The organism is Natrarchaeobius halalkaliphilus (assembly GCF_003841485.1).
Lineage (GTDB): Archaea > Halobacteriota > Halobacteria > Halobacteriales > Natrialbaceae > Natrarchaeobius > Natrarchaeobius halalkaliphilus.
Map to the genome: position 1 here is coordinate 223805 of NZ_REFY01000002.1, position 55393 is coordinate 279197.

A 55393-nucleotide genomic window follows, 5' to 3' on the forward strand; every position below is an offset into this window, starting at 1 on the left:
ATCCGTATAATTCGCACGTGAGAGAGAGGGAGAGAAAGCAGACGACCGACGACGAAGCGGACGGAGCGAACTGTCCCGACTCGTTGATCGTCGTCTCGAACCGACAACCGTATCGCCACGAGTACGACGACGAGCCGGACTCCGAACGCACAGAGATCGCCGGGGAACGATCGGCCGACGACCGACCGATGTCGGTCGACGAGCCGACCGGTGGACTCACTGCGGGGCTCGATCCGGTCGTCCAGCACGCACAGGGGACCTGGATCGCCTGGGGAGACGGCGACGCCGATTTCGCCGTCACGGACGATCAAAACTGCGTCGCGGTTCCGCCGAAGGCGGAATCGTATACGCTTCGTCGAATCGACCTCTCCGAGGAGGCCGTCGATTCGTATTACTACGGCTTCAGTAATCAGGTCCTCTGGCCGATGTGTCACGGATTTACCGATCGGATCGCGTACCAGCCGAACCAGTTCGACTGGTACCGAAGGGTCAACGAGCGCTTCGCGTCGGCCGTCGGTGAGCACGCACGCGCCGATTCCACCGTCTGGGTGCAGGACTACCACTTCGGACTCGCACCGCGGCTGATCCGCGACGCCGTTCCCGACACGGTAACCGTCGCACAGTTCTGGCACATCCCCTGGCCAACTCCACAGACGTTTCGGGCCTGCCCGGCCGGCGGCGAACTGCTCGAGGGATTGCTCGGCAACGATTTGCTCGCGTTTCACGTCACCGACTATGTCGAGAACTTCCTGGACTGTGTCGGGCGATACCTGCCGTCGGCAGTCGTCGACCGAAACCGAAATATCATCCACTACGACGGCGAAACGACGAGCGTGGTCGCGACTCCGATGGGCATCGACGCCGAGTCGTACGACCGAGACGCTCGGTCCGCCGGTGCGAAACGGCGTTCGTCGTTGCTCGAGGCGTACGACGTCTCCCCCGAGAACGTCGTCGGTCTCGGCGTTGACCGTCTCGATTACACCAAGGGGATTCCCGCCCGGCTGGCAGCGCTCGAGCGGTTCTTCGAGACCAATCCCGAGTGGCGCGGCGAGTTCACGTTCGTCCAGAAGGCAACGCCGTCGAGAACGCAAATCCCGGCCTACCAGCGATACGGCGACCGGGTTCGAAACGCCGTCGACCGTATCAACCGGCGATTCGAAACCGACAGCTGGCGACCGATCGTCTACACGGAGGACTACCTCGAATCGACCGAACTCTGTGCGCTGTACCGGCGTGCCGACGTGATGGTCGTCAGCCCGCTCGTCGACGGGATGAATCTGGTCGCACAGGAGTACATCGCCGCAAGCGTCGATGGCGACGGAGCGCTCCTGTTGAGCGACCGGGTCGGCGCGAACGAACGACTCGGCTCGCACGCGCTCTCGATCGATCCGACCGACGTCGACGAGTTCGCGGATCGAATCAACGAGGCGCTCTCGATGTCGTCTCAGGATCGACAGCGACGAATGGACGTGCTTCGACAGCGCGTCTTCGAAAACGACCTCGGTTCGTGGATGAACGAGCAATTCGATCACATGCGACGACTCGATCGAAAGGCGGCCCTCGATTCCCGCAAACGACGACCGCGACTCTAGTGTTCATGTCGGAGACACCACCTTCCCGTCTCGAAGAGCACCTCCCGCAGATCCGGAGGACGCTGGCCGGCGGCTCAGGGCTGCTGGTCTGTCTGGACTTCGATGGCACGCTCGCACCGATCGTCGACGACCCGGAGGAAGCGACACCCCTCCGTGAGAACGAGGCAGCCGTCGACAGGCTCTCGAGCCATCCGGCAGTCTCGACGGCGATCGTCAGCGGACGCGGACTCCCCGACGTTCGCGATCGGGTGGGGGGACTGGATGCCTACGCCGGAAACCACGGCCTCGAGTTCGTTCGAAACGGTTCCGTCGCGGTTCATCCGGTCGCTCGCAAACGCGCCGTCCTCGTCGATCAGGTCTGTTCGGCACTCGAGACCGTCCTCGAGCCCGTTCCATCGAGTCGGATCGAGAACAAGCGACTGACCGGGACCGTCCACACGAGAACCGTCCCCGCTCCCCTCCGCCCGTTGGTCCGTCGTCTCACGAAATCGATCGTTGACCGGATCGGCGGCGACCAACTCGAGGTGTCCAGCGGGCGACGCGTTCTCGAGATCGGACCGTCGATCCCCTGGGGGAAGGGCAACGCGGTCGAACTGCTCTCCGCGGAACTCCCGAGGGATACCGTCGCGGTTTACGTCGGTGACGACGTGACGGACGAATCGGCGTTCAACACCGTCGAGCCGAACGGCGTCGGTGTCAGGGTCGGCGGTGACAGGCCGTCTGCAGCGTCCTACCGGGTCACGTCGCCGGCAGACGTCGCGGCCTTTTTGACGTGGCTCGAGTCGGTCGGTCTCGAGGAACTCGATCGTTCGCCCGGCCTCGTCCCGACCGAGCCGGAGCGTCCCGTCGAACGGACGACGGCGTCGGACCGCAGGCTGGGACTGTCGTCCGAAACGGCTGACGATTGACCGGATCGCCCCTCCCATCGTTCGAGCCGACGCGGATACCAGCTTCGCGCCAGCCTTGCTCGTCTGTCATCCCAGGTCTTCCTCGCGCTCGGATTCCCGGAGGATGAACGGCCCCATCGCGAGGGTTCGCTTTGCCACCGTCGCGATCCGGAGGATGTAGACGATGAAGACGACGAACGGAGCGATCCCGAAAACGAAGCCCGCGCTGGTCAGCCAGACGAGGTTGTCGACGCCGAGCGTCGTTCCCGGCAACGCACTCGCATCGACGTACATGATCATGATCGCCATCGCAGTTAGCGCGGGCACCGAGATGTACAGGAGCGCCCGCGAGAGGGCGATCAGTTCCCACTGGAAGTAAAGCGTCTTGAAGTGCTCGCGCGTCGGCCCGAACAGCTGTAACGTGTCGATCACGTGGTCGATTTTCTCGTTTGCGTCCTCCGACAGCGAGTCGCTGTGATCGTCCCGAATCGTGCGAGCGTCGTAGATCTTTCGCGAGTAATTGAAGTTGAGCGCGCTCCATATCACGTCGAACGTCCCGAACTGAGCGTTCTCGAGGCTCGCCTTGACCTCTGTTGCGTTGTCGTCGAGTTCGGCAACGTACTGGGCGACCTTCTCTCGGAGATCCTCGTCACGTTCGTCTTCCATCTCCGCCTCGAGTTCGGCCGCCCGTTCCTGGACGCCGTCGACGAGTTCGTAGAGGAAAGCAGCGGGTTCTGGCGGACTCGTATCCTCGTCGATCGTGTCTTCGACGTCGCGTTGGAACTGCATCGACGTCTGCATTCGATCGCGTTGATCCCCTATCGCGCCGAGTTCCTGGGAGAGCACCAGCTGATTGATCGTGACGACGATCGAGGTTCCCGTGATGATCGCCCCGATGAACGCCGAAAAGAGGAACTCGAGTCCGTCCTGATTCTCGACGATCTCTCGAAGCGGCGTCAGGCCGATCTGGCTCGTTGCCACGAGAATCACGAACACCAGCGAGAGGACAGCACCCGTGAAAGCCCAGCGGTTCACCCGGAGCAACATCCACAACCGCGCTCCACCGAGCCTGTCCCGTCCGCTCGAATCCTCGTTCGAGTCCGAATCGTTCATCGACTACCAAGGCGGACGACGGCCGCGGATAAAATACCACGCCCGGAGTCGATACTTCCCACGAGGTTCGCGAGGAGTCGCCCGATCCGTCTCGACGTCGCTCCGATCCAGTCTGCACTCCGAGATCAGTCCGATCCGGTCCGTGCGTTCGGTTCCGATTCCTCGGCGGATCCGACGTCGAACGGTCCCGCATCGGGATCTTTCTGTGGAAGCATCGGACCGACCGACGCCGTTCGTCGTGTAACGGTCGCAGTGCGGAGGATGTACGACGTCAACAGGGCGAGCGGCGAGAGGACGACCGCGATGAGGGCGCTGACGACGATCGGCAGGTAGCCGAGGCTGATCGATGCGCCGCCGATATCCGCGTACAGAAACCCGATAAGCATCGCAGAGAGGATCGCCGGAACGCCGCAGTAGATCGTCAGCTGAGAGAAGCGCGTGAGTTCGCGCTGGAGATACGTCGTCTTGAACTGTTCACGAGCGACGCTGAACAGCTGAATCGTCTCGATCAGCTCCTCGAGCGCGTCGCGGGCCTCGTCGGGGAGGTCGTCCTCTCGACCTCGAAGGTGCCTCGCGACGTACAGCTGCCAGTCGTCGTCGTAGCCGATCGCGGCGGACACGGCTCGAAACGTGCCGAACGAGGTGTGCTCGAGCGTTTCGTCGGCGCGCTCCGCGCTCTCTTCGATGCTGTTTGTGTACCGTCTTACCCGCGTCGCGAATTCGTCGTCACGATGGTCGACCGTGGCCGCAAGCGTCCTCGCTCGATCTCCGATCGTTTCGACGAGGAGTTCGAGTACTCGCGTGGGCGACGCGGGAACCGCCGGCACGTCGGTCGCGTCGGCGGCGTCCGCACGAAACGACAGGATCGCCTCGAGTTGGTCCTCGGACTCCCCGGCCGCGGCGAACTCCTGTGAGAGGATGAGCTGGTTGATCGAGACCACGAGCGTCACGAGCGAGAACGTTCCGGCGATCATTCCGCCGGCCAGACGCGTTATCGAATCGTCGTTGACGAATGAGATAATCCCGAGTTCGCCCAACCCGAGAAATACGAGGAATGCGGCGACCGAGATGAGCGTCGAGACGAAGATGCGGTCGCCGTCGACGAGTACCCAATCACGGACGCGCGCGAGCGAGTTCGTCCGTTTTCCGATGTCCGCGCCGTGGGACTCGAGGGCCGGCTCGCGATCGGACGAACTCATGACGTGTCGTTCACCGTCGCCACCGATAAGGTCCCGCTTGCACGTTCCGACCCGATCGATCGAGACCGATCGCGGTGGGCAGTGCAGGGCCCACACTCAACCGTCTCGGTCCCGTTCGATCGCCCATGATCGGCTACAGCGAACGGACTCGAGCGCGCCGGTGTCGATGACCGTCCACGGGTACGCGACCCGCCGGAGCGTTCTGACCGCGCTCTGTGGGGCTGCCGCGGGTTCTCTCGGGGGTTGCGCCGGGCTCGAGGGAGGCCGCGATCCGTCATACGAGGCGGGTTCGATTCCCGACGTCGACGACGAGCGAACGGCCGAAGAGATGACGGCGGCGACGGGCCTGGCCGACCAGGAACCAAGCGACGCCGTGACGCCGCTGGGATCGCTCTCGCTCGAAGATCACGAGTTCGTCCTCGAGGACGGGGCGAGCGGGGCGACCGTCCAGGGAACGGTCGAAAACGCGGGCGACGACCGAATACATCTCGTCGAGATTCGAGTCCGTTCGTACGACGAGAGCGGCGATCAGCTCGGACGGTATCTCGACAGAACGGGCGACCTCGACGGCGGTTCACGCTGGTCGTTCGAAGTCGTTCTCCTCGAGTCGGTCGACGACCTCGACGCGTACGACGTCGCCGTGCTCGGAACGCCGACGTGATCCTCGGAGTGTGACGAACGGACGAAACGTCGGTTCGGCCCGTCGACACACCGCTCCGAAATTCGATCGGCGCGATTATCGCGCGTCCTCCGGCTCGAGACCGTAGTGGGTCTGAATTCGTTCGACGATCACGTCGTGAAATCCGACGAGAAGCACGACCGCCGCGACGATAACGATCCCTTCCGCGAGCGTCGACATCAATCCAAGTGCGACGATCAGCGTCGTCGCACAGGCCGCCGCGTGATTGGTGTCAGTCCAGAGCATGCCCACCGTCGTCAGGACCATCGCCACGATCGCGCTGATCACGAGTCGGGCGACCTCGGGCGAGAACGGCTCCCCCTGATCGAAGGCGTCGACGACGAGCAAGCCGTCAGCGATCAGCAGGTACGCAGCGAGTCCGCACGCGGTCGCGATGGCGTGACCTCCGATCACGTGATAGGCACCTTCGGCTCGCGGTTGCTCGCCGGTCGCCATCAGATACGCCGACGGACCGAGACTCGGAAAGAGAAACGGCTGTCCCGTCGCCCAGGCGATGCCACCGAGAAAGAGAAAGTGTAAAATGACGTTAATGCCCGCACTCACGTCGTCGCGAAGTCCCATCGAACGAAGCTGCCACGATCGGACCCATAAACGTCAGGTCGGAAATCAGCACCTACTATTTGCCGTCAGCCGTGAGCCTGTCGTCGAGACGCACGTCTACGGCTTCGGGACGGTGAGCGAGTTCGTACGCCGGCCGTCCCTTTCCCGTCGGAGAGCCGCCGCCGTCGTCGATTTCGGTCACGAATCCCTCGTCCTCGAGTCGGTACAGCGATCGCATCACGTCCGCTTCGGTGAGCGTGCCGACGAGTTCCGCGTTTGCATCGACGAGCCGGCCGTCACAGACACGTCGAAGCTCGGGAGTCTGGACCGGCGCCCCCTCGCTTCGGTGGAGTTCGACGATTCCCAACAACACGAGCTGGTCCGTCAGTGATATCGAATCGAATGGGCCATCGCGAGCCATACGTGTCGCTTCAACGGGGGTGATGGTAACAGTTACCGACGAAGCCAAACCAGCCGTCCGAATTCGGACGCCGGTCAGGAGTTCTCTTCTTCTTGCAGTTCCGCGAGCTCGGCTTCGACCTCCTCGTCGTCGACGCCGGCCTCTAGATCCTCGAGTTCCGATTCGTCGATATCCGTCTCGACGTCGGTTTCGGACTGAGACTCCGACTCGGTTTCCTCGGTGCCGTCGACTTCGGATTTCAGCGTCTCGAGTTCGGCTTCGACGCCGCTGCCCGTCGAGAGCTCCTCGAGTTCGCGATCGATCGAGTCCTTATCGGACATGACGTCGTCGAACGCACCGGTCTCGTGGAGTTCGTCGAGCGCCGCGGCGCGGGCTTCCATGTCCTCGGTCTGTTCTTCGGCGCGTTCGATCGCGCGGCCGACGTCCTCGAACTCATCGCCGGTCGCCGTCATCGCTTCGGAGACCGTCGAACTCGCTTCGGCGGCCTCGTAGCGGGCTTTCATCGTCTCCTTTTTCGTACGGAACTCCTCGATGCGCGTCTGGAGTTCGTCTTTTTGCTCGATCAGACGATCCTGCTGGCTCTGGAGCTCCGACACCTGACGCTCGAGATCCTCGATCTGGTTCATCTTCGTCTTTTTCTTCTCGAGGGCGCGTCGAGCCAGGTCTTCTCTGTCCTGCTGGACCGCGGTTCGAGCCTGCTCGTTGTGTTTGTCGACGTTTTCCTCGAGTCGGCGCTTTTGCATCTCGAGGCGCTTTTTCTGCGTGGTGAGGTCAGCGATACCGCGTTTGACCTCCTGGAGCTGATCGCGCATCTGCTCGTAGGAGTAATCGAGCGTCTGCGTCGGATCCTCGGCCCGGTTGAGCACCGAGTTGAGCTTCGACCGAATGACGTAGGAGGTCCGAGAGAGGATGCCCATACTCGTACGTAACGCTCGTCACCCTTAAAAACATCACATCAGCGACAGACAGTGACGAAATCGATCAGGCCGGTCGCCCTCATACGGACTGCTGTAAGTCGTTTCCGGCGCAACCGAGACCCGTCCTGCGGTTGCTCCGGTAAACCGTTGCGGCAGACCGTATCACTCGAGCGTCTCGTGTGAGATCGTGTTCGGAATGAGTTCCCCGAGCGCGTAGACGGTCGGCTCCTGATCGTCACCCTCGTCACAGATCACCGCGAGATCGTCGTCACAGAACTCCGAAAGCGTCTGCCTGCACATCCCGCAGGGGGTTACGCCGTCCCGGCGGTCGGAACTGACAGCGATCCGGGAGAACTCTCGGTAGCCGGTTTTGACCGCTTCGGCAACGGCGACCTCTTCGGCGTGAAGACTGTTGCTGTAGTTCGCGTTCTCGAGATTACAGCCGACGAACACCTCGCCGTCCGCGGTCTCGAGCGCTGCGCCCACACGGTATTCGGAGTAGGGAACGTGTGCGGCCGACTGAACCTCGCGTGCGGCCTCGAGTAACTCGGAGTCGCTCATATCGACTGCGTACTGCGAGCGGATGTAAGAAGTCACCGACCGTGGTATCACGAGTTACGCCGCGTCGGTGACTGCCGTTTCGACGACGTCGTTGGTCTTCGAGATCAACTCGTCGATATCGTCGCTTTCCGCGTAGATTCGGACGTAGGGCTCGGTTCCGCTGGGACGAACGAGAACCCACGACGCGTCCGGACGCTCGAGTCGGACGCCGTAGTCGGTGTCGACCGTCGCTTCGGGAAACGAGTCGGGGAGCCTCCGCTCGAGGAGAGCCATCGCGTCGTCCTTGCGTTCGTCGGGGCAGTCGACGCTTACTTTCCGGTAGGGCCGTTCGGTGACCGGCGCTCTGAGGGTGTCGGTGTCGCCGGCGTCCGCGACGAGTGCGGCGACGGTCGCGGCGCTCGCAACGCCATCGATCCAACCGCCGAAGGCGGTGTGAATGTGTTTCCACGGTTCGGCGGCGAAGACGACCGCAGACCCTTCGTCTCCCGCTTTCCGTTCGCGTTCGATGCCCTCGTGGAGTCCGCCGAGTCGAACCCGTTCGACCCGTCCGCCGGCCGCGCGGACGCGGTCGTCGATCCGTGCGGAGGCGTTCGGCGTGGTGACGACGACGGGATCGCGGGCGTCGCTTTCTGCCGTGTAGTGGGCTGCGACGACGGCGAGAACGGTATCCTCGTGGATTATCCCTCCGTCCGGGCCGAGGACGACCAGTCGGTCCGCGTCCCCGTCGTGTGCCACGCCGAGATCGAACGATCCGGCGGCGAGAAAGTCCGAGAATTCGGCCAGCGTCTCCGGCGTCGGTTTGCTTTCGCGAGCGCTGAAGTGGCCGTCGACGTTCGCGTTGAGGGCGACGACGTCCGCGCCGAGACGATCGAGGACCTGAGGCGTCGCGAGCGAGCCCACTCCGTTCCCACAGTCGACGGCGATGGAGAGTCCCGAGAGCACGTCGCCATCGGGACCGTCTCCGAAGCGTTCGCGAACGTACGTACTGACGGCATCACGATACCCAGAGAGGACCTCGAGCCGACCGGATCGACCCCACTCCGTCCACGGGGCGGCCCCGGAGTCACTCGAGTCGACGGCGGCCTCGATCGACCGCTCTGCGTCTCGGTCGTACTCGATGCCGTCGACGAAGAGTTTGATTCCGTTGTCCGCCGGCGGATTGTGGCTGGCGGTGATCATGACACCGCGTCGGCCGCTCGATGCGAACGCCAGTGTGGGTGTCGGAACCTCTCCGGTGCGGTAGACGTCCGAGCCAGCGCTCTCGAGGCCGGCTTCCATCGCTGCCGCGAGCGCCGTACCGGTTTCGCGCCCGTCACGTCCCACGACGAACGACTCCCCGGGCTCGCCCGCGGCCTGACCGACAGCGAGAGCGAGCGACGGCGTGATCTCTTCGACCGGACCGCGGATTCCTGCGGTCCCGAACAGCGTCATGGAGAGTCGTTCCGGGAGGAGGTACTTATACTGTCCGCCGATCGTCGTCGGGGAGATCGTCGATCAGGACGACGGCCTCACCGTCGATGACGACCTCGTCTTCGTCCTCGTTCCGAACGACCGTCTCGAGTCGGTACTGTCGATTCCCGAGGTCTTCGACGATCTCGGCGCGCGCGGAGACGCGATCTTCGATCCCGACCGGTGCCACGAACTCGAGGTCCTGTGAGAGATAGATCGTGAGTCCGGGAAGCCGAGCCAGCGCGGCGCTGATGAGCCCGGAGACGAGGGTCCCGTGGACGATGCGCTCGCCAAAGCGCGTCTCGACCGCGAACCCGTCGTCGAGGTGGAGACGGTTCGTGTCGCCGCTGATCTGGGCGAACGCGCGAACGTCCTCGTCCGTGAGGCGTTTGTCGAACGTGACGGCGTCTCCGACATCGAGATCGGCCGACTCGTCGACGGTTCGCTCGAACGTCCAGCCGAGGTCGGAGTGATCGATGGACGGAACCGAGGCTGGTGTACTCTTCCCGTTCGATCCGTTCTCGGTAGCGGCGGGAACCATGGCCGAAAGTGCGGCTCGATTGGCGGCGGTTGCACTCCGTATGAAACTCCGAGTCATCTCCGACCAGGCGTTCGTCACGGCAGCGAACTCGTTCCCCTCGGTGTTTTGAGACATCTACGCCGGGATAAGGGTGGTGGATTTATGACTCTTTGGCCAGCGTCACCGCCTCTTTCGGCTACGCAGCCGCCTATTCGCTCGACTCGAGACGTCCTCGTTCCTGGAGCGTCGGGAGTCTCGTCGCAGAGAGAGAGAGCTTTCGAGACAGTAGAGGGGGACGAGATGGGTTGTATGGTATTTTATGGTTCTAAATGGTATTAGATGGTATCTAGTGGGAACACTTATACCCTTTCGCCACGTTGGTCGTGATGATGACGGACGACTCCGATCGATCGCTCTGGTTCCCGCCCGCGATGGTTTCCGAACAGTTGCAGGAAGCGGGCGAACAGGTCGCAGAATCCCAACAGGAGATGATGCGACGGATGATGCAAGCGAGTTCGTCGAACCCGCTCGAGAACGCCTCCGCGTTCGGTCCGATGAACATGGGAACGGCGACGTTCAAAGCTCGCGTCCAGAGCGGCGGCCGAATCAGCGTCCCCGAACCGGAACGGGACGCCCTCGATATCGAAGAAGGAGATATCGTCCAGACGATCGTCGTTCCGGTCAAGCGAAACCGAGAGGACTAACTAATGACCCAGAACCCACTCACCGCACTCTTCGACGCCCAGCGCACCGCAATCGAACAGTCTCAGAACTTCACCCACGACGCCATCGAGGCCCAGCGAACGTCGATTAGCGCGCTCTCTGACGGCCTCGAAACGGCGGGTTCGCTCGCGGAGTCGAACGCTGAACTCACCAGCGGAGCCGTCCACGCGTCCCTCGACGCACTCGAATCGGCCCTCCCCGAGGAGGCCGCCCAGTTCGACGACCTCCGCGAGTTCGTCGACGAGAGCGTCGACGCCACGACCGACGCTCAAACGCAGTCGCTCGAGGCCACGATCGACGCGCTCGAGGAGTCAGAGGCCGCCTTCGACGAGTTCACTGTGAACTACTCGGAGGTCGTCGACAGCTCTTTCGACGCGTTCCTCGACGCACACGAACAGGCCGAAGCGAACGTCACGGCCGTCGCCGAGAACGTCGAAGAGGCCACAGACGAGTTCGACGTTTCGGCGTAGAGACGCACCGGAGCCAGCTTTTTCAGACGCACCCACCAACTCTATTCCAATGGAACACGAAAATCCCCAGACACAACACTGGAACGCGTTCGTCGAACAGTGGAACGAACAGTTCATCGACGCGTTCGAAGACAACGTCGAAACGCAGGCCCAGTTCGTCGAGAGCTGGTCCGAAACCGTCGCCGAGTTGAGCGAGGACGAGACGACGTCCGAGGGTCTCGAGGGCTACGCCAAAGCCTACGAGACCTGGATGAACGCCTCTCAGCAGATGGTCGAACGGATGAACGACACGCTCGAGGGCGAAGACGTCGAAATCGAGGAGTTCCGCGACGTCTGGCTCAACACGGCCAACGACGCGTTCAAAGACGTCATGTCGACCACCGCGTTCGCGAAGATGACCGGCGAAACGGTCGGTGACGTTCTCGAACTCAAACAGGACGCCGACGAGGCTTCCCAGGAGACGCTTCGAACGCTCGGTTTTGCAACCGAGGAAGACCTCCTCGAAGTCGGTGACCGGCTCGTCGAACTCGAGCGCCGTCAGCAGGCCGTCGAAGGCAAACTCGACCGGATTCTCGAGCACGTAGAAGACGAGTGACGAGCACTTCACACCAGCTATGAAAAACCCATACGCAACCGCACTCGACATCCAGCGCCAGGCCTGGGAAGCGACCGCGGACCTCGCAGAGAAGACGCGGGTCTCCCCCGACCGCACCGAAACGCTCGAGAACATCGACGTCGGACCCACGCCGAGTGACGTCGTTTACGAGGAGAACAAACTCGAGTTGCTTCACTACGAATCGAGGACGGAGACCCAACGCGACGTTCCGATCCTCATCGTCTACGCGCTGATCAACAAACCCTACATCCTCGATCTCCAGTCGGATCGATCCGTCGTCCAGACCCTGCTCGAGGCCGGCTTCGACGTCTACCTCATCGACTGGGGCGAACCGTCCAAGCTGGATCGTTCGCTCGGCCTCGAAGACTACGTGACCCGGTACATCGACAACTGCGTCGACGTCGTCCGCGAGCGCTCCGGACGGGACGAAATCAACGTTCTCGGCTACTGTATGGGTGGTACCATGTCGGCCATGTACGCCGCGTTGTTCCCGGAGAAAGTGCGGAACCTCGCGCTGATGGCCGCCGGACTCTGCTTTGCGGGTGACGGCGGCGTCCTCGAACTCTGGGGTGCCGAGGAGTACTACGATCCCGAGCAGGTGACCGGAGCGTTCGACAACGTTCCCGCCGAGTTTCTCGACGTCGGCTTTGCGTTGATGGACCCCGTCGCGAACAACGTCACGAAGTACGTCCGATTCTACGATAACCTCGAGGACGAGGACTTCGTCGAGAACTTCGCCCGGATGGAGCGCTGGCTCGACGAGGGAATCGACGTCGCGGGCCTCGCCTACGAGCAGTTCATCAGAGAGATCTATCAGAAGAACGCCCTGTTCGAGAACGAACTCCACCTCGACGGCGAGCACGTCGATCTGGCGAACGTCGACATGCCGGTCCTCCAGATCGTCGCGGAGTACGATCACCTCATTCCACCGAACGCGTCGAAGCCGTTCAACGACGCGATACCTGCGGCGGACACCGAGATCCTCGAGTTCCCGACGGGACACATCGGAATGTCCGTCTCCTCGCGCAGTCACGACGAACTCTGGCCACAGGTCTGTGACTGGTTCGAAGCTCGATCGAACGGAGATGCAACCGGCGACGAAGCGAACGGGAAACGAGACGACGAAGGTGACGTCGAACGCGAAGAGCGCGCTCAGGGCGACCTCGACGACGCCGACGATCTGACCGCGCTGAACGGCGTTGGAGACGCCTACGCGTCGACTCTCCTCGAAGCCGGCATCGAATCGTTCGACGACCTCTCGAGCGCCGACGTCGTTACACTGGCTTCGGAGACGGACATCTCGCCCAGTCGCCTCGAGGACTGGATCGAGCAGGCCGACGGGCGGTAAAGCTCGGAGCGCTGGTGGGACTCAGATTCCCTGGCTCATCAGGTAACTTCGAAGCACGTCCGCCTCTTTATTCCCGGTCGCGCCGTTGACGATCACGACCGTTTCGTCGCCGTCGAACTCGCCGCCTTCGGCCAGGTTCCAGACGGCGCTCGCGGCGACGGCCGCACTCGGAACCATCGCGACCCCCTCGTGTGTCGCAACCTGTACGCCAGCCTCGAGAACGTCCTGATCGTCCGAGGCGACCGCGCCGCCGTCGGTCTCCCGGATCGCCTCGAGCATTCGTCGGCCGGCGATTGGATCGGGGATCTCGATTCCGCCACAGATCGTGTCGGGTGTCTCCACGGGGTCGTGCTCGTCGCGACCAGCCTCGACGGCGTCGACGATGGGCGCACAGCCCGCCGCCTGGGCGGCGTACAGCGACGGGAGTTCGTCGACCAGCCCGAGCGCCTGCAGTTCCATCGCCCCCTTGTACGCACCGAGCAGTGTGGTTCCCTGGCCGGTCGGACAACAGAGTACGTCAGGAACGTTCCACTCGAGCGCTTCGGCGATCTCGTACAGCAGCGTCTTCGCGCCCTCGTGACGGTACGGAGTTGAAACGGCCTGAAGCGAGTGCCAGTCGTCGTGTTCGGACAGCCCCTCTTCGAACGCGCCGACGGCGTCGTCGAACCGACCGCCGACGACGTTCATGTCGCCGCCGTGGACGTTCACCATCGCCTTGTTCGTAAACCCGGACCGCGAGGGGAGATAGACGTGGGACTCGAGGCCCGCTCGACCCGCGTACGCCGACACGGCCTGTCCGCCGTTGCCGGGAGAAGCGAGCGCGACGTCGCTCGCCCCGCGCCGGACCGCGGCCGTGACGGCGACCGACGCGCCACGGTCGTCGACCGACCCGGTCGGATTTCTGCCCTCGTCTTTGATCATCACTCGCTCGACGCCGAGTTCGTCGGCCAGGGACGGACACTCGACCAGTGCCGTGGCACCTTCGTCCATCGTCACCGCCGTCTCGCGAGAGAACGGTAACACCTCCTCGTATCGCCACAGCGAATCGAACGGTCGCGACTCGATCGTCGCCCGCTCGAGTGAGATCGAATCGTAGTCGTAACTCGGGTCGAGCGGTCCGCCACAGTCCGGACACCGTCGTTTCTCTTCGACCTCGTGGCTGGCCCCGCAGTCCAAACACTCGAGACCGACGAAGGCGTCAGTCGTCTCCATACCCGTCTGTTCGTGGGCCGGGACTAATGGCTGTTCATCGTCAACCACGACAGCGATATCGATGACGAGAGCGGTCGTAGATGTGACTCGAGAAGTGGAGAAAACCGACAGAACGCAGTGAATCGACCGTCAGTTGTCGCCGGCTTTCGACTGCCACGCGTACTCGCGGCGTTTGGCGGACTTGCCGAAGCCACACGACGAGCAGACTTTCTTTTTCGTGTGGTAGGACTTCTCGCCGCAGCGGCGACACTTGGTGTGCGTCGTCTTGTTCTTCTTTCCTTGGCTCGGGGTTCCTGCACCAGTCATGGAGTGATCGAAACGACGTTATCGCCGCGTATAATCGTTGTGTCTTCGACCGGCGCGTCGCCGTCTCCACCTCCGTCGGCCGAAATCGTCGCTTCTTCGAGGACGAGATTCATGTGCTGATCGTAGCCTGCGAGATCACCGACGTACTCTTCGTCGCTTTTGAGTCGTACCGTGACACGGTCACCCAGCGACGCCTCGAGGACGTCTAGCGGTCGTCCACTCATACGAAAGAGCGCAGGTGATGGATACTTAATCGTACCGGTCCGACGCGGAATCCGATGCGAAACGGTGCCGGCATTCTTCGGGCAACCAAACGGCTAAGTGGCTACTCGTTGACCGTCCGCGTATGAGTGAAAGAAAGTTCACGTTTATCGAGTTGCATCTGGACGGCGAGACGCAGTTCGGTCCGAAAGCGATCAACGACGCGCTCCCGTTTGGCGAGAAGACGGCGGCGGAGGAACTCGAGGCGAAGGACGACGACGCCGAGAACGGCGACGACGCGACGACGGCGGACGACGGCTCCGCGGGTACAGTGATCGGTGCCGTGATCGCGCTCGTCGTCCTCATCGGGCTCGCCGCCGCGGCGAAGAAGTTCCGCGGCGACGACGAACCCGAACTCGAGGACGAAGACCAGCCCGAAGTCATCGTCAACTGATCGGCGGACCGATCGTTTTCTCGAGGTATCCACGAGCTGTCGACTCCCGGAAACTTCCGGGGCCGATTCGAACGAGCCGAACGCTTTTGCGTTCGACAGCCGTACCCGTATTCGTGAACCTCTATCGTAGCGCGCGGGCCGTCGCCGGGGCCTCCGGTACCGACGCCATCGACTGGCGATCCGCCGCCGAGGCTGCAAAGGCGGCGACCGATGCCGGATCGATCGCACTCGAACCCGGCGAGCGCGAGGCCTACGCTCGCGACGTTCGGGACGCTCGCGAGGCCGTCCGAGAGGTCTCCGGCGTCGAGTTCGACGTTCCCGACACCGTCGAGATTCAGAACCGACACCACTGGATCGACGCCAACGTCGCGACGTTCGAGCGCGTGATGGGATCACTCGATCCCCAGACGGACCCCTTCCCGGGGATCGCTCGAACGATCAACACGGGAACGATGACCGTGTTGCTCGCGTTCCTCGGACGGAACGTCCTCGGCCAGTACGATCCGCTGTTGCTCGCTGAAACCCCCGACGACGATCACGCGCTCTACTTCGTCCGACCGAACATTCTCGAGGCGGCCGATGTGCTCGAGGTCGATCCCGACCGGTTCCGTCGGTGGATCGCCTTCCACGAGGTGACCCACGCCGCGGAGTTCGGTGCAGCACCCTGGCTCTCGACGCACCTCGAAACCCGGATGGAAGACGGAATCTCGGCCCTTTCGGAGGGATCGTTCGACCGGGATACGTTCCGCGAACTCGACGCCGCGATGACCGTCGTCGAGGGCTACGCCGAGTTGTTGATGGACCACGCCTTCGACGACGAGTACGCGGATCTGCGGCGAAAGCTCGACGCTCGACGACAGGGACGGGGGCCCCTTCAAAAGCTGTTCCGTCGACTTCTCGGGCTGGGCCTCAAACAGCGTCAGTACGAACGCGGGAAGAACTTCTTCGAGACCGTCGTCGCCGCCCAGGATCTCGAGACGGCGAGTCTGGTCTGGGCACACCCGGACAACCTCCCGACCAACGAGGAACTCGACCGGCCCGGACTCTGGATCCGCCGCGTCACACGCTGATTTCCGAGACGACGACGGCCTCACCGCGTCATCCAGATCAAGTACCACAGTAACGCACCGCCAGCGATCAGCCCGACGGCTGTCGCCAGGCCGACCGTCGACGGCGAGGCCCCGCCCTGGAGCGCCATCGTCGTCCCCGAGAGACCGACCAGTACGACGAAGGCCACACCGAGACGTCTGCGTCCGGTGCGTCCGTCGTCGCCGCCGAACCTCGAGTCCGACCGGCGGGACGGGCTTCGGTCGTTCCCCTCTCGGCGTCTCCGACCACTTTCCCGATCCGGTCGACGCCGACCGCGATCGTTCGCTTCGCTCCCGGGGCCGCGACCTCGGCTCATAGCTCGTCGGACCCGGTGCTTACGTGCATCGTGACGAACGACCAGTCGGGGACGTCCCGGTCGACGTCGTTTTCCGTGTGCCGATCTCCGTCGGTTCGAACCAGCGCTCCGCTCCAGCGCGTCTCGAACTCGCGGTCGTCGCCGCTCTCCGTGTCCCTCCAGGCCATCGTGACGTCGTCGGCGAACGTGGCGAACTCGCCTCCGTCGCGGACCACGAGACGATGGCTCTCGAGCCGCCAGTCCGTCGTCGTCGCGGTCTGTTCGCGAAGGGCGTCCGCGACCGACTCGTAGCCGAACAGCGCCTCGCTGATTCCGAACTTCACCGTCGAGTCGCCCTCGAGGAAGTACGGCTCGAGCGGATCGCCGCGACGGAGGGCGTCGTAATAGTCGGAGACGATGTCCACAGCGCTCGTGCTCATAGCGACCACGACGGAAGCCGTCCGCAAAGATCCTCCGGACGCAAGCGCAGGTCCGTCGACGGTGGAAATCCGAACCCGTTTCGAGAGGCACTCACATGAATCCGCGGTCGACTTCGTCCGTCTCGAGGAGGTCGTCAAGCTCCGCGTTCAACAGTTGTTCCGCCTCATCGAACTCACCGGAGAGGTCCCCGAGTTCGTCGGGCCGGTCGTACTGGTCGTAGGCCATCGGCCCGAACGCCGGGCTCTCGAGGGCCTCCATCACGTCGTCGAAGAAATCCTGCGGTCGCGTCGGGGCATCGGCGTGCGTCTCGACGACGGTTTCGAGGCGTTTCGCGACGGATTCGGCGTGATCCTCGTCGTCCGGCGGGGACTGGACTGCAAACCGACCCCCGTCGTTTCGATCCGGGAGATACGAACCGATCTCGTCGTCTACGCTTCGAGCGACCTGCGTGCCGACGCCGCGGACCTCGAACGGGTTTTTCGCGTACGTTTTCAGGAAGAAGACGCCGGCTCGCGGATGTGCGAGATACATGTCTTCACCGACGCCGCCGGCGCGGTCGCCGGCGACTGCACGCCAGTCCTCCGGATCGACGTTCCGATCGGCGACGTCCTCGAGTACGTCCTTCCAGTCGCGAATCCGCATAGGCGGTGGTTGTGAGTCGGATAGAAAGAACGTGTCGGTTGGGGCAGTTCAACGAGCGACGGCGCTGGCGCTTGATATCCACAAAGTAAGCAGTGATGGACGTGAACACTCGCTCGTGTGGCAGACTCGAGTGGACGAAGTCGAACCGAGTTGATTGGACCGAACCAAAAGGGCTACGACGGCTCCGCCGACAGGGTGTGTACCGACCGATTACCAATGTCCGTCCGACAGTCGTTCTCGTTCGTCGAACTGTTTCTCACCGCGCCGGCGAAAAGTGCGCTGCTGGGCTTCGGGCCGATCGCGCTTGCGCTCGGACAGCTACTCAACAGCTATCTCAACGGCGTTTCACCTGCCGTCGCGATCTGTTTCGCCGCGGTTATGATCGGATTTGCGGTGATCGCAACCGGCCATCACGCCGCCGAAGTTCGGCTTCAGTCGCTCGAAGCCGACCTCGAGTCGTAACCGCGTTCCCGAGGATGGTGATTTATCGCCCGGATTTGGTTCCGCTCGCGATCGCCTGCGCTTCCCGCGCTTCGTAGGTGTTGTACCCCGAGAGACCCGCGATGAGCAATCCGGAGACGAGCGTACTCCAGAACAGACTCTCGAGCATGCCGAACAGCGCGGACGAGACGATCAACCAGATGCCGAGAACGGCGACCAGCGTCGTAATTCCGATGCTGGTCGGGACGTCGCTCCGTATTCGATAGGTATTGTAGCCGGCTGCGACGAAGACGACCCCGCCGACGAGGACGTTGTTCCAGAGCGACGACTCACCGGCGTCGAACACCAGAACGGAGAGAGCGACCCACGCACCGATCGCGGCGACGACCGCGCTGACGATCGCCGTGTTTCGTCTCCGCTCTTCGTTTGCGACTCGAGTAGACTCCGCCCGCGGATCGCGACCGTCGGAGGATCGATCACCGTAACCGGTCCCGGAATCGACGGTTCCCGCCGAATCCGCCGTCTCCTCGCCGGTTTCGGTTCCCACGTCGCGTTCGGGCTCCGTCGGGTGGTCGTCGCTGTTCGGGTCGGTCATACGCTCGCGCCGATGCCTCGTGATCCCTAAAGCGACCCCGACCGTTTCAGCGCAGGTGAGCCCGTGCTGGCCGGTAACAACCGATTAACTGGTCTCGGCGCCGAGCGAACGAGGACCGTCGAGCGGCGCGTCGGGACCGGTAGCGTTTTTGATCGTTGGGCTCGTGATGAACAGCCGTGTACGTACGCGGAACCGTGGCGGGGGAAGTCGAGAGACGGTCAGTGTCGACGAAGTACGGCGAGAGCGATCTCGCGGAAGTGCCGCTTCGACTCGACAGCGACCACGATGCAGCCGATCGAGAAGCGTCGGAGTCCGCGGACGGTGGGGCCGCAGTACTCGAGGAGAACCACGAACCCACGACCGTCACCCTCTGGAACAAGTGGACGGAGTCAGCCGAGTTGCTCGAGCCGGGAATGGAGGTGCTCGTCACGGACGCCAAAACGGAGGAGTGTCAGGGGAAAACGAAGTTCGCGACGACCGGCGAGTCCTACGTCGTCGTCGAGCCGAGCTTTCTGGTGAACGTGACCGCGATCCGAAACTGGGTGGATTGTCCCCGGCTGTACTACCTCAACAAGCTTTCGGGCGTTCCGCTGAACTATCCCGTCGTTAAAGGAACGATCGTTCACGAGGTCTTCGGAGACCTCCTTCGGGGCCGAGCGCTCGAGGAGGCCATCGACGCCCGCGTGGACGAGCGAGGGCTCGAGCTGGGGTTGCTCGGCGAGAGCGCGGACGCCGTCTCCGAGGAGGTTCGAGAGAACGCCGCCGCCATCGAGGGCTGGCTCGAGCAGGGTCGGCTCACGGAAGAAGACAGCTGGCGCTCGGAACAACTGCTCATCAGCGAGACGTTCGGCATTCGCGGGCGGGCCGACGCCGTCCGCCGTGGCGCGCCGGTCGAACTCAAGACGGGCAAGAACCTGAAGAAAGAGCCGCGGTTCAAGGACAAGGTCCAGGCCGCCTGCTATGCCCTCATGCTCGAAGAACACGGCGGCGACGTCGACGTCGGAACCTTGCTCTACACGAAGAACTCGGCGCTCGATCGCAACGAAGAGACCGGCGACCTGACGCCGGCAAAGGAGTTCTCGATGGGGGACGGCCTCCTGAAGTTCGTCGTTCGACTGCGAAACGAAATCGCGGCGACGGAGGTCCAGGGGACCGTTCCCACCGGCTACGAGGGGAACGCAAAGTGTGAGTACTGCTTCGAACAGGACACCTGTATGGTCGTCTCCGGCCGACTCGATCAGGAGTCGAAAGCAGGCCAGATCGGACGGCCGTTGCCAGCGGACGAACGCGAGTACTTCGAGGAGGTCTCCCGGGCGATCGAGGCCGAACGGCGGGCGGTCCACCACGAATACGCCAAGCTCTGGGAGCAACGCCCACAGGAACGAGCCGACGACGACCGGGCGTTGATCGACCTCGAGTTCGGCGAGAAGCGCCCGCTCGAGGGCGGACGCTGGGAACTGCGAGCGGAGCAGCCCGCGGGGACGACCTCGAAGCTCCGGGAGGGGGATCTCGTGCTCGCAAGCGACGGACATCCCGTCCGCGGAAACGCCGAACTCGCTCGAATCGAGCGACTCGACGACGAAGTCGTGCTGACGGCGGACGAGCCCGTCGAGGTGACCCGGCTGGACGTCTATCCCTCCGAGCTGACGACCGACCGGCTGCTCGCGGCGCTTCACGACTTCCTCCTGAAGGGCGACGACCGTCGAAAGGACGTTCTGTTCGGACGAGCCGATCCGACGTTCGACGAACCCGAGGAGACGTTCATCGACAACAACCCCGCACAGAACGAGGCCGTCCGGATGGCGGTCGGTGCGGAGGACTTCGCGCTGGTCCACGGACCGCCGGGAACCGGAAAGACCTACACGATCGCTCGCGCGATTCGCGCGATGGTCGAACGGGGCGAGCGAGTCCTGCTCTCTGCGTTTACGAACCGGGCCGTCGACAACGCACTCGAAGCGCTGCTCGAGCAGCTAGACGGAGTCGTCGACGACGATCGAGTGGTTCGCGTCGGCTCGGAAAGCGGCGTCCGAACGGATATGCAACCGTATCGTCTCGAGCGGGCGGGCGATCCGGCCGAGCGGGTGGCCGAACTCGAGGACGCACAGGTGGTCGCGGCGACGACGGCGACGTGCGGATCGCGAGTCATGAAAGCCCAGTCGTTCGACAGCGCGCTGGTCGACGAGGCCGCACAGCTCACGGAGCCGGGAACCTTCGCGGCGATAACCCTGGCGGATCGGTTCGTACTCGTTGGCGACCACGAACAGTTGCCCCCGGTCGTTCGATCCGGCGACGAAAGCCACCGTCCTGAACTGACCGACGGAGACGACGAACCGCTGGGACACGACCTCACCGAGTCGCTGTTCGAACGGCTGGTCGCCCTCCACCCCGACTCGGGCGTCATGCTCGACCAGCAATACCGGATGAACCAGCGCATTCAGGCGTTCGCCTCTCGGGAGTTCTACGACGGCCAGTTACGGCCCGCGACGCCGGCCGTTGCCGGACGCACGCTCGACGATCTCGAGGGGGCCTCCCGCGAAGCGCTTCCCGAATCGCTTCGGGACCCGGTCGCGTTCGTCGACGTCGAGGGCGACGACGATCGATACACCGACAGCGCCGAGGCGGCGCGGATCGCAGAACTCGTCGAAACCTACGAAGCGGCCGGTCTCGAGCGTTCGTCGATCGGCGTCATCGCACCGTTCCGGGCACAGGTCTCCGAAATTTCGAATCACGTCCCCGGCGACGTGACCGTCGATACCGTCGACCGCTTCCAGGGCTCGAGCCAGGAGGTCATCATCGTCTCCTTTACCGCGACGGGATCGCTCGAGGGGCCGATATTCGAGGACTACCGTCGGATCAACGTCGCACTCACGCGTCCGAAACGCGCACTCGTCCTCGTCGGAGACGCACGGGCGCTCGAGACCGACCCGGTCTACGGGCGGATGCTCGAGTGGGCGAGTCAGGTGAGTGTTCGAGGCGGCCGGGACTGACGGCCTCGAGACGAGCCCTGACCGAAGCTGGCGCGTATAGCAGCTTCCCGTCACACCAGTGACCTGCTCTCCGCGACCTGCTCCGTGAAAGCGATAAGACCGGCTGGCGGTGGACCGAATGAAGGAACGTTTACCTCGACCGGCCCCCGACAGCGGAATGAAACGACATGCGACTCGAAGCCGAGAGTGCGACCGTCAGGGAGTGGGTCAGCGCCGAGTACGCCGACATCGTCCTCGCCGTGATCTTCTGGCTCGCCGGTTCCAATCGTCGGCAGAGCGCGCTCGTGATCAGCTACGCGCTCGGCGGAATGGCGTTTCTCCTGACGGTCAAAACCGTACTGGCTGTTCCGCGACCACCGGAATCGGCGCTGCTCGTCCCGCTCGAGGTGAGCGGCTACGGCTTTCCGAGCGGGCACGCGTTCGCCGCAGTCGTGGTCTACGGTGGTCTCTGCACTGCGTTCGATCGCGTTCGCCATCCCCCGAGTCTCGTCGCTGTCGCTGCGATCGTCGCACTCGTTTCGCTCTCGCGAGTGATACTCGGCGTCCACTACCTTGGTGACGTGATCGCGGGCGCGTTGCTCGGCGTCGTCGTCCTCTTCGCGATGGATCGGCTCACCGCCGGCGATCCGCGTACTGGGTTCGTGATCGCGACTGTGCTCGCCGTTCCCGCCGCGTTCGTCACCGGCGGATCCGAGTCTGCGCTGATCGGCCTCGGAAGCAGCCTCGGCGGACTGGTCGCCGTCCGATGGCTCTCCGCGCTTCCCGCGCTCCGGTCTGCTCTCGAAGGAGTCGTTCTCGTCGCCGTGGGCCTCTGTGGACTTTTCGTGATTCGGACTGTCGCAGCCGCGGCCCCGACTGACTCGCTTTTCGTCGTGATGTACGCACTGCTCGTTTGCTGGGTCGTTCTCGTTCCCGCCGGGGTAGGCCGCCTACCGATCGCGGCGCTCGAGACCTCGAGTCCGGCGTCGTAACCCACGTACCGACATCACCGGAGGACGCGATTATCCGGCCAGCGAATCACACTCGGTCTCGAGATAGCCGACACACCACTCGACGTCGGCCATGCTCGCACAGTCGCCGTCGCGTTCGATCGAGATGAGGACGCCCGATTTGCGGGCGGGTGAGTCCGGACACGAAACGATCCAGGCCTCGTCGAACACCCTGACAACGGCGCTGAGTTGTCCCGCGTCGAAGGCGTGTTCCTGTCGCCGGTTGCTCAACTGATCGACGATCGTCTGGTCGACGATCGCCTGGGTCTCGTCTGGGGCGTACTGCGTTCGAACGTCGTCTCGCATCACCGAACCGGAGTCCATCGGTTCGTATCGAATAACGGCTCGTAAGTCTCCCCCAACCCGCTCGTACACGGCGTCCCAGATCGTCCGGGCCTGGGATCGAATATCAGACATACGTACTCCTGACTGACCTATTGCCTGCTAATAGATATAGCCTTTGGTAGTACCGCTAGCGGGCAGGACCGTCTTTATACCGAGCGCGGCGTCCAATCGTCGTTTGGACAGGTTTCGAAGAGATCGGTGTCGCGTCTCCGGGCTTGGATACCGGGTCCGTTGGAAATCCGGACGTGATCGCCCGTCGGCCCACCAACCAATTACTCGTCGACCGCCTCCCACAGCGGATACAGATCGTCTTCGATCGGTTCCGTGATCGACGTCGAATCGAGTCTCAGTTCGGGCTCGCCGGATCCGACCGTCCCGATTGCCGTCGCCTCGACTCCGGCCTCGGTGAGGGTATCGAGACAGCCACCGAGGGCCGCCTGCGGGACCGTCGCGAGCAACGCACCTGAGCCGAAAATACACAGGGGATCGACGCCAGCAGCCGCACACAGAGCCTCGGTTTCGGGACGAACCGTCACCGCTTCCCGATCGATCTCGAGGCGGACGTTCGACGCGCGGGCGATCTCGAGCAGTCCGGCGGCGACGCCGCCCTCGGTTGGGTCGTGCATCGCAGTCGCGTACTCGCGGACTGCCCGTGCGTCGGGAACGACGCTGATCTCCGCGAGGAACTGCTCGGCGCGGTCGCGGATCGCGTCGTCGACGTCGAGTGTGTCCCCGAAGTCGGCCGCGAGGATCGCGGTGCCCTCGATTCCTGGCGCTTTCGTCAGGATCACCGCGTCGCCGGGTTCGGCTCCGCCGGTCCGAACGAACGAGTCGGTCGCGCCCATCGCCGTCAGCGAGATCAGCGGACGCTCTATCTGGTCGACGTACTCGGAGTGACCGCCGACGATCGTCGCGCCGACGTCGGCAGCCGCCGCCTCGAGGTCGGTCATTATCGTCTCGAGGAGGGTCTCACCGGTCGCAACGTCTCCGTCGCTCGAGTGCCGGAGTCCGTCGGTTTCTCGCTCCGAGCCGGGCAACAGGACGACGACGGTCAGCCAGCGCGGGTCGGCACCCGAGGCGGCGACGTCGTTGCAGGCCACGTAGACGCCGAGCGTTCCGACCTGCGAAGCCGCAAGCGAGATCGGATCGGAGCTGACGACGAGGTCGCCGCCGGGCCAGTCGATCACGGCGGCGTCTTCGCCCTCCGCCGGTCCCTGAAGGATCGTTTCGTCGGCCCCGCTGTCCGTCCGATCGAAGACGTGAGCGAGCAACTCGTCGGGAGGTACCTTTCCGGGCATGTTAGCCCCGGTCGGGTGCCAGTTCGTCCATCGTCTCTCGGATCTCGTCCGCCTCCGCACCACGGGGAAAGCTGACCGTGACCGCATCGACGCCGTCGATCCCCTCGAAACGGCGGAGCGTTTCGCGTGCGGTTTTCGGGTCGCCGGCAGCACAGAGTTCGTCGAGGAGATCGTCGTCCAGGGCGTCCAGCGCGCGCGTCCGGTCCCCTTCTTGCCAGGCGTCGTGGATCGTTTCGGCCTCGGCGTACCCCTGGCGGACGAGCGAGTCGCGGTAGAACGTCCCCATCCCGCCGACGTAAAAGCCCGCGTGCTGACGGGCGAGCGCTCGAGCCCGGTCGCCGTCCGATAGCGCACAGCAGGTCACGCCGACGGTGACGCGGACGTCGTCGGCGTCGCGCTCACCGAGGTCCGTCCCGCGTTCGACGTCCTCGAGTCGGCTTCGCACCCCATCAGGGGTGAGCATGATTCCGTGCCAGCCGTCGGCAAACCGACCGGCGAGTTCGACCGCCTTCGGCCCCATCCCGGTCACCTCGATCGGCGGCACCGGCTCCGGCGGCTCACACCGGAGTCGAAAGCCAGAAACCGAGACGGACTCGCCGTCGTACTCGACCGGTTCGCCCGAGAGAACCTGTCGAACGACCTCGACGGTCTCCCGGGTTCGTTTGAGCGGGTTTCCGTACGCCACGCCGTGCCAGTTCTCGACGACCGCGGGGCCGCTTGGACCGATTCCGAGTCGGAACCGACCGTTCGAGACCTCCTGAAGCGTCGCGGCGGTCTGTCCCAACAGCGCAGGCGTTCGCGAGTAGGTGTTGAGGATGCTCGAGCCGAGGTCGATGCTGTCGGTTCGCTCGGCGATCGTCGCCAGCACGGTTACCGCGTCTCTGCCCCACGTCTCGGGGAGCGAGACGCAGCCGTAGCCGGCGGATTCGGCTCGCCGGGCGTACTCGACGAGCGAGTCGACCGACGGCTGGGCGGCGACCGGGAGGTGAATCTCCCTGTCAGTCATCGATCGACCCCGCGTCGATACTCGGATCGGTCGATACCCGTTCGTCCTCACTCGCCAGTCGAACGCTCGAGGATCCCATCGATACCAGTAGCTACAGGGATGGCGAAGATAGTAATACCGGTCGGAGCAACGACGCCCGGACGTCCAGTCTGGCTCATCCCACAAATCGACGGCGTCGTCGGCGTAACCCGTCCCCCACGCTCGAGTATCCGCGATCCAAACGCTTTTGCCGATTATTTGCGACAGACGTAGTGAATGGGGAGAGACAGCGAGGACGAGGGCGTCGATACGCAGGAAGCGATCATGCGAGCGACGTACCGCGCGCTCTGCAAACACGGGTACGCGAATCTCACGATGCAGGCGATCGCCGACGAGTTCGACAAGACGAAAGGCGTCATCCACTACCACTACGATACGAAAGAAACCCTTCTCGTCGCCTTCCTCGAGTACCTGCTCGATGCGTTCAACGAGAACATCGCGGTCGACGAGAACGAGGAGCCGGAAACCCGGTTACTGACGCTGATCGATACCCTGTTGTTCGGCCCACCCGAGCGGGGCGAGTTCGATCACTGGGAGCTGATGGTCGCGCTGCTCGAAGTGCGAAGCGAAGCACCGTACAACGAGGAGTTTCGCCGGCAGTTTACGCACAACTACGAGACGATCGAAGCGACGCTCGTCGCGATCATCGAAGACGGAATCGATCGAGGGAAGTTCCGCGACGTCGATCCACAACTCGCCGCGACGCTGTTTCTCACCGCCCTCAACGGCGCGCGAATCTACCAGGTTGCGCTCCGACGCGACGACGTGGCCCAGCTTACACGCGACGGTCTCGAGGCAATCATCGACGACTGGCTCCGTCGTTCGGACGCGTCGACCGATCGATGACGGGCCAACCGGCGCTAATCGGCGTGGTCCGGCGTTGACTCGGTGTCTCGAGACGAGTCGTCCGTCAGGCTGACGGCCGGCAGGAACTGTCCCGTCTCGCGGTGAACGCCGGCGACGAGGATCACGCCGGCGACGATCGGAAGTACCGCACATGCGACGTAGATGGGCTGAAAGCCGACGATTCCGATCAGCGGAAGGGAGACGATCGGTCCGAGACCGCCGCCGACGTCACCGAGGACGTTGTTCGTGCCGACGGCGCGTCCCATCCGCTCTTCGGGAGTGAGATCTGCGAGCAGTGCCATCAGCGGTCCGCTCGTGCCACCCTGACCCGCGCCGATGAAGAGACACGCGATCGCGAGCGTCCAGACGGAGCCAGCGAACGCGAGGAGGACGAACCCGACGAACGTCGTTCCGAGAAACACCACGAGCGTCGGAACGCGCGACTCGCGACGATCGCTCACGTAGCCGCCGAGGAACATGAACGCACCGGCCGCGATCACCGTCAGTGCCATGAAGATGCCGGACGACGCCTGTGCGTCGAACCCGAAGACGCCCAGTTCGTTTCGATCCAGGAACAACACGAGCGTTGCGAACAGGGCACCGATGTAGGCAAACAGGACGGCGAAGTTCACGAATCCGACGGTCAGCGCCGGCACGCTCATGTCGATCTCCCAGGGTTTGATAGCACGGTGCTCGTCGCCCTCGACGTGCGTCTCGGGTACAGTCGCGTACGCGATCGCACTCGCGACGGCTGCAAACGCCGTCGCCACGACGAAGGCGACGACGGTTCCCCAGAACTCGCTGATAATTCCCCCCAAGACGACTCCACAGGGAAACCCGAACAGCACGCCGCCACGAATAAGACCCATGCTAGTTCCTCGAGAACCGCCGTCGCTGACGTCGGCGGCGATCGTATACGCCGTTGCAAAGACCAGTGCGCTCCCGACGCCCCAGATGAGACGGGAACCGAGAAACCACGCTTCGGGGACGGGCGCGAGGACCGCAACGACGTAGCCGAAGGTAGCGACGCCCTGAATCACCATACCGACGACGAACGGCGTTCGCGTTCCGACTCGGTCGACCAGGATTCCGGCAGGAGCGTTCGAAACGAGCCTCGAGAACCGGTTCGCACTGAGAATAACGCCGACGAGAAACGGCGAAATACCGAGGAGCTCCCCCAGATTGGGCAGGATCGGAAAGATGACGCCGCCGCCGAAGCCGACGAAGAACGTACTCACGATAACCGCGCCGATAACGAGGGACCGTCCCCGAAACGCGCCGCTCAACGAGTAAGACGATTCTCCGGGTTCGGCGTCGCTCGAGTCCACACTATCTAACTGACTAGTTAGTCAAAAACGGAGAAAAGGGTTTGGGTTTCGGCTGCTGGGAGAGACAAACCCGTCGAATCGACTCGCTGACCGTGACGCGTGAGACGCCGATGTCGTACTCCGCTTTGAGAACGCCAGTGAGCTCTCGAGAGGACAGCTGAGGATCGCGCGAGAGCTCACAGAGGATCGCGACGTCCCGATCTTTGAACTTGCAGTTCGGTGCGTCGTCGGTCATGCTTCGAGAATGAGGCCAAACCTGATTACGCATTCGATTCCGGCGGCTCGGTCGCGGAGTCGCGTGGTGAAATCTCGAGCGTACCGATCACCGGACTCCGATTCACGAATTACTGTTCTCCTGGATCCTGTCCTGTGGAGACCAACCCGCTCACGGAGTCCGCTCCGATCTCCGAAAGCACCCGCTCGTGAAACGCCTGCAGCGCCGCACTCTCGTCTTCCGCGAGGACGACGTCGCTGGCCGAGAGCGTCGCGAGGCCAAACGCCCGCGGCGTCGGTGAGTCGAACAGCTGACGCTCGAGTTCGATCTCGCCGGTCTCGACCGAGTCGACGAACGACTCGAGCGCTGTGACCGCGAGTTTGTCCTCGAGGATCTCGCGATAGGTCTCTTCGATCACGGCGAAGTTCTCGAGGTCCGCCGCGAAGCCAAGCAGCATCTCGCTCGAGACCTGCTGTTCGCTGGCGGATTTCTCGTAGCCTTTGTACCGCTTTAGGATCATGAGCGATCGGGTGGCGTTGATCCGGAAGTACCGCTGAAGCAGATCCGTTCCCGATAACGCCGCTCGCAGGTCCTCGCGGACTCGTTCGGCCGAGAGATCGTCGACGATTCCCTCGAGGTCGACCTTTCGGTTCAGCGGCATCGAAAGAACGAATCCGTTGTCCGCGACGGCGACGCGCACGTTGGCCGTCGCTTCCTGTGCACAGCGGTAGGCCAGCAGTCGGGAGAGGCCGTCGTTGAACTGGCGACCGTACGCCGAATGGACGTAGTAGCGGCGTTCGTACTCCTCGCGGTCGCGCTCGACTTCGATCGCCAGACGTTCGGTCGTGCTTACGCTCTTCGCTCCCGCATACCGGAGCTGATAGTCGAATAGGCGCGCGATAGCCCGGACGCTGTCGTCGTCGAGGGGAAACTCCCGGAGCCAGGCACGAACGCGCGGCGGGCCACCCTCGTCGTAGTGCGACAGCACCTCCCTCTGAAAGGCGAGTATCTCACGTCCGAGATCGTAAGACAGCGGCAGTCGCTCGGAGTACCAGGACGGAACCGTCGGCCTGGCGCTCGTCCGGTCGACGTAGACCTTCGATCCTCGACGATAGCGATACTCGAAATTGGCACCGCCGAGAACGAAAACGTCCCCCTTCTCGAGCGTGTCGAGGTACTCCTCGTCGAGCTGGCCGACCCACTCGTCTCCCGCGCGGGTGGAGACGTCGCAGGTGAACGAGTCGGGGATCGTTCCGATGTTCGTCATGTAGATCACCCGGGCCAGCCGGCCGCGCTTGCCGATCAGCGTCTCTCCGACGGGATACTCCTCGTAGTGGTGGTCGCCGTCGGGCGGATCGTTCGCGTCCCGCCAGATCTTCGCGTAGACGTTTTTGTCCTCGAGGCCGGTGTACCCGGCCGTGAGATACCGGATCAGCGATTCGTACTCCGCTTCGGAGTAGTTCCGATAGGGGTACGCTCGCCGCAGGATCGCCTTCAGTTCGGACTCCGGGCGAATCTCCGCGATGGCCATCCCGTAGACGTGCTGGGCGGCGACGTCCTGTGCGTTCTCCGGGATCGACACCGAGTCGACGAATCCCTCCTCGGCTTTTTTCAACATGACCGCACACTCGAGTAACTCGTCGCGATCCAGTGCGATCACCCGACCCGTGACCGTCTGCCCCACCCGGTGGCCCGCGCGGCCGACGCGCTGGAGCAGCGCCGCTACGCTCTTTGGCGAGCCGACCTGCACGACGAGGTCGACGTGTGGCATGTCGATCCCTAGCTCGAGGCTCGTCGAGGAGGTGACGACGTCGAGATCGCCGTCCTTGAGTCGTCGTTCGATATCCTGACGGACGTCCTTCGAGAGGCTGCCGTGGTGACACCCCGAGTTCTCCTCGTCGTAGGCGTCGAAACGCTCGCGCAGGTTGTGCAACACGCGTTCCGCTCCGGAGCGGGTGTTCGTAAAGACGAGCGTGTTCGTGTGGTCCTGGACGTGGTCGTGGAGGGACCGGTAGAACCGCTCTTGGACGACCTCTCGGGGCGTGTTGACGAGGTCGTCCGTCGGACACTCGAGGCGGAGATCGAACTCGCGGGCGAAGCGGGCGTCGACGATGTCGTACTCCCGGGGCTCGCGACTCGCGTCGGTCTCGAGTTCGGGACCCGCCGAGTCGGTCGCGGAGTTCGAGGTGCGTGACTCCTCGCACCCGACCAGAAACTCGGCCACGCGGGAAAGCGGCTCGATCGTCGCGGAACAGCCGATTCGCGTGATCCCGCCGTCGCCCATCGCCTCGAGTCGTTCGAGGCTGATCGAGAGGTGCGTTCCCCGCTTGTTCGCCGCGAGCGAGTGAATCTCGTCGACGATGACGTACTCGACGGTCCGGAGCTTCTCGCGAAACTTCGGTGAATTGAGCAAGATCGCGAGCGTCTCGGGCGTCGTGTTGAGGATGTGCGGCGTCTCCTCGAGCATCTTCTGGCGCTCGCTCGAGGCCGTATCACCGTGGCGGATGGCGTGACGGATCTCACCCATCTCGTCGCCGCGTTGTTCGACGATCGATTCGATCCCCTCGAGTGGGACCTCGAGGTTGCGGTGGATGTCGTTCGCGAGCGATTTCAGCGGTGAGACGTACAGACAGTACACCGAGTTCTCGAGTCCCGAATCGGAGTCGCGCTCGCGCCGATAGAGTTCGTCGATGATCGCACAGAAACTCGCCTGCGTTTTTCCGCTCCCCGTCGGCGCACAGATCAACGTGTTCGTCCCCTCGTGAATCTTCGGGATCGCGCCGCGCTGGGGCGGGGTGAAAAAGCCGCCGTTCTCGGGAACGAACGCGCCGAACTCGGAGAGCCACCACTCCTGGACCGCGGGCTCGAGCAGGTCGAAAACGTCCCCGTCCTGGATCTGCGTCACCTCCGGGTCGAACGGGAGTTCCGCAACATCGACTGGTAGCTCGAGGCCCTCCGTGTCGGCCATATCTCGTCTGAGAACCCGGCGCGTAAGAGGGTTTGGACAGCGGAGTGAAAGTGAACGAGCGAGAGCGGTTCGGTCAGGGACGCGGGGACGCGAGCGCTCTGGGACGACCGACTCGAGCGATCGTCTAGCGTGACCAGACGGGCTGTTCGTAATCGAGTATCGAGACGATCACTGATACCGAACCACAACTAACCGTATCAAAACGCGTTCCGATCCCGTTTGCGAATCGAGTCAGCGGAACGCTTTTGCCCGAACCTCACACACGCCATGACATGCGCGTCACGTTTCTCGGCACGGGAAGTGCGATGCCGACCGGCGAGCGCGTCCAGACGGGCCTCCTCGTCCAGGAGAGCGGCCGAACGCTCTTGATCGACTGTGGCTCCGGCGTGCTCCACCGGCTTCAACAGTCCGGGGTCGGCTACGAGAGCGTCTCGACGGTCCTGCTCACTCATCACCACCTGGATCACGTGGCCGATCTCCTCCCGCTGATGAAAGCGCGCTGGCTCGCCGGCGAAGAACACCTCGAGATCGTCGGCCCGCAGGGGACGAAGGGGCTGGTCGACGGGTTGCTCTCGGTTCACGAGTACATGGAAGGCAGACTCGATCTACAGGTCCGAGAGATCGTTGCCGGGGAGTTCTCGATCGCTGACTTCGACGTCTCGGCCTACGAGACGCGCCACTCCCTGCCCTGTCTGGCCTACCGCTTCGACGATCGGTTCACGTTCAGCGGCGACAGCGAGGCCTTCGCCGGACTGGCGAACTTCGCCGACGGCTCCGGGATCCTCGTCCACGACTGTTCGTTCCCCGACGACGTCGACGTTTCCAACCATCCGACGCCGGACAGCCTCGGGCGCGAACTCGCCGACCGGGATATCGGTCGGGTCTATCTCAGCCACCTCTATCCACACACCGATGGCCGCCACGAGGAGATGCTCGAGTCGATCGGCGCGCACTACGACGGCGACGTCCGGTTCGCAGAGGACCTCACGACTGTGACGATCGAGTGACCGCCGCTACGGAGCGTTTCTCCACTGCGTGGCTGGCCGTCGGTGCGAAGTGATCCATCGGTTCGACCGTACTCGAGAGCCCCGCGGCCGCTGTCAGTTTTCCTGACAACAGTGTCCATTGTACGGTCCAACTGGACGGAGTGCACTGGGAAACTTTGCCGTAAATGGCACCTATAAAAGATGATTATAGTTCATACGACTATTCTTTTCAGGCGGGAACAGTCCCAGTTATTATAGCAGGACGAGCAAATCGTTCGACCGATGTCTCACTCGGTTCCTGACGTCATTGAAACGATTCTCGAATCAGTCGAAGACGACGTGGCGGATCCGGATCTCCGGTACAAAATCCGGACAGCACGACAACTACTCGTGTTAGTTGATGAACAACACACGGTTGCGAAAGGTGCACTCGAGGAATCAGGGCTCGAGGAAGACACTCGAGAACGGTTGGAGCAGTTAGGGTATCTCGAGTAGCCTGTTCTCGCGATACCGGTTCATCCGAGCCGATGTCGAACGGGCCGAAACTGAGGGACGGAGACTCCGAACCGCGAGACGGCCGGTCGGACGATGGCCGTCCCGTCGACGGATATCTGGTGTTCGATGGGCGAATATCTCGTGTCGGGCGTTTCGTAGCGCTTTTGCCGGTTGTCGGGAAACGGAGCGGTATGTCTCCCCCATGGGACGACTGGAATCACGTCCTCAAGATCGATCCCGACAAGGAACTCCCACCGGGAACCACCTACGGCGATCTCTGTGCGACCGGAACCGACGCGATCGAAGTCGGCGGCACGATGGGTATCACCGAAGCCAACATGGAAGCCGTCGTCGAGGCCTGCTCCGAACACGGCGTTCCGCTCTATCAGGAACCCTCGAGTCCCGACGTCGTCATCGACAACGAGGCGCTCGAGGGATATCTCATTCCGACCGTTTTCAACGCCGGCTCGCCGTTCTGGATTACCGGTGCACACAAGGAGTGGGTACGGATCGACAACGGACTCGACTGGGAGCGGACCGCGACCGAGGCCTACATCGTGATGAACCCCGATGCCGACGTCGCAACGTACACCGAGGCCGACTGCGACCTCGACGCGGACGAAGTCGCCGCGTACGCGACGGTCGCAGAGCGCATGTTCGGTCAGGAAATCGTCTACCTCGAGTACTCGGGAACCCTTGGTGACGAGGAGATCGTCGCCGCCGCGAGCGACGCGACCGACGAGGCGACGCTGTTCTACGGTGGCGGTATCCACGACTACGAGTCGGCCTACTCGATGGCCCGGTACGCGGACGTCATCGTCGTCGGTGACCTCGGCCACGACGAGGGCGTCGACGCCGTTCGCGAGACGGTCGAGGCAGCATCTGATTCGTAACGCTTGGTATTACTCGCGTACCCGGATCAAGAATCGTGTTTAGCCTAAACGGTTTTGGGTCTCCGTCCCCCACCGTACACCATGAGTCTGGTCGCGGAGTTCGAAGCACGGTCGCCCCGGTTTCTCCTCGGATCGACGCTCGAGGCGATGCCGTCGCTCGCCGTCGACCTCGAGCGACAGTACGCGCTGGATCCGAAGCGACCGATTGCGTTCTGCTGGGTCCGCGCTCGAAATCGGAACCGACTCGAGTCGGCTCTCGATAGCGACCGGACGGTCAACGAGTTCGAACGAATCTGTCACCGCGAGGATCGAACGCTGTACCGACTGCGCCAGGCCGGCTCCGGTGTCCAGGCGTATCGGCGGTGGGTTTCAGATGGCGGGCAATTGCTCGAGTGTCGCGCCTCCGAAGGGGGGTGGGTAATCGAGATGCGATTTCCCGATCGGGAGTCGTTCGTTCGGTATCACACGTTTCTCGAGGACGAACGCGTGGAGTTCGAACTCCTGCGACTGGCCGACGGTACTGACGTCGTCAGCTCTCACGCCTCCAGAACGGTGACGGAGTCCCAGCGGGAGGCACTCGAGATCGCCCACGAGTACGGCTTTTTCGACGTACCCCGCGGGACGGATCTGGCGACGATCGCGGATCACCTCGGAATCTCGACGCAGGCGGTCAGCGAGCGGCTCCGCCGTGGACAGGCTCGGCTGGTCGAGAACTACGTCTGTTGAAGCCGTCATCGGGCCGAACGTGGCTCAGCCGGTCGAACGGCGTGCTCAGTTAGCCCGAAAATTCGGCCTCGCTCAGCGCCAGGTTTCGCTCGATCCGCTGAAGATGTTCACCGACCGTTCCCGGCGAGATCTCGAGGCGGTCCGCGAGCTCTCGGTGGGTCGTCTCGCGCGGGATCTCGTAGTATCCGTCGCGGAGTGCGACCTCGAAGACGTCGCGCTGTCGAGGCGTCAGCGTCGGCCCGCCGCGACCGGGGTGGTCGTACTCGCCCGTCCGCTGGACGGTCAGATCGATTCCCTCGGGAAGCGCTGTGGCTGCGCGCTGGATCGCTTCGTTCGTTCCGATCACCGTCACCTCGAGTCCGCAGCCGGTCCCTGCCCACTCTTCGGGTTCGATGTGTGCGATCGGCCAGTCGAGGACGATTTCGTGCTCTCGAAGGATCGCCAGCAGGTCGGTGACGGGGGCGACGCTACGGCAGGTGACGTAGGCGTGGCCGCGTCCGTTGCGTCCGGCGACGGCGTATTCGAGCGCGTCGGGTGCTCCGGCGAGCAACGACCGCCCGCACTCGAGATCGCCGCGGAGCTCGAGGAGTTCGACGTACCGGCGGTCGTCGACGAGGGTCAAGTCCCGGATCGCCCGGATGGATACCGCGTCGCTTCGGGCGAACGCCCCGTCTATCGAGTCGAGTTCGTCGGCGGTCCACGTCAGTACGACCGTCGCGTATCTCATCGGTTACTTTCGACGCTCATACCGGATCGGTCGGCCGGTTAATATAAAAGCACCTCGTATGATCGGGGATAGACGCAGGTACTCGGCGGGCCGTTGTACTGACATGTTAGGCGACACTCCCGCAGTGGACGAGGGGCGACCGCCGGGTCCAGACGGGTTGCCGATCATCGGAACCCAGCTTGCGTTCCTTCGGGATCCCTATGACTTCATGACGGGCGTCGCTCGAAAGTACGGTGACATCGCCCACTGGCGTGATTCCGGCGGTGACGTCTACCAGCTCAATCACCCGGCGTACATCGAGCAGGTGCTCGTCGGGAACAACGAATCCTACGTCAAGGGAGCGACGTTTCAGAACATCCTCGGTCCGATCACGGGAAACGGTATTCTGAACAGCGAGGGCGAAGTCTGGCGACGAAATCGTCACCGGATCCAGCCGGCGTTTCACCCCGATCGTATCCGGGAGTACGCCGAGATGATAACCGAGTTCACCGAAGACGTACTCGAGGACTGGCGCGACGGCGAGACGCGGAACGTTCACGAGGACATGATGGAGCTGACCTTGAAAATCGTCGCACGGGCGCTGTTCGGTGCCGAGGTCGACGCACACGTCGACACCGTCGGCTCGGCACTCGAGGAGTTCATGCTGGCGACGGAGAACCTGGCGCATCTCGTGTTGCCGCCGTCGGTTCCGACGCCGGGCCGACTGCGGATTCGGCGGGCGCGAAAGAACCTCGACGAGGTCGTCTACCGGTTGATCGAGGAACGGCGAAGAAATCCGACGGAACACGACGTCATCTCGACGTTGCTCGATGCGGGCCACGGTGGTGACGGTCGGAGCGAAACCGCGGGTCGCGGCCCGACGGGGACCGAACGGGGAGTCGACGGAACGATGTCGACCGAACAGCTGAGAGACGAGGTCGTGACGCTCTTGCTCGCCGGACACGAGACGACCGCGCTGGCGCTGACGCTGACGTTCTATCTCCTTTCGAAAAACCCGGCGGCCGAGGAGACGCTCGTCACCGAACTCGAGGACGTCCTCGACGGCGAGACGCCGACGGTGGACGACCTCTCTGAGCTTTCGTACACCGAACGGGTCGTCGAGGAGTCGATGCGGCTCTATCCGCCGGTGCCGGGAGTCGTCCGCGAGCCGGTCAAGCCGGACGTGATCGGCGGCTACGAGATTCCGCCGGGATCGACGATCCGAATGCACCAGTGGGTCGTCCACCGGGATCCGCGGTGGTACGACGACCCGCTCGCGTTCCGCCCGGAGCGCTGGAGCGACGAGATGAAAGCCGACCTGCCGAAACTGGCGTACTTCCCGTTCGCCGCGGGTCCGCGGCGCTGTATCGGTGACCGGTTCGCGATGCTCGAGGCCCGCCTCATTCTCGCGGCGGTCTACCGGGAGTATCACCTCGAGGCCGTCCCCGGAACGGATCTCGATCTCATGGCGACGATCACGGCGCGTCCGAAACACGAGATTCCGATGACGATCCGGGAACGGTGAGTTGCGGATCGCTGTGAGGACCGACAGCTGTCCGTATCAGTCGTCTCGAGCGAGTCGAAATCGGGGGGAACGGTAGTTCCCGCCGGTCACGCCGTGCATGATCGCTCAGAAGTGGGAAGGGGTACGATGGCAGGGATTCGTGCGTGTATGGCGCAGGTGATGATGTGGATTCCCTGCCTGCATTCTGATACCGCCCGGACGCCCATAGCCGTGATGCCAAAGCACAATGGTATCGGCGTCACTCGTCTCCGTCGCCGCTCCGCGGGAGATCGTCCCGCCGGGAGACGTAGATCGGGACGACGATGATCCCCCCGGCGGGGACGAGGATTCCGAACACGTACACCAGTGGATTCTCGAGGGCGAGGCGTCTGGCGTCGACGTAGACCAAAAGCGCGATCGGAACCTGAACGACGAGAAACGCGTTGAACAGCAGGGCCGCGAGATCGGACATGAGGTGAAACGTTACCGTCCGCGAGCAAAAGCGCTCGGGAAGTGTGTGTCAGTCGAATCGGAAGAACTGTCGGTCGTCGTCCTGGACGTCGGTGGCTGGATAGACGACGACGAAGTTGCCGTCGGTGACACTCGAGATGCGGCTGGGCAGACGTTGTAACTGCGGGTGCCAGCCGACGTCGCTTCGGCGGGAGCTCAGACAGACGACGAGGTCGGTCGGCCGGCGCTCCTCGCGCAGTTGCTGGAGCAACTCGTCCCAGCCGCCGATCCGACCGAACGTTCCGGGCGCTTCGGGATCGATACCGTCGAACCGCCGTTCGATCGGTCGGGTGGCGTCGTCGACGACGAGTCCGCGAACGGGTGCGACCGTCCGCCGAGAGACGAGTTTGACGGTGTGGAGCGCTTCGTCGATACCGTCGTTGTCGACGATTCCCGGCGGAACCACGAGGAGGATTCGGTCGGTCGTGTTGAGGGGTGTGCGAATTCGTCCGACGAGCGCGAGCTGTGTGGTGCGATCTAGCACCTGGTCGATGACGTGTCCGAACGTCGCCTGCGTCCGGGAGCGCGCGCCGTCCCAGCCGATGACGAGCGTCGTGATTCGGTTATCCAGAACCGACCGAACGATGCCGGACGCGACGTTGTGATCGACGCGGGTGTGAGTTTCGATCGAAATTTCCGCACCGGAGGCGTACGATTCGACCCCCTCGAGCATCGCCTCCGCCTCGGCCACGTCAGCCTGCGTCCGCGAGTAGCCACTCGGCCTGACGACCGAGACGGTGTGGATCGGCTCCTCGGATCGGTCGTCGCGGATCGACAGCGCCAGATCCAGCAGCGACTCCCGGTACGTCGATCCCCTCGAGATCGGAACGAGAACCCGCTGTGGGGCCGCAGTCGGGTCGTAGGGCTCTCGATCGCGGGCGCGAACGAGAGCGCTCCCGGCGCGGTCGACGACGGCGGGGCTGAACAGGCTCACCACCAGGATCATCAGTACGACGGCGTTGATCATGTGCTGGCCGAAGCCGGGAACGCCGGCGTCGAAGCCGATCTGGACGATCGCGAGAGCGGCGGCCGCCTGTCCGACGGAGAGGCCGAAGATACCCAGCACTTCCTCGCGACCGTAGCCGTACAGCCGTCCGGTTGCCCACGCGGCGGCGTACTTGGTGACGACGACCATGAGGATCAGTGAGAGCGCGAGCCCGATCGTCTCGAGGCCCTCGAGGAGGACCCGGACGTCGACGAGCATTCCGACGGAGAGCAAGAAAAAGGGGATGAACAGCGCGTTGCCGACGAACTGAATCCGGTTCATCAACGGCCCGGTCTCCGGAACGAGGCGATTGAGCGCGAGGCCGGCGAGAAAGGCTCCGACGATGTGTTCGACGCCGACGAGTTCGGCGAGCGCGGCACAGACGAACAGGACGGACAGCACGAACAGGAACTCGAAGTAGCTCTCCTCGGAGTGGATTCGGAAGAACCACCGGCCGATGCGGGGGACGAGCACCCAGACGCCGACGAAGAACGCCGACAGCCCGATCGCCAAACCGAGCCAGAACGCGGCGTCGAGGGTTCCGCCGACGGCCGCGATCACGACGGCGAGGACGAGCAGCGCGAGCGTATCGGTCAGGATGGTTCCGCCGACGGTCACCGTCATCGCTTCGTTTTTCGCGAGACCGAACTGGGTGACGACGGGATACGCCAGTAGCGTGTGCGAGGCGAATATCGCGGCGAACAGCGACGCCGCGGGAAGCGTGAACTCGAGGACGATCACCCCGACGACGGTGCCGACGATCTGGGGGATCACGAACGAGAGCACCCCGAACACCACGCTTCGCTCGCTGTACTCGACGAACCGGTTGAGATCGATCTCGAGGGCGGCGACGAACAGGAGATAGATCAGTCCGACCTCCCCCAGTAGCTGGATCGTCTCGTCCCGCTCGAGGAGGGCAAGCCCGTTCGGACCGATCGCCGCCCCCGCGAGGATGATCCCGACGATACCGGGCAGCCGATACCGTTTGAGCACGAGCGGCGCGACCAGAAAGATCACCACCGCGAGCCCGAAGACGAGGATCGGATCGTCGAACGGCGGCGAGTGCGGCGACTCGAGCGCGGCCATCGCTTCGGGCGTGGAGAATCCGTCGCTCCAGTGCGGGAGCACCATCGTGGTCTCCTGAGGGGAGTTCATCGACGACCAGACGCCGCTGGCTCTCATCGACGGACCGGTGGTTCCGACCACGCGCCCGCTAATCAGTAGGCAGCGAGTACGCGTTCCGAGGCCACCCGTACCCTTACCTTAGTGAGGTGCATAGGGGAATCGATGACAGTCACGGTCCGGTACACCTGTCCACACTGTGATGCGGTCACCAGCGTCGAGCGCGAGCCGGACCTGGCGGATCGGTCGGTCACGGCGCTCTCTCAGCCGGGCTGGGAGTACGCAGCGCCCGGCGACGACGACCTCGAGTCGGCGGACGGAATCGCGTTCGTCTGCGGCGAGGACGGACCGGTCACCGACCTCGAGGAAGAGCCGGTCGAGGGCTGTGGGCGGCCCTTTTTCCTCAATTTCGTACGCTACGAACGGGGCGTCGAACTCGAGCCGAACCCGCCGACGTACGGCGGCCCGCGGTTCGATTTCGTGGAGTAGTCACCCGGTAATTTGCCGAGTATCTACCGATTAGGCATCTGCAACCAATACTTCGATTTTCGAAGTAATGGCGGCAATGGCGAACGCGGAGGGGATGCGTTTCTCGCGAACACAACCCTTTTCGACGCCCAGCAGTACCTACGACCATGGACGAAGACGCCGTTCTCGAGCGCCTCCGGTCGGTCGAGGACCCGGAGCTTGGCGACGACATCGTGTCGCTCGGACTCGTCAACGAGATCGCGGTCGACGGAGAGGCGGTCACGATCGACCTCGCACTCGGTGCGCCGTACTCCCCGACGGAGTCCGATATCGCCGGCGAGATCCGCGAGCTGCTCCTGTCGGAGGGACTCGAGCCCGACCTCACGGCGAGCATCCCGGATCGTGACGAAGTCTCGAGCGAAGAACAGGTCCTCCCGAACGTCAAGAACGTCATCGCCGTCGCCTCGGGCAAAGGTGGCGTCGGCAAGTCGACCGTCGCGGTCAACCTCGCGGCGGGTCTCTCGCAGCTGGGTGCCCGCGTCGGCCTCTTCGACGCGGACGTCTACGGCCCGAACGTACCCCGAATGGTCGACGCCGACGAGCCGCCGATGGCCACCGAGGACGAAACCCTCGTCCCGCCCGAGAAGTACGGCGTGAAGCTGATGAGCATGGCCTTTCTCACCGGCGAGGACGATCCAGTCATCTGGCGCGGGCCGATGGTCCACAAGGTCATCACGCAACTCACCGAGGACGTCGAGTGGGGCCACCTCGATTACCTCGTGGTCGATCTCCCGCCGGGGACGGGCGACACCCAGTTGACGATGCTCCAGACGATGCCCGTCACGGGCGCGGTGATCGTCACGACGCCCCAGGGCGTCGCACTGGACGACGCCCGCAAGGGCCTCGAGATGTTCGCCAAACACGACACCGTCGTGCTCGGGATCACCGAGAACATGTCGACGTTCGCCTGTCCCGACTGTGGCGGCGAACACGACATCTTCGGCTCCGGCGGCGGCGAGGAGTTCGCCGCCACCCACGAGATGCCGTTCCTCGGTTCGATTCCGCTCGACCCGTCCGTCCGGGAGGGCGGCGACGGCGGCAAACCGACGGTGCTCGAAGAGGGCGAGACGAGCGACGCGCTCCGGTCGATCACCGAGAACGTCGCCAACAACACGGGAATCGTCCACAGACGAGGCGTTTCGAGGTCCACCGGTCGCCGGTCGCCGTCGCCCGAACGATGACCGACGACGTCCGGGGCGAAACGAGCGAGAGCAAACAGCTCGCGAACGTCCCGTATCGGACGAGCGACCTCTACGCCGAGGACGAGCGGACGACGCCCGAAGAGCTCATCCGCAACGTGAAATTCATTCTCGAGGTCGCCGAACGCGGCGGGCTCGATCGATAGCTAGCTCCGGTCGTCGTCGACAGCCACCAGCAGTCGCGTCGCTTTTGGTACCCCGCGCCGAGACTCGAGTGTGGACGCGAATCAGCGAACTCGAGCGAACCCGTTCAACATGGACGAAGCGTGTCGGAACTGTCCCGACCTCTGTGAGACGCGAACGCGGGTCGTCCACGGCTACGGCGACGTCGGCGCGGACTTCCTGTTCGTTGGCGAACGACCGACGCCGGAAGCCGACGAAACGGGAGTTCCGCTCGTCGGCACGCTCGAGACGACCGACGACGAGCGCGCCGAGTCGACGGCGGACGGACTCCGACGAATCCTCGAGCGACTCGCGCTGTGTGACGCCACGTCGCCCTCGGAGCGGCCGAAACTCGAGAACGTCTACCTGACGAATCTCACGCGCTGTCGCGATCCGGACCGAGCGCCGACGGACGAGGAGGTCGACAGCTGCGAGCCCTACCTCAACGCCGAGATCCGAATGATCAACCCCGAGGTCATCGTTCCCGTCGGGGACCGAGCACTTCGCGAGATCGCCACCGAATATACGACGACCGCGGCCGACGATCTCGCGTTTCCCGATGCTCACGCGACGACGATCCGCGGTCGCGGGTTCGCGCTCGTCCCGATGGTCGACCCGCGAGCGCAGACCGACGACCAGACCCAGGACTGGCTCGAGCACTTCGCGGCGCTGATGGCCTCGGACTACCGCCAGACGAAAGGACGACGGGAGCGGTAACTGATCGCTCTCGCGGCCGGTTCACGCTCCCGTCCATCTCTATTGCACCCGGCTACCAGTAGGGGGTTCGCCGTCGCACCGATCGCGTACCGAGAGCGATCAGCCCCGCGACCACGGCGGTCGCGACGGCGAGCGTCCCGACCGTCGGTGCGAGCAGTTCGTCCGGCGACTCGAGTACCGATCCACCCGCAAAGCCGTAGATGCCGGCGAGCACCACCACGAGAACGCCGATCGAACCGAGTGCGCCGGCGACCGTTCGCCCGTTCATGCGCCGTTCGACGTGGCGCTCGATAGTAGTTGTTTGGCGAGGAGGCGACTCGACTGGTCTTTGACCACCACGCTCGAGTGAGAGTTCAGGTTCGATGTGAGACACCGCACGCGTGACTACACTTTTGCCGATCAACACCCTACGACGAATCGTGCAAGAGTACGAGCGAAAGCAGTTGCTCGAGCGCGTCGAGCGCGAGAGCGCGACCGTCGGCGCGGATATCCCGGAGACGATCACCGTCCAGGGCGAGGAGATCGACCTTCGGACGTTCGTCTTCGAGATCAAACGCCGCGAGACGGTTCCGCCCGGCGAACGCGACCGCGTCGAACGGGCCAAACGAAACCTGCGACGGGAACGAACCGACCGACTCGAGCGAATCGAGGACGGACCGATCTCGCGCGAGGAGGGGGAGACGCTCGCCAGGGACGTCATCGGCATCGACCGGGCGCTCAACGCCCTCGAGAACCTGGGTCAGACCGACCTGGAACGGGAACAACAGACACAGCAGGCCGCGGACACCAAACGCTGGATGTCGTTCCTCGAGAAGGCCCTCGGGCGCGCGGACGACGCCGGCGCACGGAGGGGGCGCTGATGGCGACGAACGCCGAGATCGCCGGCCGCTTCGAGGAGTTCGCGGACTTACTCGAGGCCGACGACGTCGAGTACAAACCTCGGGCGTACCGGCGCGCGGCCGAGAACATTCGCGCACATCCGACGCCGATCGCGGATCGCGTCGAGGAGGACGATCACGACGTACTCGCGGAGATCGAAGGCGTCGGGGATGCGATCTCCGCGAAGATCGTCGAGTACGTCGAGACCGGTTCGATCGACGAACTCGAGGAGTTGCGCGCCGAGTTACCGATCGAGATCGCGGACATCACCCGAATCGAGGGTGTCGGCCCCAAAACCGCCGGAAAGCTCTATCGCGAACTCGATATCGAAACGCTCGACGACCTCGAGGCGGCCGCCGAAGCCGGCGACATTCGGTCGGTCAGCGGATTCGGCCCGAAGACCGAAGCGAACATCCGCGAGAACATCGCGTTCGCCCGCGAGGTTGGCCAGCGTCACCTGCTCGGGGAGGGACGGCCGCTCGCCGACGACGTCATCGACTTTCTGGCCGGCCTGGATGCGGTCGAACGGTGTGAGGTCGCGGGTTCGATCCGCCGGTGGCGAGAAACGATCGGCGACATCGACGTCCTGGTCGGAACGGATGCGGGCGACGACGTCGTCGAGTCGTTCGTCGACTGGGGCTCCGTCGACAGCGAGATCGAATCCGGCCCGGAGAAAGCGAGCGTCCGCGTGGGCGAGATCCGCGTCGATCTCCGCGTCGTCGTCCCCGAGGAGTTCGGCTCCGCGCTGCAGTACTTCACGGGGAGTAAAGATCACAACGTTCGCCTGCGAAACTACGCCATCTCGCGCGGGATGAAGCTCAACGAGTACGGCGCGTTCGACGTCTCGTCGCTCCCGGCGGACGAAGAGGGCAGGCGAGTGGGCGAGCGCGTCGCCGGCGAGACGGAAGCGGAGATGTACGAAGCGCTCGAGCTCCCCTGGATTCCGCCGGAGCTTCGGGAGGACCGCGGAGAGATCGAAGCCGCCGAATCCGGCGACCTCCCCGAGTTGCTCACCCGCGAGGACGTCCGCGGCGACGTACACACCCACACCGAGTGGTCGGATGGACAGACCAGTATCGAGGAGATGGTCGACGCCGCCGAGGCGATGGGCTACGACTACTACGGCGTTGCCGACCACGCCGAGGGACCCGGCGTCGTCGGCGGAATGGGACTTTCGGACACCGAGATACTCGAGCAGGTCGAGGCGATCCGAGAGGTCGACGCCGCACGCGAGATCACGGTGTTCGCCGGTATCGAAGCCAACATCGACGCGTCGGGACGCATCGGACTGAGCGACGCGGTGATCGACGCCCTCGACGTGATCGTCGCCTCGCCACACAGCGGACTCGATCAGGACGCCGAAACGGCCACGAGTCGCCTCCTTCGCGCGGTCGAAGATCCGGCGGTCGACGTCCTCGGGCACCCGAGCGGACGGCTCATAAACGAACGCTCCGGCCTCGAGTTCGACGCGACCGAACTCGGACGGGCGGCCGCCGACCACGACACCGCACTCGAGGTCAACAGCAATCCCCGTCGCCTCGATCTCTGGGGAAGTGCCGTCCAGGCGGCGATCGACGAGGGGGCATCGATCGCGATCGACACGGACGCTCACCGCCCCTCCACGCTCGAGTACATGCGCTGGGGCGTCCACACGGCTCGACGCGGCTGGGCCGAACCCGACGACGTGATCAACGCCCGAACGCTCGAGGAGCTACGCGCGTTCTTGCACTGATCGCTCTTTCCGCCTCATCCATGGGATCTCTTCTCGACGTGAGTCCGACCCGTACCGAGAGATCGTCACGGATCGATTTCCGACGTCGTCAGTCCCTCTGAAAGTTCCGCGCTGATGAGTGCGGCGTGGCTCCGCCGAAGTCGTTCCGAGAGCGCCTGATGGGAGATGTCCAACTCGGCCGCGAGCTCCTGTAGCGTTATCTCCCGTGGCACGTCGAAATATCCCAGCTCGTGGGCCGCACAGATCGTCTCGTACTGCGTATCTGTAAGCGGCGTGCGAGCGCGGTCGAGGTCGTCGAAGCCCGCGACGCGCGTGACGTTCACCTGATACTCGTAGTGTTCGAACAGCTCGTGACACGCGGACACCGTTTCGTGCTCGTGAAAGAGGAGCTGGACCGACCAGGTGGTGTCCCGCCCGCGGGCGGTCAGGATCGCCCCGTCGTTCTCCGTGACGATTTCCTGAAAGAGTTTGACGCCGTCTCCGAACTCGAGGCGGAACAGCCACTGGTCACGGGTTCCGTCCTCTCGGGTCGGATCGGGTCGCTCGCTGTCGGTCAAACTCGCGATCACGTCCACCGAGGGGTCGCCCTCGAGTGCGTTCTCGACCGTCCGACTGTCCGAACCCGACGCGCGAACGAGCGGCGGTGCATCACCGATCATGCCCGCGACCTGAAACTCGAACGTCGGGACGCGATCGAACGTCTGGGCGAATCCGAGTCGATCGGCAGGTATCTCGAGTTCGACAACCGTGGTCATCACCCGGATCCACCACAACGACGTATAGACGGATTTGGTTTCCGGTAGCCTTTCCCGCCACCCAATCGCGATGAGAGTCTTCGGTTTCTGAGCCTCACGATGGCTAACACTCTGGCTATCCGGGCGGGCGATGGTGTGAGGCGAACCGATCTCCCGGTGGACCGGTCCGAGCGATGGCCGTTCGGATCGACCACTGGGAGAGGGCGGCGTCGACGCCGGCTTCGGGCGCAATCAGGCGGAAACCTCGCTCGGTTCCCGATCCCAGTGGCGGTGGGCTGCGATCGAATCGATGACCGCCTCGAGAAACGCCGACGTTTCCTCGGATCGGCAGGTGACCACGCCGGAATCGGTCACCAGCTCGCCGTCGGCTGCGGTCTCGACGTCCGGCAGATCGAGCGCAGAGAGCAGCTCGGTTCCTCGGCCGAGGGCGGCGATCGGCTTGTAATGTTTGAACGCTTCCGAGACGAACTGCTTTGCGTCTCCCTGCTCGAGAAGCGCGTCGACGCTGCCTTCGCCGCCGGGAACGACGACCGCATCGAAGAGGATCGAGCCGGTCGTGACGTGGCTTTTGTCCGCTTCGATTTCGCCGCCCTCCGCATCGTCGCCACCCGTCCCGTCTTTCTCTCCGAGCGTCTCCGAGACGATTTCGACTCGTGCGCCCTCGTCCTCGAGCGTCGATCGGATCTCCGAGACCTGATCACCGTCGACCCCGTCGTCGACGAGAACGGCGATTTTCCGGGTTTCGATCGTCTCCGGTGTCCGGTTCGCCATGCTCAGTGACGGATCGGCGTCATCATGCGTCGGCATCTCCTCGCCCGGTGACTCGGGTGGTTCGACGCCGATACCCTCCGCGACGCGGACGGCGAAGTCGTGATCGACGTTGTTGAAGAGGTCGTACACCATTCGTTCGCGGATCTCCATCCGATCGACCTTTCCCAGTTCGAAGTGGGCCGCGTCGACGATGTTCTGTTGCTCCGGTTCGCTCATGCTGTTCCAGAACAGCCGTGCCTGATCGAAGTGCGTCTCGAAACTCTCGCTTCTGTCGCGGATCTTTCTCCCGTCGATCTTCTCCGCGTAGTGTTCGTACCCGCCGTCCTCCGCGGAGGCCTCCTCGGGATACTCGTCTCCGATCGAATTCGGTTTGTACGAGGCCGTGCCGGCGTTGATCTCCTGGCGCATGAAGCCGGCGCGCTGGTTGTTGTGACGGGGTGCGAGCGGCCTGTTGATCGGAATCTCGTCCCAGTTGGCGCTGTTAAAACGATTCAACTGGGTGTCCTGATAGGAAAAGAGCCGTCCCTGCAGAAGCGGATCGTTCGTGAAGTCGATACCCGGAATCACGTTTCCGGGGTGGAACGCGACCTGTTCGGTCTCCGCAAAGAAGTTGTCCGGCGTCTCGTTCAGGACCATCCGTCCGAGCGGCTGGACGGGAACCTCCGTCTCGGGGATGATCTTCGTCGGATCGAGGAGATCGAACTCGAAACGGTCTGCGTCGTCCGTTTCGACGATCTGGACGCCGAGTTCCCACTCGGGTTCGTGGCCCGCCTCGATGACGTCGTAGAGGTCCTGACGGTTGAAATCAGGGTTTTTGCCCGCGATCTTCTGCGTCTCGTCCCAGACGAGCTGGTTAGTCCCGTACTTCGGCGTCCAGTGAAACTTTACGAACCTCGAGTCCCCCTCCTCGTCGACGAGTCGGAAGGTGTGGACGCCGAACCCCTGCATCATCCGGTAGGCTCGCGGGAGCGCGCGGCCGGACAGGATCCACATGATCATGTGGGTGATCTCGGGTTTGAGCGACGCGAAGTCCCAGAAGGTGTCGTGGGCCGCCGACGCCTGGGGGATTCCGTCGTCGGGCTCGGGTTTGATCGCGTGGACCAGGTCGGGGAACTCCATCGCGTCCTGGATGAAAAAGATCGGGATGTTGTTGCCGACGAGATCCCAGTTTCCGTCTTCGGTGTAGAACTTCGTGGCGAATCCCCTGACGTCGCGAACGGTGTCCGCCGATCCGCGGGAGCCGACCACCGTCGAAAACCGGACGAATACGGGCGTTTTCTGCTCCGGATCCTGAAACGGCGTCGCCTTCGTCAGCTCCGAAACGTCGTCGTATCCCTCGAGATCGGGATCCTCGTACGGCTGGAAGTAGCCGTGCGCGCCGGTCCCGCGGGCGTGGACGACCCGTTCCGGGATCGACTCGTGGTCGAACTGAGTCATCTTCTCCCGGAAGTGGAAATCCTCCATGATCGTCGGCCCGCGCTGGCCCGCCTTCAGGGAGTTATCCGTCTCGGAGATGCGGACGCCGTGATCCGACGTCAGGAACTCCCCGTCGGGACTCTCCCGGACGTCGTCCAGTTGGCGCCGCTTGCTCTCGTCGTCGATCTCGTCTCCGTGATCGTCGCTCGTTCCGGTTCCTGAGTTCCCATCCGAGCCGGAGCCGTCCGCTCGAGTCCCCCTCGAGTCGGCCGGTTCGGTTTCCGTCGTCTCGTCCGTTCCGCCGGCCCCGTCACTCCTCCCGTCGGCCTCGATCGTCGACTCGTCCTCTGTTCCGGTTCGATCCGGTTCGGTTCGCTCGCGTTCGTCGTCGTTGTCCGTGGTCATGATGAATCGGTGTCCCGGTTCGGCCGGGTGCGGTCGGATACCACGGTCTCGTCACTTGCTGCTGTGCATGGAACTGCAAGCACCCCCGGTCAGTGGTCGCCGGACACCCGCAGTCAGTGTTCGACGAACTCGAAGAGGACGCCGCCGGTATCGCTCGGATGGAGGAACGCGACCGTATGTCCCCACGCGCCCGGCCGGGGCCGCTCGTCGAGAACCCGGACGTCGTGTTCCCGGACGGACTCGAGTGCGCCGGCGATATCCTCGGTCGCGAACGCCACGTGGTGAATCCCCGGCCCGTTGGTCTCTATGTACTTGGCGATCGGCCCCTCCTCGAGCGGCTCGAGAAGTTCGAAATAGCCGCCGTCGCACTCGAGAAAGACGATCCGCATTCCGTCGAACTCCTCTTCGTGGATCGCCTCGAGGCCGAAGAGCGTTTCGTACAGTTCAGCGAGTTCGCGCGCGTCTTCGGTCGCGATTCCCGCGTGATCGAAGTGCATAGTCCCCCGTTCGAAGCGCCGTTGCAAATAGCGACGGGTTCCCATCCAGCGAGACGATCCCCGGTAAGCTTAACAGGCGACTGGGTAATGCAGTGATATGAGCGTTCGGCGTGAATTTTGGTCGATCTATCGAGAGGCACTCCCCATTTTGCTCATCGCACTCGGCGGCGGTCTCTTCGCCGGCCTTGTTCTCGAACGAATCATCGAGAGCGTCGAGCGGTTTCCCGGGCTTCTCGTCATGGTGCCGGTGTTCCTTGCGACGCGCGGGAACGTCTATGGCGCACTCGGCGGGCGGATCTCGAGCGGGCTCCACCAGGGGCTGATCGAGCCGCGCTTTTCCTGGGACGACCGTCTCGTCAACGCCGTCCTCGCGTCGTTCGTCAACGGGATCGGAATCTCGATCGTCATCGGCGTCGTGACCTGGAGCGCGCTGTTGCTCCTCGGCTGGGAACCCGCAGCGCTGTACGAACTCGTTGGAATCATGCTGATCGCCGGCGTGTTGACGTCGGTAATACTCATCTTCGGTCTTCTCGCGTTGATCTTCGCGGGATACACTCGAGGGTACGATCCGGATAATCTGGTTGGCCCGATCGTCACGACGCTCGGTGACATCTTCGGAATGCTCTTCATGCTGTTTTCGATCGCCATCGTCGAGGTGATCGTCTGATGGTCGTTCCGAGCGCGACCGCGTCGCTCGGAAGCTGGAACTGGAAACGGATCGTCCGAAACATGTTTCCGTTGCTGGTTATCCTCTCTATCATCGTACTCTGGGCCGGAATCACCCTCGAGAGCGCCGAAGAGTGGCTCGACCGGTACGTTATCCTCGCGGTGATGGTGCCGACGATGGTCGACATGGGCGGAAACCTCGGGGCGATCTTGAGTTCGCGGCTGTCGACGCGATTTCACCTGGGGACGACCGAACTCGACCCGACCGACCGCGTCCTGTGGGCCAACGTGGGCGCGGTTCTGGCACTCGCTGCGACGATTTTCACCGCCCTCGGAATCGGTGCGTACCTGCTTGGATTCGCCATCGGATCGACGCTCCCGCTGTCGACGTTGTTACTGATCTCGCTGACCAGCGGAATGTCCGTCGCCGTGATCGCCGTCGTTTTTAGCTTCGCAGCGACGTACGGTTCCTATCGGTTGGGGATCGATCCCGACGACACCACGATCCCGATCGTCACGAACGTCGTGGACGTGTTCGGCATGGTGATATTTATCGGCGTCTCGATCGCGGTTCTTGGCTCCTAACGCTGCTCTGCCGGAGATCTCCACCAGTCTACGACGGGATAGACACGCTCCGGACGGAGCGAAACCACGGCGTAACTAACACCGCGCCGGTCGGAGGCAGCGATATGATACCTCCCGTCGCGGGCCGCTTTATCGCCGGTGAAACGCCAACCGAAGCGCTCGAGTACGCTCGCCGCCGGAACGCGGCGGGCCTGGACACGATGCTCAACCGACTCGGATCGCACCACGACGACCGCGAGAGCGTTCGACACGATACCGCGGAGTACCGCGAGCTTCTCCGTGACCTCGAGCGCGTCGCGGACGATCCGGCGATATCGGTCAAACCGACGCAGCTCGGCCTCGAGATCGATCGTTCACTCTTTCGGGACTCCCTCTCTGAGATCGTCGATCGCGCCGTCGATCGGTCGGTCTTCGTCTGGCTCGACATGGAAGAACACTGGACGGTCGATCCGACGCTCGAGGCGAGCGTCGACCTCGCCCGTGAACACGATGGCGGTGTGGGCGTCTGCCTGCAGGCCGATCTGAAACGGACTCGAGCGGATCTCGAGCGGCTCGCCGGCGATCCTCTCGCCGTTCGCCTGGTCAAAGGTGGGGCGTACGATCGACCGTCTCCGATCGCCTACACCGACCCGGACCGACGCGACCGCGCCTACCGGGCACTGCTCGAGGACGCGTTCGACTGCATGGACGACGGAATCGCCGTGGCAACGCACGATCCCGAAATGATCGCACGCGCGGTGACGCTGAGCGATCGTCACGGCACCGATTTCGAGATTCAGATGCTGATGGGCGTTCGTCCGACGGCCCAGCGCGACCTCGCCACCCGACACGACGTCCGACAGTTCGTACCCTACGGTGAGCGCTGGAAGCGATGGGCGTTGAACCGTGCCAGACGAAACCTCTCGTTCACCGCACGGGCGATCGTCTCACCGATCGCCCCGTCGGGGATAGGATGACACGCGTCGTCACTCGCGAGTGAGTGACCGACGGGTCACGACTCGAGTCGACGCGAAAGCGTCCGTCCCGCGTTGAGCACCGGCAACGCGGGAGACGGATAGCCACGCTCGTAGACGAGCAGCGGGATCGTCTCCGCGCCGAAGTACTCCTTGAACCGGAAGACGCCGTTTCTGAAGTCCGGCGGTGAGCCTCGAAGCTCGTACGTCTCGTATCCTTCCTCGATTCCCCACCTGATCGCGTGCTCGTGGAGCAGTTCCGGCGCGTGATACTCGAAGTGATCCTCCGTGACGGCGGTAAAGAGGTGCTGGAGTGCGGACTGTTCGTCGTCGAGTAGATACATGTACATTCCCTGTCGTTCGCCGTCGACACGCAGCGAGAACAGCGCGATCCGCTCGTCGAACGCGCGTAGCTCACCGAAGAACGAGCGGGGCTGTTTCGGCAGTCCGACTCGATCGGCTACCGCCGCGTAGTCGGTGTAAAACACGGATAGCGTCCGTTCGGTCAGCTCCTCTTCGACGACGTCGAAGTCGTAGTCGTGTCCGCGTCGGATTCCTCGTCTCCGCTTGCCGTCCATCCCCTCGAACAGGTCGTCCCATCCGCGGGAGAGATCCAGCGTGAACCGACACGAGAGGATCGTCGGCCGGTAGCCCCGCTGCTCGAGGAGGTCGTGATACCGGACGTAGTTCTGATCGTACGTCCGAATCTCGTTGAACAGGATCCGTCCCGTACAGAGCTCTCCGACGGAATCGAGCAGTAATTCGAGTGCCGTCTCCTCGTCGGTCATGGTGACTGGACCGCCGTAGCCCGGTCTGATCGAACTCAGTCGATTGATTCGTCCGAGTTCGGTGACGAAGTTCGGAAAGACGGCGATCGGATTCCCGCCCTTCGAGACGATCAGGTGCCGCGGCTCGTACTCGAGGCCCGATTCGATCGCTCGGAGCCACTCGTAGCGGTGCGTGACACAACTGAGATCGGACTGATCGACGACGTTGTTCCACTGGTTCCGGTTGACCGCTTCGATACTCTCTACGTGTCGGACGTCGTGGCCCATCTATGGGGGTGGGTTCGACGACGACGTACATAATTACGAATCCGCTTCCTGAGTTACCGTCCTCCTACACGACCGTTGCCCACCGTTTTCTCATCCGTTCGTCCACCGCTTTTCATCCTCGCAGTCGGATACGCCAGAGATGCCTCGAGAGTGCGTAGGCCATCCAGGCCTGACACCACCGCATCAGCGTGAACCGCTTCGTGTACCACCGCCGCTGCTGGTAGTAAAACTGCCCGTCGCCCGCGTAGAGGGCGTCTCGCGTCCAGTCGATGATCCGGCGGGCGAAAGCGATATCGTCCAGTTCCGAGAAGACGACGATGCCCTGTGCAGCCGCGTGGATATCCCGCGGATACGAACTCGATTCGTCCCACCTCGGCGCGCCGTCGTCGTCGAACAGCCGGTGGCGGTAGAACTCGAGGGCGCGCTCGAGCGTCGCGTCGTAACGGTCCTCGTCCGTTACGTCGTGATGTCGAACCAGCGACTCGACGATGAAGCCGTTGTGGAAGTTATCCATCGAGAGATGCGACGCCGTCGGCGGATCCGTGTACATCCAGCCGCCCAGCGCGGTCTGTTTGCTCGTCACGTAATCGAGGATAGCGGTCGCCGCCTCGAGCAGCCGTCGTTCGCCGGAGTCGTCGTAGAGATCGAGCAGTAACCTGGCTCCGAGAGCGTTCGCGTTGAGCGTATAGGAATCGCGTTCGGACGATCCACCTCTCGAAGCGGTGTAGTTGATGCGAGCACCCTCGTCGATCTCGGTGTACGCGAGGTCCTCGAAGACGAACTGGCTCGCGGTCCGTGCAACGTCGGCGTACCGCGGTTCCGCCAGCGCGTTCGCTCCGCACAACAGGGCTCTCACGGCGTACGACGTCGAGACGACGCCCGACACCTCTCCCGGCGTCGAGGCACCGTCGCTTGAGAGATCCTGCAGCGGGTGGCGGTGACCGCCGCCGCCGAAGCCGGTACACCACTCGTTCTGGGTCTCGAGCAACCACTCGAGGAGCGAGCGGGCCTCTCGGGCGTAGCGCTTCTCGCCCGTGAGTTCGTAGACGTCGAGGTTGGCAAGCGCGAACAACGCGGCTCCCTTGTAGTTGCGTCGCTGCTCGACGGCGAAGATCGGTCGGAGGTTGATCGGCGCTCGTTTGATGACCTCCTGGACGCCGAGGTTGACGAGTTTGCTCTCGACGGGGAGGCGATCGAGATAGGCGCTGCTGAGGCCGTCAGCGTAATCCCAGCCGGTGTAGTCGCGCTCGCTCGCGTACGACAGGACGTCGGTACAGAGACGAAGGGTCGACTGCTGGTCGCGTTCGAGAGGGGTGGTCATCGGTCTCGTCTCGGCTTCGCTGTCGCCTCCGGTCGTGGCCATCGGTGCGTCGGTCTTATCCATACGTTTCCCCCCTCGAGGAGGATTTCGACTGTGATTCCCCGTTCGAGTTCTGTGTGGCTGTCGTCCCGATTCCGTTCTCGGACGAGCGCCGGCTCGTCACCTTCTGTGCGACGTCCGGCGGCGGGGTAAGCCAGGCCCCGAGATCGCGCGGATCGACGTCCCACGCCGCGTCGGGTCCGAAGACGGTTTTTACGTACTTCGAAAGCGACGCCTCATCGAGGTTCTCGAGGTGATACTTCAGTTCCCGGAGCGGGAACACCATCTCGCCGCTCGTTTCTGGTGTCTCGGTGAGCGACCGGGCCTCGAGTCCGAGGTGCTCCGCCACGATCGTCGACGCGAACCGGTAGCCGAACCGGCTCGCGAGCGCGTAAGACGCCCAGAACTTCGGATTGATCTCCATCAGGACGAACGTCCCGTCGGATCGACGCTTGAATTCGACGAGGGCAATGCCGTGCCAGCCGATCTTCCGAAGCAGCCGGATCGCATCCCGCTCGAAGCGGGGTTCGTCCAGCAACTGGAGGTGGGTTCCACTTCCGCCGTGGCGCGGAACGGATCGAAGCTCTTCGTGCGTACAGACGAGTTCGACGTCGTTGTCGAAACACAGCACGCCACAGCCGTACGTCGACCGTGATCCGTCGACGTACTCCTGAATGAGCACCTCGTTCTCGGGTGCGCTCGCACGAATCCGGTCGTACGTCGACCAGAAGTCCGCAGCATCGTCTACCGGCGCGGTCGTCGCCGCTCCGTTTTCGGTTCGCGCCTTGAGAAACACGGGAAACGGGAGCCGATCCGAGACGGACGGTCGTCCGTCGGCATCGAGGTCCGAAACCAGAGCCGTGTACTCGGTCGGCGTGTCGATCCCGAGTTTGTGGCCGGTCTCGAGGGTCGCGCGCTTGTCGGCCGCGGTCCGAAACGACTCCGACGGCGGCAGACACACCGAGACGCCCGCCGGTACGTCGGATCTGATCGCATCCAGACTCGACGCCGACTCGTAGCCCACCGGAAGCACGATGTCCGGACGGGATTCGGTGATTACCGCGAGCAACGCGTCCGCGTACGTCGACTCCTCCGGCGGCGGAACGACGGCGGCGTAATCGCAGTACGTCGAGCGCAACAGCCTGCTCTGTCGCGTCGTTCCGATCCCGACGATCGTCGCCTCGAGGTCCTCCGTCAGCTCCCTCGCGATGACGAGGGACGTATCGTAGTCCCCATCGAGCACCAACGCCGTCGGCCGATCCGAGTCCATAGCGAGCGACCACCGACGAGAAACAAAAGTATAAGACTGCTAGTGGTCGTTCGACGGCGGTAAGTCCTCCATATTGAGACGATCGTGGCTCGATGAACGAACTCGAGTGAGAGGGTGCTCGTACAACCGACCGATCTGGCGGTAACCCCGCCTTACACCCGCGAGAGCGCTTCGAACCTCTCCGCAGCCGTTCGAGTCCCCTTCGAGATGAGGACGTCCCCGGCCCGGAGTTCGGTGTTCGAGTCGGCAACCAGTATCCAGCCCTCCTCGGGCCGACGAATCGCGATCACCGACATGGTCGACTCCGTGTCCGGAACGCCGGCCGCCACCGTAGTCCCGTCCAGATCACTGCCGGCCTCGATCTCGACGCGCGTGATGATCTCGTCGCTCTCTTGAACCGCGAGCTGGACGACCGGGTGAACGTCGAAGTCCCGAAGCACCCCTTCACTGATGTCGATCGCGGCGTCGCTGATCACTTCCGTACTCGTACCCAGTCGGATCAGTCCGCGAAGAACGACCGGATCCTCCGCGTCGGCGGCCGCCCGAAGCGTCCACGCCTCGAATCGCGACTGCATGGCGTCGACCTCGACCTCGAGGTTACGCACCTCTTCAGCGAGCGCCGCACTGTCGAAGAGGATGCTGCTGTAGGCCAGATCGACCGCGAGCTCCGAGAGGTTTTTCATGTGGACGATCGTGTCCACGGCCCGCTCGAGGTCCGGAATACCGGGAGAATCGACCGAGGGGAACTCGTGCGCCGTCCCGGTCAGCGTTTCGAAGACGTCACCGATTACGGTATCGGGGCCACGAAGCAGCGCCACGTCGTCGGTCGCGATTACCGTGTCCGGGCCGGGATTGAGCAACCAGTCGTCGCCGCGCCGAAGCGCGATTACGCGGACGCCGGTTTCGGACTCGAGATCGATATCCGCGAGCGTGCGACCGGCGTAGGGCGAGTCGGGGTCGACGACGCCGCGAACGAGCGTTTCCGTGGCCTCGGGGAGCGCCGCCCGCATCGCTTCGGGGAGTCCCATCTCCTCCAGAACGACCTTCGCGATATCGCCCGCGGCGTCGCTGATATCGTCCGTTGCGGCGACGATTCCCAGAACGGGTGCGAGCCGTTCGGCATCGTCGGGGTTCCGTGCGGCCATCAGCAGACTCATTCGGGCTTTGAGTTCGAGGACGTTCATTCGCTCTTCCAGGCGGAGCACTTCCCGCGCCAGGTCCTCGTTACGGTGCAACACTGCCGAATACGAGAGGTCGATCAACAGCTCCGCAGTGTCTTTCATCTCGATGAGTACGTCCTTGACACTGATCGGCTCGTACTCGACCGACGTCGACGACGCTTCACCCTCGAGCGGATCCATACGTCGAAAGAGGGATTCCCGTCGAAAAAAGCGTTTCCCGCCGGCTCGTGGAACCGACCCACCCGAACGACCCCGGCCGACGCATCGCTCTTCGACAGTATCCGACACGGTTTTGCCCGGGCACAAAGAATCCACGGCCAATGCTCGACCGGACCCACCTGCGAGAGAACCCCGACGAGGTGCGCGACGCCCTCGAGAACCGGGGGGCGGACGTCGACCTCGACGAGATCATAGAGATCGACGAACGATGGCGGGAGCTGAAAGCTCGCGGCGACGAACTGCGTCACGAACGCAACGAGATCACCCAGCAGATCGGCCAACTGGTCGCTGAGGGAAAAGACGAACAGCGAGAGGAGGCTATCGACCGATCGACGGAGCTCAAAGGTGAAATCGAGGGCGTCGA

58 protein-coding genes and 2 pseudogenes (2 of these 60 cut by a window edge) are annotated in these 55393 nt (G+C 63.6%); 28 read left to right on the plus strand and 32 right to left on the minus strand.

Annotated features, from left to right (window positions below):
* Nucleotides 1-1592: the 3' portion of an alpha,alpha-trehalose-phosphate synthase (UDP-forming) gene (locus tag EA462_RS04580; protein WP_124177398.1), read on the plus strand. It extends 34 nt beyond the left edge of the window; the window shows 1592 of its 1626 coding nt (coding positions 35-1626); the start codon falls outside the window, past its left edge; the stop codon is at nt 1590-1592.
* Between the two features lie 5 nt (nt 1593-1597).
* Nucleotides 1598-2500: a trehalose-phosphatase gene (otsB, locus tag EA462_RS04585; RefSeq protein ID WP_124177399.1), complete on the plus strand. Its 903-nt coding sequence runs from the start codon at nt 1598-1600 to the stop codon at nt 2498-2500.
* A gap of 66 nt (nt 2501-2566) precedes the next feature.
* Here otsB and EA462_RS04590 read toward each other — a convergent pair whose 3' ends face one another.
* Together EA462_RS04590 and EA462_RS04595 are read right to left on the minus strand one after the other, a co-directional pair.
* Nucleotides 2567-3592, minus strand: coding sequence for a hypothetical protein (locus EA462_RS04590; RefSeq protein ID WP_124177400.1), 1026 nt, complete (start codon nt 3590-3592; stop codon nt 2567-2569).
* Between the two features lie 125 nt (nt 3593-3717).
* Nucleotides 3718-4791, minus strand: coding sequence for a hypothetical protein (locus tag EA462_RS04595; protein ID WP_124177401.1), 1074 nt, complete (start codon nt 4789-4791; stop codon nt 3718-3720).
* 166 nt (nt 4792-4957) lie between these two features.
* Between EA462_RS04595 and EA462_RS04600 the strand changes: the two genes are divergently transcribed.
* Nucleotides 4958-5452, plus strand: a complete 495-nt coding sequence (locus EA462_RS04600) for an FxLYD domain-containing protein (protein WP_124177402.1) — start codon at nt 4958-4960, stop codon at nt 5450-5452.
* 75 nt (nt 5453-5527) lie between these two features.
* On the opposite strand, the gene EA462_RS04605 is transcribed toward EA462_RS04600, so the two are convergent.
* From EA462_RS04605 to EA462_RS04630, 6 genes are all read right to left on the minus strand, one after another.
* Nucleotides 5528-6052: an HPP family protein gene (locus tag EA462_RS04605; protein WP_124177403.1), complete on the minus strand. Its 525-nt coding sequence runs from the start codon at nt 6050-6052 to the stop codon at nt 5528-5530.
* Between the two features lie 55 nt (nt 6053-6107).
* Nucleotides 6108-6452, minus strand: coding sequence for a hypothetical protein (locus EA462_RS04610; RefSeq protein WP_124177404.1), 345 nt, complete (start codon nt 6450-6452; stop codon nt 6108-6110).
* A gap of 74 nt (nt 6453-6526) precedes the next feature.
* The gene (locus EA462_RS04615) at nt 6527-7369 is read right to left on the minus strand and encodes a PspA/IM30 family protein (protein WP_124177405.1); all 843 of its coding nucleotides are present in this window, start codon (nt 7367-7369) and stop codon (nt 6527-6529) included.
* A gap of 162 nt (nt 7370-7531) precedes the next feature.
* A complete protein-coding gene (gene cdd / locus EA462_RS04620; protein WP_124177406.1) occupies nt 7532-7930 on the minus strand; it encodes a cytidine deaminase in 399 nt (132 codons plus the stop codon).
* A 54-nt stretch (nt 7931-7984) separates the two neighbouring features.
* Entirely contained in the window at nt 7985-9361 is a 1377-nt protein-coding gene (locus EA462_RS04625) for a phosphomannomutase (RefSeq protein ID WP_124177407.1), read from the minus strand.
* A gap of 25 nt (nt 9362-9386) precedes the next feature.
* Complete coding sequence (locus tag EA462_RS04630; protein ID WP_124177408.1) at nt 9387-10034, minus strand: MaoC family dehydratase; 648 nt, start codon at nt 10032-10034, stop codon at nt 9387-9389.
* A 254-nt stretch (nt 10035-10288) separates the two neighbouring features.
* Between EA462_RS04630 and EA462_RS04635 the strand changes: the two genes are divergently transcribed.
* From EA462_RS04635 to phaC, 4 genes are read left to right on the plus strand one after another with little or no spacing between them, the layout of a single operon-like run.
* Nucleotides 10289-10603 carry an AbrB/MazE/SpoVT family DNA-binding domain-containing protein gene (locus EA462_RS04635; RefSeq protein ID WP_124177409.1) on the plus strand — a complete coding sequence of 105 codons (315 nt, stop codon included), beginning with the start codon at nt 10289-10291 and terminating at the stop codon, nt 10601-10603.
* 3 nt (nt 10604-10606) lie between these two features.
* Nucleotides 10607-11092 (plus strand): hypothetical protein, encoded by a 486-nt coding sequence (locus EA462_RS04640; RefSeq protein ID WP_124177410.1) that lies wholly within the window; start codon nt 10607-10609, stop codon nt 11090-11092.
* Between the two features lie 49 nt (nt 11093-11141).
* Nucleotides 11142-11687, plus strand: a complete 546-nt coding sequence (locus EA462_RS04645) for a poly(R)-hydroxyalkanoic acid synthase subunit PhaE (RefSeq protein ID WP_124177411.1) — start codon at nt 11142-11144, stop codon at nt 11685-11687.
* Between the two features lie 19 nt (nt 11688-11706).
* The gene (gene phaC / locus EA462_RS04650; protein WP_124177412.1) at nt 11707-13056 is read left to right on the plus strand and encodes a class III poly(R)-hydroxyalkanoic acid synthase subunit PhaC; all 1350 of its coding nucleotides are present in this window, start codon (nt 11707-11709) and stop codon (nt 13054-13056) included.
* 21 nt (nt 13057-13077) lie between these two features.
* Here phaC and EA462_RS04655 read toward each other — a convergent pair whose 3' ends face one another.
* The 3 genes from EA462_RS04655 to EA462_RS04665 form a co-directional block, all read right to left on the minus strand.
* Complete coding sequence (locus EA462_RS04655; protein ID WP_124177413.1) at nt 13078-14268, minus strand: threonine synthase; 1191 nt, start codon at nt 14266-14268, stop codon at nt 13078-13080.
* A 129-nt stretch (nt 14269-14397) separates the two neighbouring features.
* Complete coding sequence (locus EA462_RS04660) at nt 14398-14574, minus strand: 50S ribosomal protein L37e (protein WP_124177414.1); 177 nt, start codon at nt 14572-14574, stop codon at nt 14398-14400.
* On the minus strand, nt 14571-14798 hold the full coding sequence (locus EA462_RS04665; RefSeq protein ID WP_124177415.1) for an LSM domain-containing protein: 228 nt from the start codon (nt 14796-14798) through the stop codon (nt 14571-14573). Before EA462_RS04665 ends, EA462_RS04660 begins: the two co-directional genes overlap by 4 nt.
* A gap of 122 nt (nt 14799-14920) precedes the next feature.
* On the opposite strand from EA462_RS04665, the gene EA462_RS04670 reads away from it, so the two are divergent.
* Together EA462_RS04670 and EA462_RS04675 are read left to right on the plus strand one after the other, a co-directional pair.
* A complete protein-coding gene (locus EA462_RS04670) occupies nt 14921-15229 on the plus strand; it encodes a hypothetical protein (protein WP_124177416.1) in 309 nt (102 codons plus the stop codon).
* A 113-nt stretch (nt 15230-15342) separates the two neighbouring features.
* A complete protein-coding gene (locus tag EA462_RS04675; RefSeq protein ID WP_124177417.1) occupies nt 15343-16299 on the plus strand; it encodes a zinc-dependent metalloprotease in 957 nt (318 codons plus the stop codon).
* A gap of 20 nt (nt 16300-16319) precedes the next feature.
* On the opposite strand, the gene EA462_RS04680 is transcribed toward EA462_RS04675, so the two are convergent.
* The 3 genes from EA462_RS04680 to EA462_RS04690 form a co-directional block, all read right to left on the minus strand.
* Nucleotides 16320-16634: a hypothetical protein gene (locus tag EA462_RS04680; RefSeq protein ID WP_124177418.1), complete on the minus strand. Its 315-nt coding sequence runs from the start codon at nt 16632-16634 to the stop codon at nt 16320-16322.
* Entirely contained in the window at nt 16631-17053 is a 423-nt protein-coding gene (locus EA462_RS04685) for a nuclear transport factor 2 family protein (RefSeq protein WP_124177419.1), read from the minus strand. Before EA462_RS04685 ends, EA462_RS04680 begins: the two co-directional genes overlap by 4 nt.
* Nucleotides 17054-17144: 91 nt before the next feature.
* A complete protein-coding gene (locus EA462_RS04690) occupies nt 17145-17696 on the minus strand; it encodes a hypothetical protein (RefSeq protein WP_124177420.1) in 552 nt (183 codons plus the stop codon).
* Nucleotides 17697-17912: 216 nt separating this feature from the next.
* On the opposite strand from EA462_RS04690, the gene EA462_RS04695 reads away from it, so the two are divergent.
* Complete coding sequence (locus tag EA462_RS04695; RefSeq protein ID WP_124177421.1) at nt 17913-18158, plus strand: hypothetical protein; 246 nt, start codon at nt 17913-17915, stop codon at nt 18156-18158.
* A 22-nt stretch (nt 18159-18180) separates the two neighbouring features.
* On the opposite strand, the gene EA462_RS04700 is transcribed toward EA462_RS04695, so the two are convergent.
* Nucleotides 18181-18732: an SPW repeat domain-containing protein gene (locus EA462_RS04700; protein ID WP_124177422.1), complete on the minus strand. Its 552-nt coding sequence runs from the start codon at nt 18730-18732 to the stop codon at nt 18181-18183.
* A 176-nt stretch (nt 18733-18908) separates the two neighbouring features.
* On the opposite strand from EA462_RS04700, the gene EA462_RS04705 reads away from it, so the two are divergent.
* Both EA462_RS04705 and EA462_RS04710 read left to right on the plus strand, forming a co-directional pair.
* Complete coding sequence (locus EA462_RS04705) at nt 18909-21719, plus strand: AAA domain-containing protein (RefSeq protein WP_124177423.1); 2811 nt, start codon at nt 18909-18911, stop codon at nt 21717-21719.
* 167 nt (nt 21720-21886) lie between these two features.
* Entirely contained in the window at nt 21887-22690 is an 804-nt protein-coding gene (locus tag EA462_RS04710; RefSeq protein ID WP_124177424.1) for a phosphatase PAP2 family protein, read from the plus strand.
* A 30-nt stretch (nt 22691-22720) separates the two neighbouring features.
* Here the strand turns inward: EA462_RS04710 and EA462_RS04715 are convergent, their stop codons facing one another.
* From EA462_RS04715 to EA462_RS04725, 3 genes are all read right to left on the minus strand, one after another.
* Nucleotides 22721-23125: a hypothetical protein gene (locus EA462_RS04715; RefSeq protein ID WP_124177425.1), complete on the minus strand. Its 405-nt coding sequence runs from the start codon at nt 23123-23125 to the stop codon at nt 22721-22723.
* 200 nt (nt 23126-23325) lie between these two features.
* Nucleotides 23326-24351 carry an AIR synthase family protein gene (locus EA462_RS04720; RefSeq protein ID WP_124177426.1) on the minus strand — a complete coding sequence of 342 codons (1026 nt, stop codon included), beginning with the start codon at nt 24349-24351 and terminating at the stop codon, nt 23326-23328.
* A 1-nt stretch (nt 24352) separates the two neighbouring features.
* Nucleotides 24353-25357, minus strand: coding sequence for a TIGR04024 family LLM class F420-dependent oxidoreductase (locus EA462_RS04725; protein WP_124177427.1), 1005 nt, complete (start codon nt 25355-25357; stop codon nt 24353-24355).
* 255 nt (nt 25358-25612) lie between these two features.
* On the opposite strand from EA462_RS04725, the gene EA462_RS04730 reads away from it, so the two are divergent.
* Nucleotides 25613-26242 carry a TetR/AcrR family transcriptional regulator gene (locus tag EA462_RS04730; protein ID WP_124177428.1) on the plus strand — a complete coding sequence of 210 codons (630 nt, stop codon included), beginning with the start codon at nt 25613-25615 and terminating at the stop codon, nt 26240-26242.
* Nucleotides 26243-26256: 14 nt separating this feature from the next.
* Here the strand turns inward: EA462_RS04730 and EA462_RS04735 are convergent, their stop codons facing one another.
* From EA462_RS04735 to EA462_RS04745, 3 genes and pseudogenes are all read right to left on the minus strand, one after another.
* Nucleotides 26257-27528, minus strand: coding sequence for an MFS transporter (locus tag EA462_RS04735; protein ID WP_124177818.1), 1272 nt, complete (start codon nt 27526-27528; stop codon nt 26257-26259).
* A gap of 109 nt (nt 27529-27637) precedes the next feature.
* Nucleotides 27638-27805, minus strand: a pseudogene (locus tag EA462_RS04740) (winged helix-turn-helix domain-containing protein); the annotation flags it as partial.
* A 109-nt stretch (nt 27806-27914) separates the two neighbouring features.
* A complete protein-coding gene (locus tag EA462_RS04745; RefSeq protein WP_124177429.1) occupies nt 27915-30752 on the minus strand; it encodes an ATP-dependent helicase in 2838 nt (945 codons plus the stop codon).
* A 272-nt stretch (nt 30753-31024) separates the two neighbouring features.
* Between EA462_RS04745 and EA462_RS04750 the strand changes: the two genes are divergently transcribed.
* The 4 genes from EA462_RS04750 (at nt 31025) to EA462_RS04765 (ending at nt 33852) form a co-directional block, all read left to right on the plus strand.
* The gene (locus EA462_RS04750) at nt 31025-31759 is read left to right on the plus strand and encodes an MBL fold metallo-hydrolase (protein ID WP_124177430.1); all 735 of its coding nucleotides are present in this window, start codon (nt 31025-31027) and stop codon (nt 31757-31759) included.
* Nucleotides 31760-32020: 261 nt separating this feature from the next.
* Complete coding sequence (locus EA462_RS04755; RefSeq protein ID WP_124177431.1) at nt 32021-32233, plus strand: hypothetical protein; 213 nt, start codon at nt 32021-32023, stop codon at nt 32231-32233.
* Nucleotides 32234-32424: 191 nt separating this feature from the next.
* A complete protein-coding gene (locus EA462_RS04760; protein WP_124177432.1) occupies nt 32425-33126 on the plus strand; it encodes a phosphoglycerol geranylgeranyltransferase in 702 nt (233 codons plus the stop codon).
* Nucleotides 33127-33207: 81 nt separating this feature from the next.
* Nucleotides 33208-33852: a helix-turn-helix domain-containing protein gene (locus tag EA462_RS04765; protein WP_124177433.1), complete on the plus strand. Its 645-nt coding sequence runs from the start codon at nt 33208-33210 to the stop codon at nt 33850-33852.
* Between the two features lie 49 nt (nt 33853-33901).
* On the opposite strand, the gene EA462_RS04770 is transcribed toward EA462_RS04765, so the two are convergent.
* Nucleotides 33902-34579, minus strand: a complete 678-nt coding sequence (locus EA462_RS04770) for a helix-turn-helix domain-containing protein (RefSeq protein ID WP_124177434.1) — start codon at nt 34577-34579, stop codon at nt 33902-33904.
* 103 nt (nt 34580-34682) lie between these two features.
* Here EA462_RS04770 and EA462_RS04775 point away from each other — a divergent pair, with 103 nt between their 5' ends.
* Entirely contained in the window at nt 34683-36083 is a 1401-nt protein-coding gene (locus tag EA462_RS04775; protein WP_124177435.1) for a cytochrome P450, read from the plus strand.
* A gap of 238 nt (nt 36084-36321) precedes the next feature.
* Here the strand turns inward: EA462_RS04775 and EA462_RS04780 are convergent, their stop codons facing one another.
* Together EA462_RS04780 and EA462_RS04785 are read right to left on the minus strand one after the other, a co-directional pair.
* The gene (locus EA462_RS04780) at nt 36322-36534 is read right to left on the minus strand and encodes a hypothetical protein (RefSeq protein WP_124177436.1); all 213 of its coding nucleotides are present in this window, start codon (nt 36532-36534) and stop codon (nt 36322-36324) included.
* 48 nt (nt 36535-36582) lie between these two features.
* Complete coding sequence (locus tag EA462_RS04785; protein ID WP_243641377.1) at nt 36583-38643, minus strand: cation:proton antiporter; 2061 nt, start codon at nt 38641-38643, stop codon at nt 36583-36585.
* A 201-nt stretch (nt 38644-38844) separates the two neighbouring features.
* On the opposite strand from EA462_RS04785, the gene EA462_RS04790 reads away from it, so the two are divergent.
* From EA462_RS04790 to EA462_RS04800, 4 genes and pseudogenes are all read left to right on the plus strand, one after another.
* Nucleotides 38845-39168: a hypothetical protein gene (locus EA462_RS04790; RefSeq protein WP_124177438.1), complete on the plus strand. Its 324-nt coding sequence runs from the start codon at nt 38845-38847 to the stop codon at nt 39166-39168.
* 146 nt (nt 39169-39314) lie between these two features.
* Nucleotides 39315-40388 carry an Mrp/NBP35 family ATP-binding protein gene (locus EA462_RS04795; protein ID WP_124177439.1) on the plus strand — a complete coding sequence of 358 codons (1074 nt, stop codon included), beginning with the start codon at nt 39315-39317 and terminating at the stop codon, nt 40386-40388.
* Nucleotides 40385-40552, plus strand: a pseudogene (locus EA462_RS17200) (hypothetical protein); the annotation flags it as partial. The gene EA462_RS04795 and the pseudogene EA462_RS17200, both read left to right, overlap by 4 nt.
* 70 nt (nt 40553-40622) lie before the next feature.
* Nucleotides 40623-41285 (plus strand): uracil-DNA glycosylase, encoded by a 663-nt coding sequence (locus EA462_RS04800; protein WP_243641363.1) that lies wholly within the window; start codon nt 40623-40625, stop codon nt 41283-41285.
* A gap of 52 nt (nt 41286-41337) precedes the next feature.
* Here EA462_RS04800 and EA462_RS04805 read toward each other — a convergent pair whose 3' ends face one another.
* Nucleotides 41338-41553 (minus strand): hypothetical protein, encoded by a 216-nt coding sequence (locus EA462_RS04805; RefSeq protein WP_124177440.1) that lies wholly within the window; start codon nt 41551-41553, stop codon nt 41338-41340.
* Nucleotides 41554-41704: 151 nt separating this feature from the next.
* Between EA462_RS04805 and EA462_RS04810 the strand changes: the two genes are divergently transcribed.
* Nucleotides 41705-42145, plus strand: a complete 441-nt coding sequence (locus tag EA462_RS04810) for a DUF5788 family protein (RefSeq protein ID WP_124177441.1) — start codon at nt 41705-41707, stop codon at nt 42143-42145.
* Nucleotides 42145-43896: a DNA polymerase/3'-5' exonuclease PolX gene (polX, locus tag EA462_RS04815; RefSeq protein WP_124177442.1), complete on the plus strand. Its 1752-nt coding sequence runs from the start codon at nt 42145-42147 to the stop codon at nt 43894-43896. Before EA462_RS04810 ends, polX begins: the two co-directional genes overlap by 1 nt.
* Before the next feature lie 65 nt (nt 43897-43961).
* Here polX and EA462_RS04820 read toward each other — a convergent pair whose 3' ends face one another.
* The 3 genes from EA462_RS04820 to mce form a co-directional block, all read right to left on the minus strand.
* Entirely contained in the window at nt 43962-44651 is a 690-nt protein-coding gene (locus tag EA462_RS04820; protein ID WP_124177443.1) for a helix-turn-helix domain-containing protein, read from the minus strand.
* A 231-nt stretch (nt 44652-44882) separates the two neighbouring features.
* Nucleotides 44883-47243: a catalase gene (locus tag EA462_RS04825; protein ID WP_124177444.1), complete on the minus strand. Its 2361-nt coding sequence runs from the start codon at nt 47241-47243 to the stop codon at nt 44883-44885.
* A 113-nt stretch (nt 47244-47356) separates the two neighbouring features.
* Complete coding sequence (gene mce, locus EA462_RS04830) at nt 47357-47740, minus strand: methylmalonyl-CoA epimerase (RefSeq protein WP_124177445.1); 384 nt, start codon at nt 47738-47740, stop codon at nt 47357-47359.
* Between the two features lie 97 nt (nt 47741-47837).
* On the opposite strand from mce, the gene EA462_RS04835 reads away from it, so the two are divergent.
* The 3 genes from EA462_RS04835 to EA462_RS04845 all read left to right on the plus strand — a co-directional run bounded on the left by EA462_RS04835 (nt 47838) and on the right by EA462_RS04845 (nt 49947).
* Nucleotides 47838-48407: a magnesium transporter gene (locus tag EA462_RS04835; RefSeq protein WP_124177446.1), complete on the plus strand. Its 570-nt coding sequence runs from the start codon at nt 47838-47840 to the stop codon at nt 48405-48407.
* Nucleotides 48407-48991 (plus strand): magnesium transporter, encoded by a 585-nt coding sequence (locus EA462_RS04840; protein ID WP_124177447.1) that lies wholly within the window; start codon nt 48407-48409, stop codon nt 48989-48991. Before EA462_RS04835 ends, EA462_RS04840 begins: the two co-directional genes overlap by 1 nt.
* Before the next feature lie 104 nt (nt 48992-49095).
* Nucleotides 49096-49947 (plus strand): proline dehydrogenase family protein, encoded by an 852-nt coding sequence (locus tag EA462_RS04845; RefSeq protein ID WP_124177448.1) that lies wholly within the window; start codon nt 49096-49098, stop codon nt 49945-49947.
* Between the two features lie 35 nt (nt 49948-49982).
* Here EA462_RS04845 and EA462_RS04850 read toward each other — a convergent pair whose 3' ends face one another.
* From EA462_RS04850 to EA462_RS04865, 4 genes are all read right to left on the minus strand, one after another.
* Nucleotides 49983-50999, minus strand: coding sequence for a GNAT family N-acetyltransferase (locus EA462_RS04850; RefSeq protein WP_124177449.1), 1017 nt, complete (start codon nt 50997-50999; stop codon nt 49983-49985).
* 112 nt (nt 51000-51111) lie between these two features.
* Nucleotides 51112-52383: an antibiotic ABC transporter permease gene (locus tag EA462_RS04855; protein WP_243641364.1), complete on the minus strand. Its 1272-nt coding sequence runs from the start codon at nt 52381-52383 to the stop codon at nt 51112-51114.
* Nucleotides 52376-53629 (minus strand): carboxylate--amine ligase, encoded by a 1254-nt coding sequence (locus tag EA462_RS04860; protein WP_124177450.1) that lies wholly within the window; start codon nt 53627-53629, stop codon nt 52376-52378. The genes EA462_RS04855 and EA462_RS04860 overlap by 8 nt, the downstream gene beginning before the upstream one ends.
* Before the next feature lie 152 nt (nt 53630-53781).
* Entirely contained in the window at nt 53782-54990 is a 1209-nt protein-coding gene (locus EA462_RS04865) for a potassium channel family protein (protein ID WP_124177451.1), read from the minus strand.
* A 140-nt stretch (nt 54991-55130) separates the two neighbouring features.
* Between EA462_RS04865 and serS the strand changes: the two genes are divergently transcribed.
* On the plus strand, nt 55131-55393 hold the start of the coding sequence (serS, locus tag EA462_RS04870) for a serine--tRNA ligase (protein WP_124177452.1). 1117 nt of this gene lie beyond the right edge of the window; the window shows 263 of its 1380 coding nt (coding positions 1-263); the start codon lies at nt 55131-55133; its stop codon lies off the right edge, out of view.

Bases quoted from the DNA above. Each gene is read 5' to 3' on its own strand.
- otsB (WP_124177399.1), top strand. From the start codon at position 1,598: ATGTCGGAGACACCACCTTCCCGTCTCGAAGAGCACCTCCCGCAGATC.
- EA462_RS04590 (WP_124177400.1), bottom strand. From the start codon at position 3,592: ATGAACGATTCGGACTCGAACGAGGATTCGAGCGGACGGGACAGGCTC.
- EA462_RS04595 (WP_124177401.1), bottom strand. From the start codon at position 4,791: ATGAGTTCGTCCGATCGCGAGCCGGCCCTCGAGTCCCACGGCGCGGAC.
- EA462_RS04600 (WP_124177402.1), top strand. From the start codon at position 4,958: ATGACCGTCCACGGGTACGCGACCCGCCGGAGCGTTCTGACCGCGCTC.
- EA462_RS04605 (WP_124177403.1), bottom strand. From the start codon at position 6,052: ATGGGACTTCGCGACGACGTGAGTGCGGGCATTAACGTCATTTTACAC.
- EA462_RS04610 (WP_124177404.1), bottom strand. From the start codon at position 6,452: ATGGCTCGCGATGGCCCATTCGATTCGATATCACTGACGGACCAGCTC.
- EA462_RS04615 (WP_124177405.1), bottom strand. From the start codon at position 7,369: ATGGGCATCCTCTCTCGGACCTCCTACGTCATTCGGTCGAAGCTCAAC.
- cdd (WP_124177406.1), bottom strand. From the start codon at position 7,930: ATGAGCGACTCCGAGTTACTCGAGGCCGCACGCGAGGTTCAGTCGGCC.
- EA462_RS04625 (WP_124177407.1), bottom strand. From the start codon at position 9,361: ATGACGCTGTTCGGGACCGCAGGAATCCGCGGTCCGGTCGAAGAGATC.
- EA462_RS04630 (WP_124177408.1), bottom strand. From the start codon at position 10,034: ATGTCTCAAAACACCGAGGGGAACGAGTTCGCTGCCGTGACGAACGCC.
- EA462_RS04635 (WP_124177409.1), top strand. From the start codon at position 10,289: ATGACGGACGACTCCGATCGATCGCTCTGGTTCCCGCCCGCGATGGTT.
- EA462_RS04640 (WP_124177410.1), top strand. From the start codon at position 10,607: ATGACCCAGAACCCACTCACCGCACTCTTCGACGCCCAGCGCACCGCA.
- EA462_RS04645 (WP_124177411.1), top strand. From the start codon at position 11,142: ATGGAACACGAAAATCCCCAGACACAACACTGGAACGCGTTCGTCGAA.
- phaC (WP_124177412.1), top strand. From the start codon at position 11,707: ATGAAAAACCCATACGCAACCGCACTCGACATCCAGCGCCAGGCCTGG.
- EA462_RS04655 (WP_124177413.1), bottom strand. From the start codon at position 14,268: ATGGAGACGACTGACGCCTTCGTCGGTCTCGAGTGTTTGGACTGCGGG.
- EA462_RS04660 (WP_124177414.1), bottom strand. From the start codon at position 14,574: ATGACTGGTGCAGGAACCCCGAGCCAAGGAAAGAAGAACAAGACGACG.
- EA462_RS04665 (WP_124177415.1), bottom strand. From the start codon at position 14,798: ATGAGTGGACGACCGCTAGACGTCCTCGAGGCGTCGCTGGGTGACCGT.
- EA462_RS04670 (WP_124177416.1), top strand. From the start codon at position 14,921: ATGAGTGAAAGAAAGTTCACGTTTATCGAGTTGCATCTGGACGGCGAG.
- EA462_RS04680 (WP_124177418.1), bottom strand. From the start codon at position 16,634: ATGAGCCGAGGTCGCGGCCCCGGGAGCGAAGCGAACGATCGCGGTCGG.
- EA462_RS04685 (WP_124177419.1), bottom strand. From the start codon at position 17,053: ATGAGCACGAGCGCTGTGGACATCGTCTCCGACTATTACGACGCCCTC.
- EA462_RS04690 (WP_124177420.1), bottom strand. From the start codon at position 17,696: ATGCGGATTCGCGACTGGAAGGACGTACTCGAGGACGTCGCCGATCGG.
- EA462_RS04695 (WP_124177421.1), top strand. From the start codon at position 17,913: ATGTCCGTCCGACAGTCGTTCTCGTTCGTCGAACTGTTTCTCACCGCG.
- EA462_RS04700 (WP_124177422.1), bottom strand. From the start codon at position 18,732: ATGACCGACCCGAACAGCGACGACCACCCGACGGAGCCCGAACGCGAC.
- EA462_RS04710 (WP_124177424.1), top strand. From the start codon at position 21,887: ATGCGACTCGAAGCCGAGAGTGCGACCGTCAGGGAGTGGGTCAGCGCC.
- EA462_RS04715 (WP_124177425.1), bottom strand. From the start codon at position 23,125: ATGTCTGATATTCGATCCCAGGCCCGGACGATCTGGGACGCCGTGTAC.
- EA462_RS04720 (WP_124177426.1), bottom strand. From the start codon at position 24,351: ATGCCCGGAAAGGTACCTCCCGACGAGTTGCTCGCTCACGTCTTCGAT.
- EA462_RS04725 (WP_124177427.1), bottom strand. From the start codon at position 25,357: ATGACTGACAGGGAGATTCACCTCCCGGTCGCCGCCCAGCCGTCGGTC.
- EA462_RS04730 (WP_124177428.1), top strand. From the start codon at position 25,613: ATGGGGAGAGACAGCGAGGACGAGGGCGTCGATACGCAGGAAGCGATC.
- EA462_RS04745 (WP_124177429.1), bottom strand. From the start codon at position 30,752: ATGGCCGACACGGAGGGCCTCGAGCTACCAGTCGATGTTGCGGAACTC.
- EA462_RS04750 (WP_124177430.1), top strand. From the start codon at position 31,025: ATGCGCGTCACGTTTCTCGGCACGGGAAGTGCGATGCCGACCGGCGAG.
- EA462_RS04755 (WP_124177431.1), top strand. From the start codon at position 32,021: ATGTCTCACTCGGTTCCTGACGTCATTGAAACGATTCTCGAATCAGTC.
- EA462_RS04760 (WP_124177432.1), top strand. From the start codon at position 32,425: ATGTCTCCCCCATGGGACGACTGGAATCACGTCCTCAAGATCGATCCC.
- EA462_RS04765 (WP_124177433.1), top strand. From the start codon at position 33,208: ATGAGTCTGGTCGCGGAGTTCGAAGCACGGTCGCCCCGGTTTCTCCTC.
- EA462_RS04770 (WP_124177434.1), bottom strand. From the start codon at position 34,579: ATGAGATACGCGACGGTCGTACTGACGTGGACCGCCGACGAACTCGAC.
- EA462_RS04775 (WP_124177435.1), top strand. From the start codon at position 34,683: ATGTTAGGCGACACTCCCGCAGTGGACGAGGGGCGACCGCCGGGTCCA.
- EA462_RS04780 (WP_124177436.1), bottom strand. From the start codon at position 36,534: ATGTCCGATCTCGCGGCCCTGCTGTTCAACGCGTTTCTCGTCGTTCAG.
- EA462_RS04785 (WP_243641377.1), bottom strand. From the start codon at position 38,643: ATGGCCGCGCTCGAGTCGCCGCACTCGCCGCCGTTCGACGATCCGATC.
- EA462_RS04790 (WP_124177438.1), top strand. From the start codon at position 38,845: ATGACAGTCACGGTCCGGTACACCTGTCCACACTGTGATGCGGTCACC.
- EA462_RS04795 (WP_124177439.1), top strand. From the start codon at position 39,315: ATGGACGAAGACGCCGTTCTCGAGCGCCTCCGGTCGGTCGAGGACCCG.
- EA462_RS04805 (WP_124177440.1), bottom strand. From the start codon at position 41,553: ATGAACGGGCGAACGGTCGCCGGCGCACTCGGTTCGATCGGCGTTCTC.
- polX (WP_124177442.1), top strand. From the start codon at position 42,145: ATGGCGACGAACGCCGAGATCGCCGGCCGCTTCGAGGAGTTCGCGGAC.
- EA462_RS04820 (WP_124177443.1), bottom strand. From the start codon at position 44,651: ATGACCACGGTTGTCGAACTCGAGATACCTGCCGATCGACTCGGATTC.
- EA462_RS04825 (WP_124177444.1), bottom strand. From the start codon at position 47,243: ATGACCACGGACAACGACGACGAACGCGAGCGAACCGAACCGGATCGA.
- mce (WP_124177445.1), bottom strand. From the start codon at position 47,740: ATGCACTTCGATCACGCGGGAATCGCGACCGAAGACGCGCGCGAACTC.
- EA462_RS04835 (WP_124177446.1), top strand. From the start codon at position 47,838: ATGAGCGTTCGGCGTGAATTTTGGTCGATCTATCGAGAGGCACTCCCC.
- EA462_RS04840 (WP_124177447.1), top strand. From the start codon at position 48,407: ATGGTCGTTCCGAGCGCGACCGCGTCGCTCGGAAGCTGGAACTGGAAA.
- EA462_RS04845 (WP_124177448.1), top strand. From the start codon at position 49,096: ATGATACCTCCCGTCGCGGGCCGCTTTATCGCCGGTGAAACGCCAACC.
- EA462_RS04850 (WP_124177449.1), bottom strand. From the start codon at position 50,999: ATGGGCCACGACGTCCGACACGTAGAGAGTATCGAAGCGGTCAACCGG.
- EA462_RS04855 (WP_243641364.1), bottom strand. From the start codon at position 52,383: ATGGATAAGACCGACGCACCGATGGCCACGACCGGAGGCGACAGCGAA.
- EA462_RS04860 (WP_124177450.1), bottom strand. From the start codon at position 53,629: ATGGACTCGGATCGGCCGACGGCGTTGGTGCTCGATGGGGACTACGAT.
- EA462_RS04865 (WP_124177451.1), bottom strand. From the start codon at position 54,990: ATGGATCCGCTCGAGGGTGAAGCGTCGTCGACGTCGGTCGAGTACGAG.